Genomic DNA, 42,886 nt, shown 5'->3' with positions numbered 1-42,886 from the left:
CGACCTTTTGACCCCGCCCGTCTTCCCCCCCCCCGCGCCGACGGCGCCCGGCGACGGCGCGCATGGCCGGTATTTCAGCGCGCCGGGGGAGTGGCGGTAGGCGTGCAGGTAGACCGAGCGGTAGCCGTCCGCCCGTGCGAACTCCAGCAATCCGGCCACCAGCGAACGGGCGAGGCCGCGCCTGCGGTGCCACCCGGGCTGCCGAAGTGAGGCTCAGGCCGTCTTCCGCAACCAGAGCAGACCCAGCACGGGCAGCACGAGCGGGATGAATCCGTAGCCGATGCCGAACGTCGACCACACCGTCGCGTCCGGGAACGCCCGCGGCACGAGAAGACTGACGAACCCGACCGTGAGCACGCCGATGAGCTCGACCGCGCACGCCACGAGCGCCACCCGGCGTGCGTTGAGCGCGAGCGTGATGGTGGCCAGCACGTACACCACGGCGGCGAACGCCGACAGCAGGTACGCGACCGGTGCTTGGTCGAACCGGGTGATGAGCTGCACGGCGGACCGGGAAGTCGCGGCGATCGCGAAGATCCCGTAGACCGCGATCAGCATTCGGCCGGGGCCCTGCCGGGTGGCCGCGTCACGCATGGCCGGCCCAGATCTGCCCGAGTCGCACGATCATCACCGGCACGCTCAGGCACGCGACCGCCAGCACGCCACCGCTCCAGCGGGTGCGTTCGGCCGCCGACCACGCCAGGGCGAGCGGGAGGATCACCACGGGACCGACGAGGTAGCCGACGAACGAGAACTTGTCGATCTCGCGGTCCAGCCCTGCCAGCTTCACGATCCCGATCACCGCCTGGACCAGCAGCCCGATCTCGAGCAGGGCGAGCACCGCGGCCAGGCCGAGCTTCGGCTTGGTCACCGGCAGCAGCGGTTTCTTCAGCACGATCAGCGCGACCGACCAGGCGGCGCCGGCCAGCGCGAGGACGGTCAGCACCGTCGGCAGCAGGTCGATCATGGGGCTCGTTTCCGGGGAGGCGGGATCGACACGGAATCTAGCGGAGCGGCTCCACATGGCTGGCAACACCGTCTGTGGTGGACGGATCGTGCTCGGCGTCGGTACGGCCAGAGTCTGGTTGTTGCCATGCTTCGGCTGTTGCACCGTCGACGCAAACCCGTTGGCGTGCTTATAGTTCCGCCGTGATTTCGGTCCTGCGCAACCGGACGTACCGGAACCTGTTCGGCGCCCAGGTCGTGGCCCTGACCGGGACGGGTTTGGCGACAGTCGCGCTGGGCCTGCTGGCGTACGACATCGCCGGAGCGGACGCGGGAGCGGTGCTCGGAACGGCGCTGGCGATCAAGATGATCGCCTACGTCGGGGTGGCGCCGATGGCGGCGGCCCTGCTCGGCGCGTTGCCCCGCCGGGCGGTGCTGGTCGCGCTCGACGTGGTCAGGGCCGGTGTGGCGGTGGCGTTGCCGTGGGTCGACGAGGTCTGGCAGGTGTACGTCCTGATCTTCCTGCTCCAGGCGGCATCGGCGGCTTTCACGCCGTTGTTCCAGTCGACCATTCCGGACGTGCTGCCCGACGAACGCGACTACACCCGCGCGATCACGTTGTCCCGGATGACCTACGACCTGGAAAGCCTGCTCAGTCCCGCGCTGGCCGCGCTGGCGCTGGCCCTGGTGAGCTTCCACCAGCTCTTCCTCGGCACCGCGATCGGGTTCGCGGCGTCGGCGTTGCTGGTGCTGTCCACCCTCGTGCCGCAGCCGAAACCGTTGCCCCGCAAGTGGTACGACACCACGACGCGCGGCATTCACATCTACCTCGCCACACCACGGCTGCGTGGGCTGCTGGCCGTGCACCTCGCCGCCGCGGCTGCCGGATCGATGGTGTTCGTGAACACCGTCGCGTACGTGCGGGACGTGCTCGGGCGGGACGCGTCCGACGTCGCCATCGCTCTCGCGGTCAACGGCGCCGGATCGCTCGTGGCGGCCTCCGCTCTGCCCAGGCTGCTCGATCACTTCGCGGACCGCGTGGTGGTGCTGCGGGCCGCTGCGGCATTGACCGCGTTGTTGCTGGTCGGCGCGTTGTTCGCGGCGGACTGGCAGGCGTTGCTGATGGTGTGGGCGTTGATCGGTGCCGGGTGCTCGCTGGCCCTCACCCCAGGCGCCCGGCTGTTGCGCCGGTCAGCAGATCCGGCAGACCGGCCGGCGTTGTTCGCCGCGGATTTCGCGCTGTCCCACGCGTGCTGGCTGCTCTGCTACCCGCTGGCAGGCTGGGTCGCCACCGCTGCGGGCATGACCACCGCATTTCTGGTGCTGGGCACGATCACCGCCACCGGCGCGGTCGTCGCGTGGAGGCTCTGGCCAGCACACGACCCGGAAGTCGTCGAACACGACCACCACGACCTCGAACCGCAGCACGAACATCTGCACGACGCGGTGCTCGCGGGTGGGGTGTGGACGCATTCGCACGAGTTCCGCATCGACGACCACCACCTGCGCTGGCCGCGCTGAACCTCAGCCGGCGGGCTGGAAGAGTTCGACGAGGTTGCCCGCGGGGTCGGTGAGCAGGATCTGCCGCCCGCCGGGGCCGCTGACCAGGTCGCTGGCGAAGGTCACCCCCGCCGCGCGCAACCGGGTGATCTCGGCGTCGAGGTCGTCCACGACGAGATGGATGCGGTTGCGGCCGGCGGCGAGCGAGTCCGCCGGGGTGGCCCTGGTGCCGGAGCTGGCCGGTCCGGACAGCAGCAGGCGCAGCGGCCCGCGCACCACGTCGGCGAACGCGGGCGCGGCGTCGGTGCGGACGGCGAATCCGAAGTGGACGGTGTAGAAGTCAACGGCGGCTTGGACGTCGTCGACGAGGTAGCGGACACTGGCGAGCTGGTCGGTCATCGTTCACCCCTTCTGACGCGCTGCCGCGGCGAGCACGGGCAGCAGATGGCGAATACGTGTGTCGATCTCCGCGGCGGTGCTGACGAACGCCGGGTAGCCGGTGGGCTCCGGGATGCTCCAGTGGATCGGCGGGTGCGTGCCCTCGAACTCCGGGCAGACCTCGCGCACCTTGTCGCACAAGGTGATCACGTGGTCGAAGTTCGCTCGCACGGCGTCGAGCGAACGCGGGCTCCTGCCGGACACGTCGATGCCGTACTCCTCGCGCAGCACCCGGACGGCGTGCGGATGCAGCTCCTGCCGAGGACGACTGCCCGCGCTGGTGACCCTGATCCCGTGCGCGCGGTGCCGCAGCAGGGCCTCGGCGATCGGCGAACGCGCACTGTTGCCGGTGCAGGCGAACAGCACCCGGACTCCGTTGAGGGACAACGTGCCCGGGCTCGCCTGGAGCTCCAGCGACGGGTGCAGCGCGGCGCCCGTGCCGGTGAGCAGGCTGCCGCAGCGGTCGAGGTCGAGGTGGTAGTAGGTGTCGCGGCCGTCCGACGTGCTGCGCCGCGCGGTGACCAGGCCGCCGTCGCGCAGCAGCCGCAGGTGGTAGGAGACCAGGTTCTGCGGCTCCCGCAGGCATTCGGTCAGTTCGCGCACGCGGTGGTCGCTGCCGGCCAACTCGGTCAGCAGCTGCCACCTGAGCGGATGGGCGGCCATCCGCAGGAACTCCGGCGCGGCCATCCGTCCACGATACATCAAACCAGTTTGATGTAAATGGCCGTGACAACCATCCGAACGGCCTGATGTCGGGGCGGGTCGGCGCGGTTACGTTCGCCTGACCCTGCAAAACCCTGCGAAGGAGCCCCACAGTGCGAAGAAGATCCGTGCTGTCCACCACGCTGGCAACCGTGGTGGTCGCGGCAGCGATGGTCGTCCCTGCGGCCGCCGCGCCACTGGCCGGTTGCTCCGGCACCAACGACGGTGACGTGGCTATCGGCGACAACACCACCGTGGAGTCGCCGCTCACCATCACCGACTGCCCGTCGGTCCCGTCGGCGACCAGCACCGTGCCGGTGAAGATCGTGCACACCTACATCGGCGACCTCCAGGTGTCCCTGGTCGCGCCGGACGGCTCTGCCTACGTACTGCACAACCGCACCGGCGGTTCGGCGGACAACATCGACCAGACCTACACCGTCAACCTGTCGAGCGAGACCGCGAACGGCACCTGGAAGCTGCGGGTCAACGACAACGCGGCCAACGACGTCGGCCGGATCGACTCCTGGTCGCTGAACCTCGGCTCCACCCCCGCCAACGACTTCTCCGTCGCCACGTCGCCCGCCTCCGGTTCGGTCGCGGCGGGTTCGTCGGCGACGACGACCGTGCAGACGCAGACCACCAGCGGTCAGGCGCAAACCGTCCAGCTCACCGCGAGCGGCCTGCCCTCCGGTGCCACCGCGTCGTTCAACCCGGCGTCCGTCACGACCGGCACGAACTCGACGCTGACGATCGCCACCAGCGCGTCCACGCCCTCGGGCACCTACCCGGTGACGGTGCAGGCCGCGGGCAGCACGACCAGGACCGCGACCTACTCGCTGACCGTCACCGGCGGCACCGGGCCGCAGATCCCCGACATCGACATCGCGGCGGTCAAGCAGCACCTGACCCAGTTCAACACCATCGCCACGCAGAACGGCGGCAACCGGCGTTCGACGACGGCCGGCTACCGCGCGTCGGTGACGTACGTGAAGGACAAGCTCACCGCGGCCGGGTACTCGGTGACCGAGCAGCCGTGCACCTCCGGCTGCACCAGCGGCGCCGGCCCGAACGTGATCGCCGAGTGGCCGGGCGGCAACGCGAACAACGTCTACATGTTCGGCGCCCACCTGGACTCCGTCTCCGCGGGCCCCGGCATCAACGACAACGGCTCCGGCTCGTCCGCGCTGCTCGAGACCGCGCTCGTGCTCTCCCGCACCAACCCGACGATGCTGAACAAGGTCCGGTTCGCCTGGTGGACCGACGAGGAGCAGGGCCTGCTCGGCTCGCGCTTCTACGTCTCCCAGCTGCCGGCCACCGAGCGCACGAAGATCAAGACCTACCACAACTTCGACATGGTGGGCTCGATCAACGGCGGCTACTTCATCAACAACATCAACTCCACGCAGTCGGCGCACATGAAGGCCTACTGGGACTCTCTGAGCCTGTCGCCGGAGGAGAACACCGAGGGCCGCAACCGGTCCGACGACGCGTCCTTCACCAACGCGGGCATCCCCGCGTCCGGCTACGCGATGGGCGCCAGCGCCACCAAGACGTCCGCCCAGGCGACGAAGTGGGGCGGCACCGCGGGCGGCGCCTTCGACCCCTGCTACCACCGGGCCTGCGACACCACGGCCAACATCAGCGACACCCACCTCAACCGCGCGGTCGACGGCATCGCCTACACCCTGTGGAAGTCGGCGGTCGGCACCGGCACTCCTGGCGCCGACTTCTCCGTCGCGGTGTCGCCTTCCTCGGGCTCGGTGGTGGCGGGCTCCTCGGCCACGGCCACCGTCGCGACCCAGACCGTGAGCGGCGACGCGCAGACCGTGCAGCTGTCCGCGTCCGGTCTTCCTTCCGGCGCAACGGCTTCGTTCAACCCGGCGTCGGTGACCACCGGCGCGAGTTCGACGTTGACGATCAGCACCACGGCGTCGACGCCGGCGGGTACCTACCCGGTCACGATCACCGCGGCCGGCTCGGTGTCCCGCACCGCGACCTACACCCTGACCGTCACCGGCGGAGGCGGCGGCAGCTGCACCGGCACCAACCCGAACGACGTCGCCGTCCCGGACGCGGGTGCCGCGGTCGACAGCGACGTCGTGATCTCCGGTTGTGCCTCCACGCCGTCCACCGCCGCCACGGTGGCGGTGAACATCCGGCACACCTACATCGGTGACCTGACGGTCGCCTTGATCGCGCCGGACGGCTCGTCGTACACGCTGCACAACCGCACCGGTGGTTCGGCGGACAACATCAACCAGACCTACACCGTCAACCTGTCCGGTGAGGCCGCCAACGGCACGTGGAAGCTCCGCGTGCGCGACCTGGCGGCGCAGGACACCGGCACGATCGACACTTGGACGCTCAACCTGACTCCTTGATCCGGAGCGGGTTCGCGCGAGGGCCCTGGTCGACCAGGGCCCTCGTCCGGCCGTGCTGATCTCACGCCAAGACTTCGGCCGTGGTGCGCGCCTTTCGCGGTTCGCGCAGCGCGACGCCGAGCAGCAGCATGCACACGCCGTACACCGCCACACCCGCGGGCAATGCCTTGGTCATGGCGATGCCCACCAGCAGCGTGGACCAGATTCCGGTCGTGAGCGGCACGAGCCGCCGCCAGTCCTGCCACACCCCGGCGCGCAGGGTGGTCGCGCCGCACAGCAGGAAGCCGACCGCGGTCAGCACCACGGCGACGCCGAACGCGGCGCCCACCGCGGACGGTCCGGGATCGGCGATCAGGTCGTCGCTGAACAGGATCGACGCGAGCTCGGCGAGGCAGAGAAGCCCGGTGCCGGCGACGGCGAGCGCGGTGCCCGTGCGTGCTGTCCGTGAAGTGCCTGCCGCGCCGCTGCGGGCGAATGCGAGCACTCCGACCAAAACCAGGACGTGGAACACGGCGTAGAGCGCGGTGGCCAGGACGAACGCGTTCGGGCTCAGCGGATAGCTCCACATCGTGTCCGGAACGGTGGACGTGGGCTGCACGACGGTCTGGACGACGAGCCCGGAGACGGCGGTGGCGGCACCACCGGCGACGGCGTACTTGTTCATGACTTCCTCGCTTTCTCTGTCGGGTGGCGAAAGCGTGGCTGCCGGAGACGGCGCGGGTCATCGGCGTGAACACCACATCGCGATGCAGTGCTGGCACGGATGGTCGGTGGGCGCGGCGGCTGCGACCATGTGGCGATGCGCGTCGTGGTGTTCGGGCTCACGGTCGCGGCCGAGGTGGCCGCCGTGGCGCTCGCGTGGGGGCGCGAACCTCTCTACGACACGCTGATGTACGCGGTCTCCACCGTGGTGATGGCCGGTGCCGGCGCCTTGATCGTGCGGCGCAGCCCGGTCGGATGGCTCTTCCTCGGCTTCGCGTTGCTGAGCGCGCTGTGCTCCGACCTCGCCCAGGGCCTGGGACTGCACGGCTGGGTGATCGGGTTGTGGCTCAGCTACACCGGCTGGCTGCCCAGCGGGTTCGGCTGGATCCTGACGTTCCTGCTGTTCCCGGACGGCCGGCTGCCCGGCCGCGGCTGGCGCGCGGTGCTGTGGGTGGCGTCCTCCGGCCTGGTGCTGGCCGTCGTGGGCTGGTCGTTCGGCCCGTCCATCGGCCAGAGCCTCCCCGGCGGGCACAACCCGTTCGCTGTCCCGGGATTGCCGGCCCAGGCGTTGCTCACGGTGGGGATGTCGCTGTACCTCGGGTCGATGCTGGCCTCGGTGGTGGCATTGGTGGTGCGGTTCCGGCGCTCGCACGGTGTGTTGCGGCAACAGCTGAAGTGGTTCGTGTTCGCGGCGGCGCTCGCCGGGGTGATGCTGCCGCTGTCGTTCTTCCTCTGGTACGTGACGCCGCTGGCGGGGGTGATCGCGGCGGTGCCGTTGATGGCGCTGCCGGTGGCCGCGTCCGTCGCGATCCTGCGGTACCGGTTGTACGACATCGACTTCCTGATCAGCCGCACCGTCAGCTATGCCACGCTGACGGTGCTGCTCGCCGCGGCCTACGCGGTGACCGCGGTCGTGCTGGGCACGGCGCTCGGCCGGGGTTCGGCGTGGGTGACCGCGGCGGCGACACTCGTTGTGGCACTGGCGTTCCGGCCGCTGCGGGCACGCGTTCAGGACGTGGTCGACCGGCAGTTCAACCGCGCCCGTTACGACGCGGTGCACCGGGTCGAGGCGTTCCTGGAGGAGCTGCGCGCCGGCAGGGCGGCGCCGGAGGACGTGCGGGACGTGCTGCGGGAGGTCCTGGACGACCCAGGGCTTGAGCTCCACCTCTCCGGTCAACCGTCCTCAGTGGAGGGACGCGGCCAGGTGGTGGTGGAGCGCGACGGGCAACGGCTCGGCGTGGTCACCTACACCGTCGAGGCGAGTCCCGTCGTGCTGCGGCAGGTCGTGGAAGCCGCCGGGCTGGCGGTGGAGATCGTGCGGCTTCGGGCCGAGCTGCGCCGTCAACTCGCCGAGGTGGAGGCTTCCAGGGCGCGCATCGTCGCTGTTGCCGATGCCGAGCGGCGCCGGATCGAACGTGACCTGCACGATGGTGCTCAGCAGCGGATGGTGGCGATCGGCCTCGCGCTGCGCCATGCCCAGCATCAGCTCACCAACGACGGTCCCGCGGACGGCGGGCGGTTGGTGGACGCCGCGGGTCGTCTGCCGGCCGCCGACATCGAAGGCGCCCTCACAACGCTCGACGCCGCCGTGGACCAGGTGGGCGCCGCGATCGCCGAACTCCGCGCCCTGGCCCACGGACTGCCGCCGGCCCAGCTCGACGCGGGCCTCGCCCCGGCGTTCCGCGACCTCGCCGGCCGCGCGCCCGTGCCGGTCTCCGTCGACGTGCCGCCCGGACGTTTCGGCACCGGAGCCGAGGCCGCCGCCTACTTCGTCGGCTGCGAGGGCCTGACCAACGCGGTCAAGCACGCCGGAGCCACCCGCGTCGCTCTCACCGCCGCCCGCCGGGACGGGACTCTCGTCGTCACCGTGACGGACGACGGCGTCGGCGGGGCGACGCCCGGTACCGGGACCGGCCTCACCGGGCTCGCCGACCGGCTGGAGGCGCTCGGGGGCACGTTGCGCATCGACAGCGTGCCGGGTGCGGGAACGACGCTGACCGCGGAGGTGCCATGCGCGTCGTGATCGCCGAGGACCAGGTGCTGCTGCGCGAGGGTCTGGTGCGCCTGTTCACCGACGGCGGGCACGAGGTCGTTGCCGCCCTGGGCGACGCGGCCGGGCTGGATGCGGCCGTGACAGCCGCGGATCTGGCGGTGGTCGACGTCCGCATGCCCCCGACGTTCACCGACGAGGGCGCCCGCGCCGCCCGCGCTCTCAAGCGGACGCGCCCGGACCTCGGCGTTCTCGTGCTTTCCCAGCACGTCGAGACCACCCACACCGCCGACCTGATCACCCTCGGCGGCTTCGGCTACCTGCTCAAGGACCGCGTCCTCGACGTCGCCGACTTCCTGTCCGCCGCCGAACGCGTGGCCCGCGGCGGCTCGGCCCTCGACCCGCACGTCGTGGCCAGCCTGGTCGGCCGCAGGGGACCGCTCGACGCGCTCAGCGAGCGCGAACGCGCCGTCCTCGCGCTCATGGCCCAGGGCCTGACCAACAGCGGTATCGCGAAGCAGCTCCACCTCAGCGAACGCACTGTCGAGGCACACGTGCGGCACCTGTTCACCAAGCTCGACCTGCCGTCGGACGTCGACGGGCACCGCCGGGTGCTGGCCGTCCTCGCTCACCTGTCCGGCTGAAGTGGCATCTGAACAAACGTCCTGAATGGTACTTCTGGGATGCCACTTGCCCGACGACCATGATCGGTGTGACCACTGAACACACCATCGCCGAACTGGACGACGCGGACACGGCAAAAGCTTTCGACGCGCTCCGTGCTCTCCGCCCGCACCTCACCTCTGTCGACGAGTTCGTCGAGGTGGTGCGCGCCCAGCGCAAGGAGGGCTACCGGATCGTGGCCTCCTTCGACGCGAGCGGCCAGGTGGTCGCGGCAGCGGGGTTCCGCCACATGACGAACCTCTACGCGGGTTCGCACATCTACATCGACGACATGACAACGCTGCCGTCGGCGCGCAAGCAGGGGCACGCGGGTGCCCTGCTGAAGTGGGTGGACGAGGAAGCCCGCCGCCTCGGCTGCACGTCGGTCCAGCTCGACTCCGCAACGCACCGCCACGACGCGCACCGGCTATACCTGAACTCCGGGTACGTCATCCCCGCGTTCCACTTCAGCCGGAGTCTTTGAGCGCTTGGCCAGCAGCAGCGCGACCGGCCCGGCGCCGATGCCGTGCAGCACGACGCTGCCCAGCACGCAGATCACCGTGATGGTCAGGATCGTGTCGGCCGCCGACCCCTCCGGCAGCTTGTTGAACGCCAGCAGGCCGAACACGATCGTCGTCGTGCCGCGGGGCCCCAGCGCGCCGACGAGTACCCGTTCGCGCCCGGACAACCGGGACCGCGTGAAGGCGAGGAACACCGGCAGGATGCGGATCACGGTGAGGACCGCGGCGCAGAAGAGCACCTCCTGCCAGGAAACGCCCAGGGAGAAGATGAGCACGGAGGCGATGCCCACGACGAACCACATGGTCATCGTCAGCAGCCCGGTGACGTCCTCCAGCAGGTGCAGATCGGTGTTCAGCACGTCCGTCCGAGCCTCCGCCCGTCCAGTGTGGACGCGGCGGGCCTTGAGCAGCCGGTGCACGTAACGGAACGCGATGCCGCTGACGAACGACGCGACGAACCCGTTGCCGTCGATGGCCACGGTCGCGGTGAAGGTCAGCAGCGGCGCCAGCAGCACCGCGACCCGTGCGGACTGGTCGGTGACCCACCCGGCCTGGTGCGCCCGGTCCATCAGCCACCCGAGCACCGCGCCGATCACGACACCGGCGACGATCGCCTTGACCGCGAACGGCAGCACCGTCCCCAGCGCTTCGAGCGGCGTGCGCTCCTGCGAGTCGTCGCCCGCCAGGATCAGCGCGAACAGGAACAACGGCGAGACGATGCCGTCGTTGTAGCCGCTCTCGATGTTCAACGTGCTGCGCACCCGTGCGGACAACGCCGGATCACGCACCACCCGTTCCGCAGGGGCGAAGTCGGTCGGCACCGTCACGCAGGCGACCAGCAGCAGCACCGCCCACGGCAGGCTCGGGAACAACAGCCAGCCCAGCAGCGCGGCCAGCGCGAGGCTGATCGGCATGGCCACCAGCAGCACCCTGGCCACGAGGCCGGGGTAGGCGCCCCACAACCGGCCAGCGCGCACCTCGGTGGCGTCGACGAACAGCAGCACCGCGAGGATGATCTCCGCCGCGTGCTGCATCGACTCGGTGTTCAGGCCCTCGGCGATGGAGTTCGCGTTGAGCAGCCCGACCGCGGCGCCGGCCAGCACCATCACGATCGGCGCGCCGAGGCTCCACCTGTCGAGCCGTGACGCCGCCAGTGATCGCAAGACCATGGCGATCGCCGCGGCGAGCAACAACGAGTTCATGCGACCATCTTCGCTCAGGGCGTCCTAACAGGACTCAGCGCGGCACTGACTGGGCGAACGCGAACACCTTGTCCGGGTCGTACCTCGCGGCAACTTCACGCAATCGCCCCAGATTGGCGCCGTAGTACGCCTCGGCCCAGCGCGGCAGTTGCGGATCGATGTAGTTGACGTAGCCGGTTTCCCCGACCAGCGCACCGAGCCCGTCGCGTGCCTGGCCCATCGCCTTGGCCGCTTCCGTCGCGGCTTCGGGTGGGGTCTTGAAGTAGATCTGGGCGCAGGCGAGGGCATCCCGGTGGGGGAACGCGGTGGCGTTCGCGGCGACGTCCGACACCGCGCCGCCCAGGCTGTCGAAGATCAGGTACGACTCGTCGGACTGGCCGGCCATCAGGTTCACGGCGCGGCCGGGGTCGCTGATCGGGGAACGCACGATCCGGGATGAGGCCACGAACGACTCGCGGTCGATCGGGCCGCCGACGAAGTAGCGGGTGGCCTCCGGGTAGCTCTTCGGCTGGATGAACCGCTCGGGCGCGGCCGGCAGCGCGGTCAGCATCCCGGCGAGGTCGCCGACGGACCCGATGAAGCAGCCGCCGACGCGGCAGGTCGGTTGCGGGCCGCCGCGCACGACGACGTTGGACCACAGTTCGTTCGGTGCCTGCGCGATCCAGCCTTGCCACGCGCCGAACACGTCTGCGGCGGCACCGGCGGGGTACTGCAGCGAGAACACCGTGACGTCGGGGGCGGGCACGGTCGCGAACACGAACTCGGTGACGATCGCGAAGTTGCCGCCGCCACCGCCGCGCAGTGCCCAGAACAGGTCGGGTTCCTGCTGCGCGGACGTGGTGACCAGCCGGCCGTCCGCGGTGACCACGGTCGCCGAGACCAGGTGATCGCAGGTCAGGCCGTACTTGCGGGAGAGCACGCCGATGCCGCCGCCGAGCGTGAGGCCCGCGACGCCGACGGACGGGCACGTGCCGGTGGGCAGGCAACGGCCGGACTCCGCGAGCACGCGGGCCACCTCGCCGAGCTGTGCCCCGGCGCCGATGCGGACCTGGTCACCGGGCAGCACCTCGATGTCAGCGAGTCCGCGCAGGTCGATCTGCAGCCCGTTCTCCGGCGAGGAGTAGCCGGCGTAGCTGTGACCACCGCTGCGAGCGGCGATCGGAGCACGCAGTCTGACCGCTTCCACGCAGGCCTGCACGTCGGCCGGTGAGGTGCAACGGGCGACGGCGGCGGGCTTTCGCGCGTCCCACACCGGGTTGAAGCCCTGGTAGGTGAAGCCGTCGTCGGCCGGCAGCACCAGCTTGCCGGACAGCTTGGTGCGCAAAGCAGACCAGTCCGGCGGTCCACTTGAAACGGACGAACTGGACGGAGGTGTCGACGGACCTCCGGAGGTGGTGCAGGCCGTGAGCGCGACGCCCGCGCTCGCCAGTCCCGCGACTCGGAGAAACCTGCGGCGGTCCACGCCGGCCATCGTGGCACAAGATCGCTTCGGCCTGTCGGAGGTTGTGCTACCTGAGGCTGATCCTGTCGTAGCACCCTGGCCTGATGCGGTCGTACTCCGCCGCGCACCACCCTGGACGGGTGTTCAAGAAGAAGATGAACGTGATGGCCGCGGTGGTGGCGGGTGTGCTGCCCCTGACCTTCGCGCCGGACGCGGTGGCGGAACCGGACATCGGGTGGGGCGCGTGCGAGAAGCCGGTCGCGGAGGGCGTCGAGTGCGGCACGCTGACCGTGCCGGTCGACTGGTCGCGTCCCGGTAAGGGCACCGTCGGACTGCGCGCCTACCGGTGGAAAGCCCAGCACAGCAAGGGAACCGTCCTGAACTTCCCGTCCGGCCCCGGCCAGCCCGGCGATCTGGCCCTCGGGTCGCTGCGCAGCGCGTTGCCCGGCTACGACCTGGTGGCGCTGGATCCGCGCGGCACCAGCGAGAGCCACCCGATGACCTGCGACGTCGACAAGACGCTCAAGATCCCGTACATCCCGCCGACCTCCGGCACGGCGTTCACAGCGCTTCAGGAGAACCAGAAAGCGTTCTGGGCGTCGTGCACCACCGGCGTCCCAGGCCTCGATCGGCACCTCGACGCCTACAGCACCGCTCGGGACGCGGACGCGTTGCGACGGGCGGTGAAAGCCGATCGGGTCAACGTGTACGGCTTCTCCTACGGCAGTTTGCTAGCCGAGCGGTACCTGGAGTTGTTCGGCGGCCACGTGAACGGGTCGATCGTCGAAGGCGTGATGAACCCTGGCCAGAACCGCCGGGAGTTCATCACCACGGCCGCCGCCGGCGTCGAGGCGATCTTCGCCCGGTTCACCGAGTGGTGTGCCGAGACGCCGGATTGCGCGCTGCACGGCCAAAATCCGGCCGACGTGTTCCGCAAGGCGCAGCAGAACGCTGGGATGCTCCCCGGCACCTTCTACGGCTTCCCGTGGTCGGACGTGATGGTCACCCGGTACTTCGAGGTCTTCGGGCCGAGGGACTTCGGTGCGATGGCCCGGGGTCTGCACGAGCTCGCCGAGGGACGCAACCCGCTGCCGGACGATCCCGGCGGCGAGGTGCCGAAGCGCATCGAGTACGCGGACCCCATCGCGTGTTCTGACTGGCCGTTCGCCCTGCCGAGCGTGCAGGACGCCCGTGGAGACCTCAGGTCGGCCAGGCGGGCCGCGCCGGTCGTCGGCTACTCGACGAACTCCAGCAACTACACGTCGATCTGCGTCGGCGGCCCGAAGACCGGGCAGCCGAAGCCGGTGAGGTCCCGCAGCGCCAACCCGACACTCGTGCTGAGCAACTCGCTCGACCCCGCGACCCCGAAGGTCTGGGCCGAGCAGGTCGAGAAGCAGTTGGGGGACAAGGCGATCCGCGTCCGCACCGAACGCGTCGGCCACGGCGGCGGCATGGAGGACCCCGCGACGCTGAGGAAGGTGCAGGACTACATGACCCGTTTCGGTAAATAGGTTCCCAAGGACCCTTACGCTTCTGGGCGTGAAGCGACTCATCGTGGTAGCCCTCTGCCTGCTCGCGACCGCCTGCGCCCAGGCACCGACGACCACGCCCGCCCAGACCTCGACGCCGAGCTCGACCCAGAGTTCGACGCCGTCGGTCGACGAGTCGCCGGCCGTCCGCGCGGCCTTCGAGACCTACACGAAGGCCGCGCTGGCCAAGGACGGCGCCACCGGTGTGTCGGTGCTGGCCACGCCCATCTTCACCGTCTACGACGACTTCCGGAAGCTCGCGCTCACCGCCACCGAACAGGACCTCTCCACCGCGCCCCTGGGCAAGCGGGCCGCCGTGTACACCCTGCGCGGCTCCGTGGACCCCGCGATCCTGCGCACCGCGTCGCCGAAAGACCTGGTGAAGGTCTCGATCGACAAGGGCCTGGTGGGGGAGAAGGGCATCAACAACCTCGAGATCGGCAAGATCACGACCAGCGGCGACACAGCGTCCGCCGAGGTGCTGGCCCGCGGCCAGGTGGCGCCGTACAAGTTCCGCTTCGTCCGCGAGGACGGCACGTGGAAGCTCGACCTGCAGCCGCTGCTCGACCTCGCCGACTCCGCCTACGCGGCGGTCGCGAAGCAGCAGAACCTGACCCCCGACCAGTTCCTGGACGGGGTGCTGAACCAGATGTACGGCCCCGCGAAGGCCGCCGAGGTCCGCAAGCCGCTCGGCGCGTGACCCGGCGCGTGACCGGCGCCAGGCTCAGCGCTCGGGCAGCCCGCGCGGCTGAGCGCTGACGATCGGTTCGGGACGCGTTGGGGCGAGTTGAGGTGCGGGGACAGGTCGCCAGGTCGCCCCGTGCGGAGTCGCCCCTCAGCGCTCGCGCGGCTCGAGTGCGAGCGTCGGTTCGGGAAAGCATTGTGCCGAGTTGAGGTCCGGAACAGGTCGCCAGGCCGCCCCGTGCGGAGCCGCGGCTCAGCGCTCGCGCAGCCCCAGCGCGAGCGTCAGCTCGAGCACGCGTTGCGGCGAGTTGAGGTCCGGGAACAGGTCGCGCAGCTGCCCCATCCGGTACCGCACGGTCTGCGGGTGCACGAACAACGCCGTGGCGACCTCCTCCCGGCGTCCGTGGTGCAGCAACCACGCGCGGAGCGTCTCCTCCAGCCGTCGAGCCGAGGTGGTGGGCAGTGCGCGCAACGGTGCGAGTGCGCGCGCACGGAGGTCGGCGTAGGCGTCGGCGTCGGCGGTTAGCACCAGCTCCACCAGGTGTTCCTCGGTGTCGCGGATGTCTGGGGACACCGAACGCGCGCGTACGGCTCGTGCGTATGAGGCGGCTGCACGCATCCATGGGCGTGCTGGGCCGACAACGGCCGTGCGGGTGGTCAGCAGCCTCAAGAGATGTCCGCGGTCGGCGTCGGGCACCAGCAGCATGCCGGTCGCGTCCGGCAGGTCGTCCAGCACGAGGGTGGAGGAGTCGAGCATCCGGTAGGCCGGGCGGGTCTGGGCGGCGGGCAGCAGGACGGCGGTCAGCGAGTCCGGGGGAGTCCAGCCGGCGCGTTGGGCGGAGGCGAGCAGCACCTCGGCGCCGGCGCCGGCGAGCAGGTCGCGGGCCAGTTGTTCCAGGTGACGCTCGTGTGCCAGGCCGCGGGCGGCCAGTTCGTCGGCGTGACCGGCGGCGCTGGCCGCGGACAGTTCGTCGATGTAGGCGAAGGTCAGTTCGGCGAACTTCGCGACCTCCTCGGCGGGCAGGCCTGCCGAGACGGCGCCCTGTGCCAGGCCGCGCCAGGCCACGCGGGCGCCGACGCGGTAGGCGCTGAGCAGCGCGTCCATCGACCGGCCGTCCCGGACCTCGCCGCGGCCCAGCTCGTAGGCGGCGTCGCCCGCGTCGCCGCCGGTGGCTGTTCCTCCAGCCAGATCCAGGTAGTGTCCTAGCGCCGTGCGAACCGCACGGCGGATAGTGCCACCCATACGGCCGGAAAGTGCGCCCGCGTAGCTCGGCACCTCGTCGATGATGGCTTCGACGACTTCGTCCGCGGTTGTCTTCAGGGCCGCCCGCAACGCGGTGACAGCGGTCTCATCCAGGCCCAGTTCGGTGGCCCGCCGTATTGCGTGACTCACGATTTGTTCCCTACGAACAATTCAGTCGGCCAGATTCACGTCCTACGGACAGGACTTTACGCCCTGAGGCGCATCAAGCTGGAGTCATGACGAGTACCGCCCTCCGCAGCAGGGCGTGGAAACTGCTTGAGCTGGTCACGACGCCACTGCTGCCGTCCGACTACCTCGACCTGGTCAGCCCGCTGCGTGCGGGCGCCGACCTGCGCGGTCGCATCGAGGCCGTGCACCCCGAGACAGAGGACGCCGCCACCATCGTGATCCGGCCCGGCCGGGGCTGGCGCGGCCACGTCGCCGGCCAGTACGTCCGGATCGGCGTGGACGTCGACGGCGTGCGCCTGTGGCGCGCGTACTCGGTGACATCGCCGACGAGCCGGACGGACGGCCGCATCACGATCACCGTGAAGGCCATCCCGGACGGCAAGGTCAGCAACCACCTGGTCCGCCGGGTGAAGCCGGGCACGATGGTCCACCTCGACCAGGCCTGCGGTGAGTTCGTGCTGCCGCCTGCCAAGCCCGCCAAGGTGCTCTACCTGACCGCCGGCAGTGGCATCACACCCGCGATGGGCATGCTCCGCGACACCGAGTTCGCCGACGTCGTGATGGTGCACTCCGCGCCGCGCAAGCAAGACGTGATCTTCCGCAACGACCTGCACGACCTGGTCGCGGACGAGAAACTGCGCCTGGTCGAACTGCACACCGACACCGACGGCATGCTCGACCTCGCCCGTCTCGACGAGCTCGTGCCCGACTGGGCCGACCGCGAGACCTGGGCCTGTGGCCCGGCCGGCCTGCTCGACGCAGCCGAGGCGCACTGGGCCCAGCACGCCAAGGCCGGGAGCCTGCACACCGAACGGTTCCGCCCGACCGTCGTCGTCGCCGGCGAGGGTGGCGAGGTCACGTTCAGCACGACCGGCAAAACCGTCGCCGCCGACGGTGCCACGCCGCTGCTGAACGTCGGCGAAGAGGCCGGCGTCCTGATGAAGTCGGGCTGCCGCATGGGCATCTGCTTCGGCTGCGTCACGCCGCTCAAGTCGGGTGCCGTCCGCGACCTGCGCACCGGTGAGATCACCGAGGGCGACAAGGGCGTGCTGATCCAGACCTGTGTGTCCGCCGCGGCGGGCCCCTGCGACCTCGAACGCTGACCGCGTCACCACAAAGACTTTCTCTCCCCCCGTGAAGTGGCCCGACCCCCAGCCACTGCTTTGGAAAGCGAGCTTCATGACCGCCATCGACCCCACCGCCCACCTGACCGCCGACCAGATCGAGGAGCTCGGCCGCGAGCTCGACGCGATCCGCGACGAGGTGATCGCCAGCCGTGGTGAGAAGGACGCCGCCTACATCCGCAAGGTGATCTCGGCGCAGCGCAAGCTCGAGCTGGCCAGCCGCGGCATCCTGCTGTTCTCGCTCTTCCCGCCCGCGTGGATCATCGGCACCGCCGGTCTGTCCGTGGCGAAGATCATGGACAACATGGAGATCGGTCACAACATCCTGCACGGCCAGTGGGACTGGATGCGTGACCCGAAGATCCACTCCACCACCTGGGAGTGGGACCACGTCTCGCCCGCCGAACAGTGGAAGCACTCGCACAACGAGCTGCACCACACGTACACCAACGTGATCGGTAAGGACAACGACCTCGGCTACGGCATCATGCGCGTCGACGAGGACCAGAAGTGGCACCCGATCTACCTCGCGCAGCCGTTCTGGAACTTCATCAACGCCTGCTTCTTCGAGTACGGCATCGCCGCGTACGACCTGGAGCTCGGCAAGAACCTGCACAAGCGCCGCCGCAACAACCCCGAGTTCCGCGCTCGGGCGCGTGCGGTCGGCCGCAAGATCCGCAAGCAGGTGCTCAAGGACTACGTGATCCACCCGCTGCTGTCGGGCCCGTCGTTCCTCACCACGCTCGCCGCGACGTTCACCGCGAACCTGGTCCGCAACCTCTGGTCGCACTCGGTGATCATGTGCGGTCACTTCCCCGAGGGCGTGCAGACCTTCGAGCGCCGGTCGATCAAGGGCGAGACGCGCGGCCAGTGGTACCTGCGCCAGATGATGGGCTCCGCGAACATCAGCGGCAGCAAGGCCATGCACTTCATGTCCGGCAACCTGTCGCACCAGATCGAGCACCACCTGTTCCCGGACCTGCCGAGCAACCGGTACGCCGAGGTCGCGGTGAAGGTGCGCGCGCTGTTCGACAAGTACGAGCTGGAGTACGTCACCGGCCCGCTGCCCAAGCAGGTCTTCTCCGCGTGGCGCAAGGTGTTCCGCCTGTCGCTGCCGAACAAGAAGCCCAAGGTCAAGACCCCGGGCCGTGACAAGGAACTCGTCGCCGCCTGAGACCGGTACTGATTCAGATCTTTCGGCCGTACCGGCGACATCGCCGGATTCGGTGAGATTCCTTCGTGGGGCCCGAGTTCCATCCCTGCTGCTTCATCGGGCCCTCCGACGGAGGAACTCATGCGAAGGGTCTATCTCGTCGCGGCCACCCTGCTCACGGCCGCGACGATCTACACGCCTGTCTCGAACGCGGCCCCTGCCGCCGCGGCGATCACCGAGACGGTCTTTGTCGAGTCCACAACGGACAGTGACGCGGACGGCAAGCTCGACCGGATCGCCGCCGACGTCATGCGGCCGGACACGGCCGGAAAAGTACCGATCGTGATGGAGGCCAGCCCCTACTACGGGCTGGGCGCCGAGATGGCGGCGACGAACGTGCCGCGCGGCTTCAAGCGGTGGTACGACGAGTACTTCGTGCCGCGCGGGTACGCCGTCGTCGAGATGGAGATGCAAGGCACCTCCCGCTCGACCGGCTGCCCGACCACCGGTGGTCCCGAGGACACCGCGAGCGTCCGTGCGGTCGTGGACTGGCTCAACGGCCGTGCGAAGGCGTTCTACGCCGACGGGCGAGAGGCGGTCGCGAGCTGGAGCACCGGCAACGTCGGCATGCTCGGCGTGTCCTACAACGGCACGCTGCCCAACGCGGCGGCCGCGGCGAACATCCCCGGCGTGAAGACGATCGTGCCGATCGCCGCGATCTCCAGCTGGTACGAGTACGCCCGTGACCAGGGCATCGGCTACAAGGGCTGGGAGTCCAACTACCCGACGTTCCTCGCCAACTACGTCGTCAGCGCGGCGCAGAAGGCGAAGTGCAAGCCGGTGTTCGACAAGCTCTCCGCCGACGACGGCGACGAGTCCTACGACTACACGTCGTTCTGGAAGGCCCGCGACTACCGGCCGGGCGCGCAGAACGTGTCCGCCTCGGTGTTCGTCGTGCACGGCCAGGCCGACTGGAACGTCAAGCCGTCGCAGTTCGGCCGCTGGTGGAAGGAACTCGCGGACCGGAACGTGCCGCGCAAGATCTGGCTGCACCGCGGCGGGCACCTCGACCCGATCTCGTTCCGCCAGGCCGAGTGGCAGCGCGTCATGGGTCTCTGGATGGACCACTGGCTCAAGGGCGCCGACAACGGGATCATGAGCGAGCCGATGGCCGACGTGCAGAAGCCCGACGGCAGCTGGGAGACGGCCACGGCTTGGCCGCGACCGGACACCAAGGCCACCACGCTGTACTTCGGCCCGGCGGCCGGTGGCATGTCCGGCACGCTCACCACCACGCCGGTCTCCAGCGGCACGCAACGCCTGGGGGACAACGCGAACCTCAGTGAGTCGATCATGATGGCCAACCCGGAGACTGCCGACCCGCGCAGGCTCGCGTACGTGACGCCGCCGCTCACCCAGGCCACCCGGTTGTCCGGCGAGGTCAGCGTGACGGCCAGGATCGCCTCGAACCGCGCGTCGACCCCGTTGACGGCGTTGCTCGTCGACTACGGCCCGAGCACTCAGGCCGTGCTCACCGAACGCAGCCCGCTGCAGCTGTCCACGGAGGTGTGCGGCAAGAACGATCTGCGTGACCGCACCGGATGCGCCCGCCCGCCGGACGTCTCCCTCCAGGCGGTCACCGCGACGATGCTGACCAAGGGTGCCATCGACGCCAAGAACCGGCTGTCGCTGGAGTCCTCGACCCCGTTGCCCACCGACGGGACCGCCGACGTGACCTGGAAGCTGCACGCCAGGGACGCGTTGATCCCGGCGGGGCACCGCATCGGCATCATGCTCGTCACCAACCACAACGGCTACATCGCCAAGGACACCGGGGCGAGCGGCATCGCGCTGAACGTCTCTCTCGGCGTGAGCAAGGTGGTGCTGCCGATCGTCGGGGGAGTGGTGCTCACCTGACGAACCGAGGCCTGCGCACTGAAACTTCGACTAAAACTTCACAGTGCGCAGGCCTCGGCCTGTCTAGCCTGGCGCGATGGTCATGGGGGAAGCGGTCCTGGCTGTCCTGCCGAGTCCGACGCAGGGCGTCTGGCACCTCGGTCCGGTGCCGATCCGGGCGTACGCGTTCTGCATCATCGCCGGCGTGCTCGTCGCGGCCTGGCTCACCGAACGCCGCTACGTGCAGCGCGGCGGCAGGCCCGGCGTGATCAACCAGATCGCGACCTGGGCGGTGCCGTTCGGCGTCGTCGGCGCTCGCCTGTACCACGTGGCCACGTCCTGGCAGCCGTACTTCGGCCCTGGCGGCGACCCGATCCGCGCCCTGTACATCTGGGAAGGCGGCATGGGCGTGTGGGGCGCGATCGCGCTCGGTGCGCTCGGCGGCTGGATCGGCGCGCGGCGGGCCGGGGTGAAGCTCCCGCCGCTGGCCGATGCCGCCGCACCGGGAATCGCGCTGGCGCAGGGCATTGGCCGCCTCGGCAACTGGTTCAACAACGAGGTGTACGGCGGACCGACCGACCTGCCGTGGGCGCTGCGGATCTACGAATGGGACCAGGACGCCGGCCGGGCCGTCATCGGACCGGACGGTCAGCCCGTCGTGCTGGGGACGTTCCACCCCGCGTTCCTCTACGAACTGCTGTGGACCTTCGGCGTGGCGGCGGTGGTGATCTGGGCGGACCGCCGCTTCCGGCTCGGGCACGGCCGCGCGTTCGGGCTGTACGTGGCGCTCTACACCTTGGGCAGGCTGTGGATCGAGGCACTGCGGATCGATGCGGCGAACACGATCCTCGGGCTGCGCCTGAACATCTGGACCTCGTTGATCGTGGGGCTGGTGGCCGTCGCGCTCACCGTGTGGTCAGCGCGACGGCATCCTGGCCGCGAGGACCTCAGGTCAGCTTCGGCGCCGAGTTGTACGCCTCCGCCAGCAGACGCGGCGTCCGGACCGAGCGCTGCGGGTTGATCGTGACCGTCCGGCTCTCGCCCGGCAGCAACCAGAAGTAGTTGTCGCTGTAGAGGGTCGGCAGCACGCGGTCGGTTCCGTTGCGTTCGCGCAGGGACAGCCGGACCATCGCGGCCACCGTCTTGCCGGTGTTGCGGATGGTCGCGGTGTAACCGTTCTTGTTGGCGCTCAACGTGGTCGCCAGCTGGGTGTAAGCCAACTGGTTGAGCGCGCGCATCGACGTGTCCGTCCGGTAACGCCAGTAGGCGTTCTCGGAGATCACCGCGCCCTTGTCGTCGGTCAGCGTGAGGCGCATCAGGTGGAACGCTGGCAACGCGACGTCGAACGGTACAGTGAACACGTTGCTTGCGGTCGTCGCCGCGATGTCGAGCTTCTGCTGCTGCGCCTGCCCAATCGGCTTGCCGTCCAGGCTGTGCAGCTGCGCTTTGACCGTGACTCCGGTCAGCGCGGAGGCGGTGTGGTTGACGGCGGTGACCTGCCAGGTGTTCGGGTTGGCCTGCACGTGCCGTTGCTCGCAGCCCTTGCGGGAGCCGTAGTAGCTGCCGTTCACTTCCATGTCGTAGTCGTAGGTCTGCCATACCGTGCTGTGCCAGGCGGGGTGCGACATCCACAGCAGCACGCCGGTGGCGTCGTTCCACAGTCTGGCGTTCCACGCCTCGAAGATCGCGCGCATGTTCTCGTAGTTCACGAACTGCGCCTTGCGGCAGAACTCCTCCAGGCTGCTCGACGGCGAGAGGCGTGCGTCGATGGCGGCTTTATAGCCGTTCGGCTGCTGGTTGCTGTTCTCCGACCAGTCGTGCATGTACCAGGCGTCACCGATCGGCCAGCCCGCGTTGCCCTGACCCACGAGGTTGCGCATCGACTCCACCACGGAGACGGTCGGCAGGCCGATCTCGCTCCAGAACCCGAACTTCCCGCCCGTGGCCTCGCCGGTGGCGTAGGTGCGCGGGTCCACCCAGCGGTAGGTGCCGTCGCCGGTGATCACGCCGCTCGCCGAGTTGGGCTGGTACATCAGGTCGGTGTTGGTGTGCACGATCTCGCGCAGCACCTTGTCCACAGAGGACGGCGGGCTGCCCTCGTTGCAACCGAACCAGGCCACACAGCACGCGTGCGACCGGTAGCGCAGCACGGTGTCCTTGGCCTGGGCGAAGAACTGGTCGTGGTTGGCGGGGTCGGCCGACCAGCCGAGCCAGAACTCGTTCCACAGCAGGATGCCGTACTTGTCGCAGGCCTCGAACAGCTCCTCGCGGTAGGACGAGCCGACCCAGTTGCGGATCATGGTGAAGTTCATGTCCTTGTGCAGCGCCACCGCGGCGTCGGCCCGCGAGGCCGGCATCCGGCGCAGCAGCTCGTCCCAGCCCCAGCTGCCGCCGCGCGCGAAGATCTTGACCCCGTTGACGAGGATGATCAACGGCTTGGGGGAGTTGTCCTTCACCGCGACGTCGGTCCAGGTCTGGCCGTCCTGGGACACCTGGAGCTTGTACGTGGCCGCGTACGCCGTCTCCCACCGCAGGACCACGCGGTCGAACGAGGTCGTCGCGCCGAGGTCGACCTGCACCCACTCGTCGTCCCGGTACTCCGAACTCCACCGCGACCTCGGGTCGCCGTCGACGACCGCGCCGGGTGAGGTGCCGTCGGAGTTCGAGGACGAGCTCGCGGTCTTGCCCAGCGCCAGGTCCGTCCCCGGGTTCTTGCTGTCCACAACGGACAGCGTGTAGAGCGAGAATCCCCAGCTGGTGGCGCGTTTGCCGCCCTGCATCCGGACGTGCCGGGCCTGCTGGGCGCCGACGTCGACGGTCTGCTCGGCGAACCCGTCGACGATCGTGATCGGCAGGTCGTACTGGTAGGTGATCTGCCGGATGCCGAACTTCAGCGACTTCTCGTCGCTGACCGCGTTGCCGTTGGTCACCGTCAGCTCGAGGTCGTGCAGCGTCGGGTCGCCGTACCCGTTGGGCCACCACAGCTTCGGGTTCTTGATCCGCATCTGCGGGTGCGTGGCCGGGGAGAACACCGCGGCCGTCTCGGAGTTCGCGGGCACGGTGACGTCGCTGGTGATCTTGATGCCGTCGAACTCCGCCGTGACGGTGACGCGCTTCTCGGACGACTCGACGTTGCGGACCGGCACGGTGAACGTGACCTCGGCGGTCGTCTTGTCCGGCAGCTTCGTGTCGATGCGCGGGTCGCCGAGCACCACGGCACCGGTCGAGCGCAGGCGGACGTGGTTCCAGATGCCGGAGGCGCGGTCGCGGACGGCGGGCATCCAGTCCCAGCCGGACACCGCGAGGTAGGTGGGGGAGTTCTTGAACATCGTGCTGTTCGCGCCGACCCACGCCTCGCCGCGCGACCCCTTGTCGCCGGGGCTGCCGGGGAACGGCATCGGTGCGATCCGCACGGCCAGGTTCTGCTCGCCGCTCTTGCGCAGCGCGCCGGTGATGTCGATCGCGGCCCGGCCGAACGGGTTGCGCATGTCACCGATCCTGGCGCCGTTGAGCCAGATCTCGGCCTCGTGGTTGATGCCGTCGAACTCCAGCCAGACGTGCCTGCCGGTGCCGGTGTCCAACCCGCTCGGCAGGCCGAACGTGCGCCGGTACCACCACGCGTGCCGGGACAGCGCCTCCGGGATCTTCAGGTTGTTCATGCCGTACACCGGATCCGGCAGATGTCCCTGCTCGACCAGCGACGCGAGCACCGTGCCGGGCACGCTCGCGGGCACCCAGCCGCGGGTGTCGACGCCCGGCCCGGACAGCGCGGCGCCGTCCTTGACGGCCGCGAAGTCCTGCATGGTCAGCACCCAGCCCGACTCGAGCGGCACCGACCCGTCGGCGGCCACGGTCAGCGCGGGGTTCTCGTGGTTCTGGACCGGCCAGTTGGTCCAGCCCTTCACCGCGGGCCGGTTGTCCCTGCTCGTGCCGTAGACCTGGAGTCCGTTGAGCCCCAACGGGTTGGTCGTCGATCTGCGCGACGCGGAGAACCGGACCCAGCGCGCCTTGACGACGGGCGTGAACGGGATGGTGACGACACCGCCAGTGCCGGCCTCCGTGGTGTGGACCGTGTGCCAGACCTTGCCGTCGTCGGACACGTCGAGATCGAAGACCACCGCGAAGCTGGAGAGGATCTCCGTGCCGATGGTGTCGGCACGGGACGCGTTGGCGTCGAACGCCGGGTCGCCGGGCTTGGCCTCGAACGTCAGCACCACCGAGCTGATCTCGCACCGGCCCTGCAGGTCGACGATCATCCACTGCGCGTCGCCCTGCCCAGCCCGCCAGCCGGACCCCTGCACGCCGACCTGCGCCAGACCGTCCACGGCGAACTCCGCGGGCGTCGCCGCGTAGTCCGTCGACGACACCGACACCGGCCGGAACAACGCGAGGTCCACGGCCTTCGCCTGCGCCGCGGCCTGCTCCGGTGCGGCCACCGCGCTGCTGGGCAACAGCGTGCTCAAGCCGAAGACGGCGAGCAGTCCGCCACCCGTCGTCAACGCCTGCCGCCGCGAGACGCCGCTGCCGAAGTCCTGCGCCATTGCGAGCTCCGATCATCTTCCTGACAACGTTGCCAGGAAGCTTCGGTCTCGCTCGTCAGATGGTCAACAAGACAGACAAGACAGGATTTCCCGGCGCCGACATCGATGTCATTCGGCTGAACCGGTGTAGTGGGCGCATCCAGGCACAACGGGCTTCTCGTGTCTCGTACCGGGAAACGCCGTGCGAAAGACCGGTACGAACTCGTGCCAAGATCGATCACATGACCGGGGTGAAGCAGAACGATTACGACGACGTTGCCGAGGCATACACGGCCGACAACGAGAAGAACCTGTTCAACGCCTACTACGAACGGCCGGCGACCCTCGCCCTCGCCGGAAACGTTGCCGGGCGGCGGATCCTGGACGCCGGCTGTGGCGCGGGCCCGTTGTTCGCCGCGCTGCGTGACCGAGGCGCGACCGTGAGCGGCGTCGACTCCAGCGCCGGAATGCTGAAGCAGGCGCGGCTGCGGCTCGGTGCCGACGCGGACCTGCGGGTGGCCGACCTCGCCGACCCGCTGCCGTTCCCCGACGACTCCTTCGACGACGTCATCGCGTCTCTGGTGCTGCACTACCTGGAGGACTGGGGGCCGACGCTCGCCGAGGCACGGCGCGTGCTGCGGCCCAGCGGCCGGCTGATCGTCTCGGTCAACCACCCCACCGCCGAGTACATCATCGAGCGCATGGCGGGGCGCAGGCCGGACTACTTCGAGACCTACGCCGCGCCGGCGGAATGGCAGGTGGGTGACCAGATGGTGCGGGTGACGTTCTGGAACCGGCCGTTGCACGCGATGACCGACGCGTTCCTCGCGGCCGGGTTCCGGATCTCGCGCATCAGCGAGCCACCGCCGGCGCCGGAAGCCCGTGACCTGTTCCCCGGCGACTTCGAGCTGCTGGCGACGGCGCCAAGCTTCCTGTTCTTCGTTCTGGAGAACGCCTGACTGGCTACGCTCCGCGCGTGAAGCGGGTTCTCCTGGTCGCCCTGTGTCTGTTCGTGGCTGCGTGTGGCAACAACAGGTCGTCCACATCGTCCACTCCGACGGCTGGATCGGCCGGATCCTCCGGCGAGTCGCAGGTCGTCCGCACCGCGTTCGACACCTACATCAAAGCCGCCGTCGCCCAGGACGGCGCCACCGCGGTCTCGGTGCTGACGGAGTCCACTTTCCGCGTGTACGACGATTTCAGGAAGCTCGCACTCACCGGTACCGAGCAGGAGATCGTCGCATTGACACCAGGCAAGCAGATCGTCGTGTACTCGATGCGTGGCTACCTGGAGCCTGAGGTGCTGCGTGGCGCGTCGCCGAAGGAGCTGGTGCAGGCAGCCATCGACGAGGGCATGGCCGCGGACACGAGCATGAGCAGCGACAGGCTCAGAAAGTTCACGATCACCGGTGACAACGCGCTGGGCGAAGTGGTCCTCCCCGAACGGGCGTCACCTGCCTACCTTCGGTTCGCCCGGGAGAGCGGCACGTGGAAGTTCGAACTCCTGTCGGCACTCGACATCGCCGACATCGCGCTGGGGCAGGTCGCGAGAAACCAGGGCGTGACGCAGGACGAGCTGATCGAGCAGACGCTGGTCTCCGAGTACGGGGCCGCGGGCGCCACCGAGGTGCGCAAGCCGATCGGCGCCTGACTCACGCGCCCGGCGTCACCAACCCTGTCTCGTAGGCGAGGACCACTGCCTGGGCGCGGTCCCGCAGTTCCAGCTTGGCGAAGATGCGGGCCACGTGCGTCTTGACCGTCGCCTCGCTGAGCGTCAGGTCGGCGGCGATCTCGGAGTTCGACCGGCCGTGCCCGACCAGCGTCAGCACCTCACGCTCGCGCGGGGTCAGCGCGGCGAGGTCCCGGTGCACTAGAGGCGCAGGTGGCGCATCGGCGGTGAAACGTTCCACGAGCCGGCGGGTGATCGACGGTGCGAGTAGGGCGTCGCCCGTTTCGATGAGGCGCACGGCGGCGACGAGGTGTTCCGGCGTGACGTCTTTGAGCAGGAAACCGCTGGCGCCCGCGGCGAGCGCCTCGTAGATGTAGCGGTCCAGGTCGAACGTCGTCAGCATGAGCACGCGGCAGTCGCCGGGCTCGCGCATGATGCGGCGGGTGGCTTCCAGGCCGTCCATCGTGGGCATGCGGATGTCCATCAGCACGACGTCGGGCTTCAGGTCGCGCACGGCCGCCACCGCTTCGACGCCGTCGGCCGCCTCGCCGACGACCTCGATGCCGCCCGAGGTCAGGATCATGCGGAAACCGATGCGCACGAACGCCTGGTCGTCGGCGATCACGACGCGGGGCGCGGTCACGGTCGCTCGATCGGGATCTTGGCCCGGACGCGGAACCCGCCGCCGAGCCGCCTGCGCGCGTCGAGGTCGCCGCCGAGCACGGCCACTCGTTCGCGCAGGCCGAGCAGGCCGCGGCCGTCCTCTGTGGACGCCGGGGTGCCGGACAGCGCGCTGGGGCCGGTGTTGAGCACCTCGACCCGCAGGTGGTGGTCCGCGTACCGCACGGTGACCTCCGCTTGGCGGCCGTCGCCGTGCTTCAAGGCGTTCGTCAGCGCTTCCTGGACGATCCGGTACGCCGCCAGGTCGACCCCGGACGGCAACGGCCGCGGCTCGCCGGAGATGCGCACCTCCACCGGCAGGCCGGCGAAGCACATCCGGTCGACCAGCGAGCTGAGCCGACTCAGGCCGGGTTGCGGGGAGAGCAGGTCGTCGCTGTCGGCGGCGGGTGCGAGCAGGCCGAGCATGTGCCGCAGCTCGGTCATCGTGTCGCGGCCGGCGTTCTCCACGGCCAGCAACGCGTCGGTCACCTCACCGGCGTGAGTGTCGAGCACCCGGCGTGCGGCCCCGGCCTGCACGACCATGACGCTCACGTTGTGGCTGACGATGTCGTGCAGCTCGCGCGCGATCCTGGCCCGTTCGGCATCGACGGCGTTGCGGGCGGCACTCTCTCGTTCCCGCTCAAGCAGCCAACCTCGTTCTTCCACCGCACGGGTGTACGCGCGTCGTGCCGCTGCCAGCCGCACCGCGAGAAACGCCGCGACCAGGCAGGCGGCGACGGCTACCCACAGCTCCCACACCCCGCCACTGTCCCAGAACGGGAACCGGCCGCGCATCAAACCCCGGATGCAGCCCCTACATCCCAGGGATGACGCGGCCCGGCAGGTTACGTCCCCGGACTGACGCCCAGGGGCGCGTCGCTGAGCAGGATTGCGGCATGCAGAACGGGGACGCAGTCGTCGAGATGACGAACGTGCGCAAGGAGTACAGCGACTCGGTCGCGCTGGACGGACTGTCGCTGACCGTCCGGGCGGGCGAGGCGGTCGCGGTAATGGGCCCGTCGGGCAGCGGCAAGTCGACGCTGCTGAACATGATCGCGGGCCTGGACCGGCCGTCGTCCGGCTCGGTGGTCGTGCACGGCACCGACCTGGGGGCGCTCAGCGAGACCGGACTGGCCCTGTTCCGCCGGCGCGGCATCGGCATGATCTTCCAGTTCTTCAACCTGCTGGACGACCTGTCGGCGCTGGACAACGTCGCACTGGCCGCACAGCTGGCCGGCACCACGGCGGGTCAGGCGCGCAAACGGGCGCTGGAGCTCTTCGGCGAGCTCGGCATCACCAACCGCAAGAACGTCTACCCGGCGCAGCTCAGCGGAGGCGAGCGGCAGCGGGTCGCGGTGGCGCGGGCGTTGATGAACCGCCCGGCGCTGCTGCTGGCCGACGAACCGACCGGTGCGCTGGACAGCAGGTCCGGCGAGCAGGTGATGGACCTGCTGCTCGACCTCAACCAGATCGGCCAGACGCTGCTGCTGGTCACGCACGACGAACGGCTCGCCACCCGGTGCGCGACGCGGTTGATCGAGGTCGTGGACGGCCGGATCGCGCGCGAGCACAGCCTGGAGCGGACGTCGTGAATCCCGTGTGGTCGGCGGCGTGGGCGGCGGTGCGGCGCCGGAAGCTGCAGACGATCGTCATTGCCGTCGTGGTGTGCGCCGCGAGCGCGACCCTCGTGATGGCGCTCGGCCTGCTGGAGGCGTCGGCCGCCCCGTTCGACCGCGCCTTCGCCACCCAGCAGGGCGCGCACCTGTCCGCCGCCTTCGACCCGGCGAAGGTCTCCGAGGCCGACCTCGAGCGCGCCGCCGAGGACACCGAGTCGGCCGGCCCGTTCCTCCAGACCACTGTGGACACCTCGGAGAGCGACGTCTTCCTGGGCGCCCTCACCGTGGTGGGGCGGCCGGATCCCGGCGGCCCGGTCGACCGCGTCTCGGTGTGGCAGGGCCGATGGGCCACCAACCCCGGCGAGATCGTCCTCAACCGCACGCCGGGCTCAACAGGCCGCACGGAGGTGGGATCCAGGATCTCGCTGCCGGGCCGTCCCGTGCTGACCGTCGTGGGGTTCGCCCACTCGGTGACCGGGTCCGCCGACGCGTGGGTCACCCCCGAACAGGCAAAAGCACTCCAGCCCACCGCGCTCCAGATGCTGTACCGCTTCACCAAGGCCGACACCGCGGCGGACGTCGACGCGGGCCAGGCCCAGGTCACCTCGGGGATCCCCGAGGACGCGCTGCTCGGCACGCTCTCGCACCTCACCGTCAAGGACAAGGCCACGTCCGAGCTCGGGGTGTTCATCCCGTTCCTGATGATCTTCGGGGTGCTCGGGCTCGTGGTGGCGGTGCTGATCGTCGCCAACGTGGTGAGCGGCGCGGTGGTCGCGGGGTTGCGGCACATCGGGATGCTCAAGGCGATCGGCTTCACGCCGAACCAGGTCATGGCGGTGTACCTGGTCATGGTCTCGATCCCGGCGTTCGTCGGCTGCGCGCTCGGCACGGTCGCGGGCAACTTCTTCGCGAAACCGGTCGTGCAGGACGCGGTCGACGGGTTCGGGGTGGAGAACCTGAGCTTCGCGCCGTGGGTGAACGTCGTCGCGGCACTGGGCATGCCGGTGCTGGTGGTGTCGGCCGCGCTCGTGCCGGCGCTGCGGGCGCGCAGGCTGCCGGCGGCGCGGGCGATCAGCGCGGGCACGTCCGCGCACACCGGGCGAGCGTTGCGGATCCAGCGGTGGCTGAGCGGAACGAGGTTGCCGCGGTCGGTCAGCCTCGGGCTCGGCATGCCGTTCGCCAGGGCAGGACGCAGTGCGTTGACGCTGGCCTCGGTCGTGCTCGGCGTCATGACCGTGACGCTCGCGGTCGGCGTGACCATGTCGATGACGGCCTACAACGACGCGGTCCGGCCCAGCCACACCGATCGCGTCGAGCTGCTGGCCGGGCCACCGCTGGGACTGCCCGCACCCGGCAGGGAGGCGCCGGTCGCCGAGCTGGGCGACGCCGAGGACGAGTCGATGCTGCGTGCCCTGCCCGGCACGGCGGCTGTGCTGGCCTCGTCCCAGCTCGAAACCGAGATCGCCGGTGGCACCCAGAAGGCCACGATCCTGTTCTACCGCGGGGACACCGGCGCGCTCGGCCCGCGCGTGCTGACCGGGCACTGGCCTGGTCCCGGTGAGGTCGTCGTCCCGTCGAGGTTCCTGAACCAGCGCGGTCTTGCGGTCGGCGACACCATCACCGTCGCAGCGAGAACCAACCGGACGCAGGTGCGGATCGTCGGTGTCGTGCTGACCAACAACGCCGACGAGATATTCGCCGACTGGTCCACTTCGGACGTACTCGCGCCCGGTGCGCGCGCCGACTCCTACCAGGTGCGGATGGCACCCGGCACGAACCGCGAGACCTTCACCGCCGCGGTGGCGGCGAAGGATCCCGGACTGCGCGTGCTGCCGCCGCGTGACGGCACGTCGTCCACGGCCGTGATCATCATCAGCGCCGCCCTCGTGCTCACGCTGGTGCTCGGTGCGGTGGCGGCGCTCGGTGTGTTCAACACCGTCGTGCTCAACGCCCGCGAGCGCCGCCGTGATCTCGGCATGCTCAAGTCCATCGGCATGACTCCGCGCCAGGTGACCGTGTTGCTGGTGACGTCGATGGGCGCGTTGGGCGTGATCGGCGGACTGGTCGGCGTACCTGTCGGCATCGCCGTGCACCAGCTGGTCGTGCCGGCCATGGCGCACGCGGGCCAGGCCGACGCAGTCGACATCCTGATGAACGTCTACCACGCTCCCGCGCTCGCCTTGCTGGCGTTCACCGGAGTCGTGATCGCGGTGCTGGGTGCGCTCGTTCCCGCCAGGGGAGCGGCTCACCTCTCGATCGCCACCGTCCTGCACAACGAATGAAACAGGGGGAACAGAATGCGTCGATTACTGGCGATATCGCTTGTGGCGGCTGGAGTTGTGGCCACATCACCGCCGGCCGTGGCGGACAGCGGTACGAAGATCAGGCGGACCTCGTACGGCATCCCGCACGTCCTGGCGTCGGACTACCGGGGTGTGGGGCTGGGGCTCGGGTACGCGTTCGCCGAGGACAACGCGTGCGTCATGGCGGACATCGTGGTGACGCTGTCGGCGGAACGCACGAAGTGGTTCGGGCAGGAGAACCTGGAGAGCGACCTCTACTACCAGCGGCTCAACGAGTCCAAAGTGGTCGAACGGCAGCTTCCCGGCCAGTCGAGGCAGGCACGGGACCTCGTGCGCGGATACGTCACCGGGTTCAACCGCTATCTGGCGAAGACGCCGGATGCCTGTGGTGGCGCGAAGTGGGTGCGGCCGATCACCGAACTCGACGTGTGGCGCCGGGTGCACCAGGTCGCCGGTCTCACCGGCAGCGAGGGGTTCCAGGACGCGATCGTGTCCGCCCAGCCACCGGGCGTCCCGGTCGCTGCCACCCAAGAGGTGCAACGTCCCGAACAACGGCCGGGCAGCAACGGCATCGCGCTCGGCAGGTCGGCGACCGCGGCGGGCACCGGGATGGTGCTGGGCAACCCGCACTTCCAGTGGGACGACAACTGGCGTTTCTACCAGCACCAGCTCACGATCCCCGGTGAGCTCAACGTGAGCGGGGCCGGCCTGTTCGGCGTGCCGGTGGTCAACATCGGCCACAACGACCGGCTGGGCTGGACCCACACGGCGTCCGAGGCGCAGACGATGACGCTCTCGAAACTGACCCTCGTGCCGGGCGACCCCACCAGCTACGTCGTCGACGGCCAGGTGCGCCGCATGATCGCCGAGCAGATCACCGTGGCCGGCACCACCAGGACGCTGTACCGCACGCCGGACGGCCCGCTGGTCGAGGACTCCAGGGCGCTGCAATGGACCGACACCACGGCGTACGTGCTGCGCGACGCCAACCACGGCAACCTGAAGGTCATCGACCAGTGGCTCGCCATCGCCCGCGCCCGCAGCGTCCCGGACCTGCACTCGGCACTCGTCCGGCACCAGGCACTGCCATGGGTGAACACGATCGCCGCGGACGCCACCGGCACGGCCTACTACGGCGATGTCCAGGTCGTTCCGAACATCAGTGACGAGCTGCGCGCGCGTTGCGGCACGGAACCGAACATCGGCATCGTGATCCTCGACGGCAGCCGCGGGTCGTGCCGCTGGGAAGGCAAGCTCAGCCCCAGCAGTCTGCCCAGCCTGGTCAGGAACGACCACGTCAGCAACATGAACGACAGCCCGTGGCTGGCGAACCCGGCCGCACCGCTGACGGGCTATCCGTCGATCGTCGGCGACGTCGGCACTCCACGCTCACCGCGCACCCGCATGGGCCTGGACATGATCGCCGACGGCAAGCCGTTCACACTGTCCACTCTGGAGCAAGCAGCGCTCGGCAACCGCAACCTCACCGCCGAACAGGGCCTCGCCGCCGTCGTGGCGATGTGCCAGGCCAACCCGACGCTGCCCGGCCGTGACGGCCGCGCCGTCGACGTCCGCGCGGCCTGCGCGGCGCTGTCGACCTGGCCAGGAACCGGTGACACCGGCGAGAGCAGCCGAGGCGCCTATTTCTGGCGCACGTTCATCCAGTTCGCCGGACGGCCCGACGTCACCATGTGGCGGGTGCCGTTCGACCCGGCCGACCCGGCGCACACCCCGCGCGACCTCAACGCCGCAGACCCTGGCGTCCAGAGAGCTTTCGCCGAGGCGGTGAAGGCATTCGAGGTGGCGGGCATCGCGGTCAACGTGCGGTTGGACGACGTCCAGCAGTACGAGGGCATCCCGATCCACGGCTGCCGCGGCCCGGAAGGGTGCTTCAACGTCATCTCCGTCCCAGGTGCACCGCAACCGACGGACCGGATTCCGCACGGATCCAGCTTTGTCATGGCCGTGGAGCTCACGAAGAACGGCCCGCGCATGAGCTCACTGCTGATCTACGGCCAGTCAGCCGACCGCTCGTCGCCGCACCACACCGACCAGGCACACCTCTACACGCAGAAGAAGTGGGTCACCGGCGTGTTCACCGAACGGGAGATCGCCCGCAACCCGGACCTCACCGTCCGAAGGCTCACGGGATGAGCACCACCCGGCCGTGCCTGGTGCGGTGCCAGGCATCGGTGACGTCGCACAGCGGCACCACCTCGTGATCGACGACGAGCTCACCGCGCGCCGCATGCCTGGCGACGGTCGAGATGGCCTCCGCGCGCTGCTGCGCGGTGAGCTCGTTGTTGGTGTAGCCGGAAAGCCGCAACGACCGGCTGCGCAACGTGGACGAGGTGATCGAGCACGTCTCGCCCGCCGAGCCGCCGAGGTTCACCCATCGCCCACCGGGGCGCAGCGCCTGGGCGGCCGCGGCGGCGGGCGCGCCGAACAGCGGGTCGAGCAGGAGGTCCGCACCGGACGCGGTCTCGAGGAACTGCATCGCCAGGTGGTCGGTGTCCAACGACACCACCGCGTCGGCGCCGGCGCGCACAGCCCGTTGCCGGCCGGCTTCCGACCGGGCGGCGGCCACCACGCGACCGGCTCCGGCGAGGCGGGCGAGCTGGATCGCGGCCTGCCCGACCGCGCCGACACCGAGCACGATCACGCACTCGCCCGGTACGAGCTCACCGCGCCACGTCAACGCCATGTGCGCGGCGACGGCGGACAGCCCGAGCGCGGCGATCGCGACCGGTTTCGCGCCGTCCGGCAGGAACACCAGATCTTCCTTGCGCGCCAACGCCTTCGTGGCCATGCTCCCGTCGCCCGCGGCCATTCCCGCGCTGGTGGGGAACCACACCGCTCGCCCGTCGACCGTCCCGATGCCCTGCACGCCGGGCACGTAGGGCGTCGCGGGCACACCGAAGTACGAGGTTCCCGTGGCGCACAACAGGTCGAGCGGCGTGATCGGGGCCGCGAGAACGTCGACGACGACCTGGTCGGGCTGGGGCACGGGCTCGTCCCGGTCAACGGGCGACGGCGGCTGACCGGGACGAGTGATCAGTGCGGCGTGCACGGCTGGAGCACGAAGTCGAACCGGGCCTCCACCCACGGCACGGCGCACGTGCTGCCGTCCGGCGCTGGACCGGGCTCTCTCGGCTCGAACGTCACCACCAGCTCCTGCTTGGTGCCGAACACGACGTCGCTGTCGAGGTACTCGGCACCCTCCTCGAACAGGTGCGTGATCAGCGGCTCGAAGCCGTCGGCGGTGACCAGGAAGTGCACGTGCGCCGGCCGGAAGTGGCTGATCTCGGTCTGTCCGATCAGGTCGCCGACCGGGCCGTCCATCGGGATCGAGTACCCCTTCGGCGTGATCGTGCGAACGCAGTAGGAGCCGTCCGCCTCCGCCCGGTACTTCGCCCGCAACCGCGCCTCGTCGACGTCGAGCTGCGCCTCGTACGCGCCGTCCGCGTCGGCCTGCCAGACGTCGAGCACCGCGCCCGCCACCGGCGTCCCGTCGAGCGAGCGCACGGTTCCGGTGAGGTACAGCGGAGTTCCCGGCACGTCGTCGGACATGTCGCCGCCGAAACCGAGTTCGGGGGAGCCGTCGATGTGGAACGGCCCGAGCACGGTGGCCGGTGTCGCCTCGGGGGAGAACCGGTGGTTCATCTGCACGACGAGCATGCTCAGCCCGAGCACGTCGGAGGCGAGGATGAACTCCTCGCGCTTCTCGTCGCTGATCTGCCCCGTCGCGGTGAGCCACCCGATGGCGGCCATCCACTCGGCCTCGGTGAGCCGCACCTCGCGGGCGAAGTCGTGCAGGTGCCGGACGAGCGCGGTCATCAGCTGAGCGGTCCGCGGGTCCTTCGCGGTGGCCCAGCGCCGCTCCGCGAGTTCCGTGATGTTGTCCTCGGTGACCAGCTGCATGCCTACTCCTCTGGAGGCGCGACGGACCGCGTGTTCGAGTCCACGGAAAGGAAGATGTCGTTGGCGACGGGATTGCGCAGTTCCTCGGCGAGCTGCCCGATCAGTCCGGCCGTGCGGGCCAGCAAGGCGAAGCCCCGCAACAACTCCAGCGGCAACCCGAGATCGGCCAGCGCCGCTCCGCACGTGCCGGCACCGTTGAGCGGCAACGTCCTGCCGAGCACCCGCGGGTGGACCCGGCCGATCGCGGCGAAGAGCTCCATGTGCGGCCCCAGCACGTTCTCCTCGGCGGCGATCTCGTACAGCCGGGCGGTGCGCGGGTCGCCGTTCTTGTGCACGTGGTGACCGAGCCCGGGGATGCGCGCTTTGCCCTGAGCCTCCAGGGTTTCCAGCGCCAGTGCGTCCCAACCTTCGCTGTCCGCCGGCAGTTCCGCGGCGCTGACCACGGCGTTCAGGAACCGGCCGGCGTCCTCGGTGACACCGAGGAACCGGGAACCGCCGCCGAGCAGTCCGGCGGCGAGCGCGCCCTGCACGGAGTCCGGGGCGGAGAGGAACGTGAGGCGGCTGACGATCGCGGTCGGGGTGAACCCGTGATCGGCGAGAGCGGCCAGCACGGCCTCGAACACCCGCGTCTCACCGGGGCTGGGCCTGCGCTGGGTCGCGAGCCAGAACGCCAGCTCGCCGAACCCGACGTTGCCCATCACGTCCTTGGCGAGGTCGTGGCCCAGCAACGTGATCGTCTCAGGCGTCGACGCCCCGAGCGCGGTCTCGTAAGCCTTGGTCACGGAGACTCCTCCTTCAGCCACGCGCGCAACTCCTCGCCGTGCTCGTCCAGCCCCGGCGGCGGCAGCTCGTACACCGCCGGCGTCTCCGAGAACCGGATGGGATGCCGGGTGGTCGGCACATCTCCCACCACCACAACGGGATCGAGCCCGAACCGCTCGGCCATCGCGAACCCGCCGTCGATCGTGTTGATCGGCCCGCACGGCACCCCTGCCGCCACCAGCAGGTCGAACCACTCGACCGCGCCGCGCGTCCTGAGTCGTTCCAGCAGGATCGGCCGCAACTCCTCGCGGTTGCGGGTGCGGTCGGCGTTGCGTGCGAACCTCGGATCGTCGGGGACGTCGGACAGCCCGAGCACATCGCACAGCTTGCGGAACTGGCCGTCGTTCGCCGCCGCGACGATGAGGTCGTTGTCGGCGGTCGGCAGCGGCTCGTAGGGGAAGACGCTGGGGTGCGCGTTGCCCATCCGGAACGGCACGACCCCACCGGCGACGAACGCCGAGCTGTGGTTCACCAGCCCGGTCAACGCCGACGACAGCAGGTTCACCTCGACGAGCTGACCCCGTCCGGTGGCGTCCCGGTGCCGCAGCGCCGCGAGGATCCCGATCACGGCGTGGTTGCCGGCCATGACGTCGAACACCGAGATGCCCGCGCGGTACGGCGGGCCGTCCGGATCGCCGGTGAGGCTCATCAGGCCCGAGATCGCCTGCACCATCAGGTCGTAGCCCGGCACGTGACTGCCTTGGCCGGAACCGAAACCGGTGATCGACGCGTAGATCACCTTGCCGTTCGCGGCGCTGACACCGGGGTAGTCGAGGCCGTACTTGGCCAGGCCGCCCGGTTTGAAGTTCTCGATCACGACGTCCGCGCGCCGGGCGAGCTCGCGCCCCAGCTCCGCGTCGGCCTCGTCGCGCAGGTCCAGCGCGATGGACCGCTTGCCGCGGTTGATCCCGAGGTAGTAGGTCGAGACGTCCTCCCGCACGGGCGGCATCCACGTGCGGGTCTCATCTCCCTGCGGGCCTTCGACCTTGACGACCGACGCGCCCATGTCGGCCAGCAGCATGGTCGCGTACGGGCCCGCGAGCACGCGGGAGAAGTCGGCGACGAGCAGGCCTTCGAGTGGTCCCCCCGGCATCAGACGGACGTCCTCGTGTCGCCGCGGTACTCGGTGTAGGTGTAGGGGTTGTCCAGCACCTTCGACTCGGGGACGTCCGGGTTCATGCCCTTCTCCCACGCCTCGTCGCCGAGCTGCGCACGCAGGTGCTCGACGGTCCGCTCGACCTGTCCGCGGATCGTGGTGAGGTCGACGTCGACGAGTCCGTGGTCGCGCTTGACGATCCGTCCGTCGACGATCACAGCCTCCACATCGGACCGTTGCGCCTGGAACGCGACATGTCCGTACGGGTTGAGAATCGGGAACATCGCGGGCGAGTTCTCGTTGCGCAGCAGGACGATGTCGGCCTTCTTGCCGACCTCGACGCTGCCGATGTCGTTGCGTCCCAACGCGCGTGCGCCGCCCATCGTCGCCCAGTCGACGACGTGCTCGGCCCGCAACGACGAGTGCGTGACGGTGTCGTTCTTGGCGTGCGCCGCCATGTGTTCGCGTGCTCTGTCGGCACCGAGCGTCGAGCGCATCGCGGAGAACAGGTCGCCGCTCCACCACACCGAGGTGTCCATCGACAGCGACACCGGGATGCCGTGCTCGCGGATCGCCCAGGTGGGCGGGTAACCCTGGCCCGCGCTCTGCTCGCTCTCGGTCGACACGGAGATCGACCCGCCGGTCGCCGCGATCCGGTGGTAGGAGTCGGCGGACAGCGTGGCGGCGTGCACGTAGATCGACTGCGGTGTCATGAACCCGTTGTCGTGCATCAGCCGGATGCCGTCGTCGTTGGTCGCACCCCACACGCCCGCATGCGTCGTCACCGGGACACCGAGCTCACGCGCCACCTCGAACGCGGGCTTCTCCGGGAACTCCGGGTCGCCGGTGACGTCGAACGCGAGCTGGAAGCCCAGCATGTCGTCACCGGTGATGCGGCGGCTCACGAAGTCGCGGAACTCGGGCTTCGCGGTCCAGGAGGCGGGGGAGTCCTGGATGTTGCCGTACGCCAGCACGAACCGGCCGGGCACCGCCTGCAACGCGTCGACCGCGGCGTCGGCGTGATCGGTCGTCTGCAGGCCGTGCGACCAGTCGACGGTCGTGGTGACACCCGCGTCGAGCGCTTCGGCGGCACCGAGCAGGTTGCCGGCGTGGATGTCCTCCGGCCGGAAGACCTTGCCCCACTCCAGGTAGTACCAGACGAAGTACTGCGTGAGCGTCCAGTCGGCGCCGTAGCCGCGCATCGCGGTCTGCCACAGGTGCCGGTGCGTGTCGACCATGCCCGGCATGACGATCCCGTTCGAGGCGTCGATCTCCTCGGTACCCGCGGGCACCGCCAGCCCCGGCCCGATCGCGGCGATCTGGTCGCCGACGACCAGCACGTCGTGGTCCGGCAGAACCCTTCGCTGACCGTCCATCGTCAGGACGGTGCCGTTTCGCAGGACAACAGGACGTCGTTCGGCGACCATCGGGGGCCTCCTCGACCGGCATGCGGACAAGTGTCCGTTGAATCGTCAACCTTTGCCGGGCGTGCGTCAACCCTCGGCTCATCGCCAGCTGGCGATCGACTGCCGGACCTTCTGGTGCCAGGCGTACCACCACAGGGGTGACTCGTCGATGCGGATCGCGTCGACCAGCACGATGCGTTTCGCCCGCGACCCGCGCGACCGGCTGTGGGTTATGTCGCCGACGCGGAAGAGCGCCTGATACGCCACCGGCCACGTGGACATGCGCTCCACGTCGATCGCGAGCACTTCGGCGACCTTTCTGATCACCGGCCGGCTGGAGAGGAGCAGTTCGGTGGCGCGCTGTGCGATGCCGTGGGCGCCGCCGAAGTTCACGATGATCCGCTCGTCTCCCATCGACGGATCACTCAGGAAGTTCGGCAATTTCGTGAGAAGCAGATAGTCGGTCACCAGGAAACCGTCGCTGCCGAGCGTCGGAAAGTAGATCTTGTTGTTCGGCCCGGTGATGCCCCAGTTGGGCTCACCCTCCGCGACGTAACCCTTGGGGGTCTTCACGAAACGCTGTGCCTGCCCGCGGATCTTCTCGGCGTCGACGTGCCAGCGGTAGGGCAGTTCGAGCCCGAGGCCGTTGCACGCGAGCCCCAGTTCGGCCGAGACGTCGGGCTGGTAACCGAACACCAGCCGCGTGACGCCCTCCCAGACGGGCCCGCCGACCAGCAGAATGCTCTCCCCGATCGACATCTCGAGCTGGTCGTGCTCTTCGAGGGCGCGGGTGGCCTGAGTGGGCTTGACCCGGTCGTGGAGCACGGCGGCGAGGCACGCGAGATTGTCCGGGTGATGCACGGTCCTTCCGGTGAAGTACACCGGGTGCAATGAATGATGGCGGTATCCGGTCCTCTTCATCTGGCTGTGGCCGATCGTCATCGCGTCCCGTGCGCCGCGGCAGTAGACCACCTCCGTGCGATAGTCCTTCAGCGCGTAAGCGAGTGGCGTGGTTATTTTGACGATGTTGCCGACCAGTGCGTCAACGGAGATCAGCACGTCCCACCCGCCCCCCGACCGTGCAAACGAGGGATCTATTCTGTGCGGTTCGCGGGCGGTAATCAATCGGCTGGTCGAACTAATAGGAAGAATTGATGCCATCGCACCTGCGAAATGTGCCGCGATGCCATTTGCGGTGGACTACGGACCGTTCAGGCCACGACGATGTGCGGCACCGAGTCGAGGCGTGCGTAGTCGGCGCTGATGTCGCCCGCGGCCTGCAACAACAGCGGCAGGTGGTGCTCGAGCATGAACTCGAGCGACGTCTCGGCGGCGTGGCAGTTGACGTTGAGCCCGGCCACGACCGTGCCGTTGCCGTCCCGCAGCGGCGCCGCGATCGACCGGATGCCCGGCGCGAGCTGCTCGTCGGTCAACGCCCACCCGCGCGCCCGCACGTCCCGCAGTTCCGCGTCGCGTTCGGCCTGGTCCGGGTGCCACCGCGGGGTCAGGCCCGAGCGCGTCGGCTGGGCGAGTACGGCCTCCAACTCGGCCGGCGGCAGTGCGGCGAGCTGGACCTTGCCCAGCGAGGTCGGCAACGCGGGGAACTTCGTGCCGATCTGCACGGACAGCGTGACGATCTTCGGCACCGCCACCCGTGCGACGTAGACGATGTCCGACCCGTCGAGCTGGGCGATCGAGCAGGACTCGTTGGTGCGCTCGACCAGGCGTTCCATGTGCGGGCGGGCGACCTCCCACAACCCGGTCGACCGCACGTAGGCGACACCGAGCTCGAGGACCTTCGGCGTGAGCGCGAACCCGCTCTCGCTCTGCCGCACGTACCCGAGCTCGACCAGGGTGAGCAGGATGCGTCGCGCGGTCGGGCGGGCCAGGCCGGTGGCGGCGGCGACCTCGCTGAGCGGCATCACCGGGCGCCGGGGCTGGAACGTGCGGATCACGTCCAGTCCGCGGGCGAGCGCCTCGATGAAGTCGGGGCCGGTGTCGGGGCGTGCGGGCATGATGTCCACGGTAGCGGACAGTTGTCCGTTTATTTGGGTCTGAGAGTTGGCGGCGATCTTTTAGGCTCCGCGGGTGAAGCGACTCATCGTGGTGTTCCTGTGCCTGCTCGCCGCCGCGTGCGGCACCCCGGCGCCCGCCACCCCGGCCCCGGCCCCGACTGACGAGTCGCAGGTGCGCGCGGCCTTCGAGACCTACACGAAGGCCGGGGTGGCCAAGGACGGCGACACCGCGGTGCCGGTGATGGCGAACTCGTACCTCGCCATGTACGACAACGCCAGGAAGCTGGCGCTCACCGGTACCGAGCAGCAGGTCGCCGCCGTGCCGGTGAGCAGGCGGGGCTTCGTGTACGCCCTGCGCCGCGACGTGGACGCCGCGACCCTGCGCACCGCGTCGCCGCAGGAGCTGGCGAAGATCAGCGTGGAGAACGGCCTGGTCAACGAGCAGGCCGCGGCCAACGTCAAGATCGGCGCGGTCACGGTCAGCGGTGACACCGCGTCCGCCGAGGTGATCGCCAAGGGCGAGGTGGCGCCGTACCGGTACAGCTTCGTCCGGGAGGAAGGTGCCTGGAAGCTCGACCCGAAGCCGATGTTCGACCTCGCCGACGCCGCGATGGCCGACATCGCGGCGAAGAAGAACACGACCCCCGACCAGATGTTCGAGCAGGCGATGATCGCGAAGTACGGTGCCGCGAAGGTCGCCGAGCTGCACAAGCCGGTCGGGGGCTGATCCCGCGCTGATCCGTGCTGGTCCACGCCGAATCCACTACGTCGGCCGGACCACCGCGGTGACCGTGATGTCGACGTACCGGCCGATCAAGAACCGCGGTGCGCGGATGCCCAGCGTCCTGCGGTCCAGCCGGGCGGTCGCGGTCATCACCGTTTCGCCATCCACAGTGGACAGTTCGGCGACGCCGCTCAGTTCGGTGGAGGTACCGCGCGCCGTGAGGGTGCCGGTGACCCGCCAGCCACCTTCGACGCGGAACGCCGTCGTGGCGGTGAACGTCATCGTGGGGTGCCGGTCGAGGTCGAGCAGCCCGGGTTTGCGCAGGTCCTGGTCGCGCTTGGCGATGCCGGTGTCGATCGCGCCCAGGTCCAGCGTGCCGTGCACGGCCAGCAGCGCGCCGTCCGGGCCGATCTCGACGGTTCCGCCGGTGACGGGCACGGTTCCGCCTGCGACGCGTCCCAGGTTGCCCACCTTGAACGACGCGGTGGACCGCGTGAGGTCGGCCCGCCAGACGCCGGCGGTCAGCGTTCTCGACGTGGTGGTCATGACGGGTCCCCGGTGTGCTCGAAGACCTCGTGGACCGGGTAGGTCTCGACCCGGTCGGGCCCCTGCAGCAGCGCCGGGTCCTCACCGGGCAGCAGCGTGGTGCTCATGATCGCCTTCTGGTTGTCGGCGAGCGCCTGCTCGGTCTCGGCGAGCGTGACGACGACCTCCGCGCCGTCGGGGCGCCGCAGCACGTAGGTCCTGATGTTGCCCGGCACCGACGCGACCGCGGGCTTGATCCGCTGCTCGGTCGCGAAGTCCGCCGCGGCCAGCTGTTCCGGGTCGCGTGGCCGGTCGAAGTAGATGAGCTGCGCGTACATGGTCTGCCTCCTTTGCTCTGCGTCGAGTCTTGGCCAGACGGAGGCGGGGCGGATCCGTGCCAGCACGTAATGCTGAGATGCCGATCGTCGCCCGATGTGATCAAGTGACCTCCGGGCAGACCGGGAGGGACGCGCGATGACCGAACGACCACAGGGTTGGGTGGCGGTCGAACACCGCTTCCTGGGACTGGACCGGCGGACGTTCCGCCCCGCGCTGACGGTTCTGGTCGTGGCCCTGGTGCTTGCCTGCGGACTGCCGCTGCTCAACGCCGCGATCCCGTGGCACAACGAGATCAGGGCGGGCGACGTGCTGGACCTCGGCGACGGCGCGACCGCGGTGCCACCGGTGGGCTGGCAGCTCGAGAGCGGCACGCTGACCGGCGCGGCTCCGACGAGCTTGCAGGTCGACCTCGCCACCGGTGGCGCCACGATCGCGCTGCGCGGCACGGCGTTCAAGGGAACGGCCGACGCCTTCCTGGACCAGGTGCAGCGATCGGAAGGCGGCGACGGGCCCGGTGCCGACGCGGCGCGCGGCACCGTCACGACCTCCGGGGGACTGGTCGGGGTCGGGCAGAGCAGCAGCGGACCCGGCGGTGACGGGATGCAGGTCGCGTTCAAGATGTCCGGTGACGCCGCGCTGCTGGTCCGGGTGCGCACCGCACCGGGCCAGTTCGAGCGTTACGCGGACACCGTCGGTGCGTTCGTCCGCAGCATCACGCCGGGAGCGAGCCGATGACCACCCCGATGACCACCGCGAAGACCGCGCAGCTGTCCGCGATCGAGCAGTCCGGGTGGGGGCAGCCGTTCCGGTTGGTCCAGCCGCGCAACCTCGCGTTCTGGGTGTACGCGCTGGGAGTCGGCGGTGGCGCGCTCGCGATGTGGCGTTATTTCGGTCCCGGCGCCGACTTCTACCGTCCGGCACTCACCGGCGGGGTGCTGCTGTTCGGCCTCTACCTGGTGCCGTG

General features: G+C 69.7%; 39 protein-coding genes and 1 pseudogene (1 of these 40 running past the window's edge). 19 read left to right on the top strand and 21 right to left on the bottom strand.

What is annotated here, in order from left to right; all coding sequences use genetic code 11:
* The 3 genes and pseudogenes from ACWGE0_RS22070 to ACWGE0_RS22060 all read right to left on the bottom strand — a co-directional run.
* Positions 1-177: pseudogene (locus ACWGE0_RS22070) on the bottom strand (hypothetical protein); the annotation flags it as partial.
* 36 nt (positions 178-213) lie between these two features.
* Positions 214-594: a hypothetical protein gene (locus ACWGE0_RS22065; RefSeq protein WP_452262771.1), complete on the bottom strand. Its 381-nt coding sequence runs from the start codon at positions 592-594 to the stop codon at positions 214-216.
* Positions 587-967 (bottom strand): hypothetical protein, encoded by a 381-nt coding sequence (locus ACWGE0_RS22060; protein WP_452262770.1) that lies wholly within the window; start codon positions 965-967, stop codon positions 587-589. The genes ACWGE0_RS22065 and ACWGE0_RS22060 overlap by 8 nt, the downstream gene beginning before the upstream one ends.
* A gap of 182 nt (positions 968-1,149) precedes the next feature.
* Between ACWGE0_RS22060 and ACWGE0_RS22055 the strand changes: the two genes are divergently transcribed.
* Positions 1,150-2,466: an MFS transporter gene (locus tag ACWGE0_RS22055; protein ID WP_452262769.1), complete on the top strand. Its 1,317-nt coding sequence runs from the start codon at positions 1,150-1,152 to the stop codon at positions 2,464-2,466.
* Positions 2,467-2,469: 3 nt separating this feature from the next.
* Here the strand turns inward: ACWGE0_RS22055 and ACWGE0_RS22050 are convergent, their stop codons facing one another.
* Entirely contained in the window at positions 2,470-2,844 is a 375-nt protein-coding gene (locus ACWGE0_RS22050) for a VOC family protein (protein WP_452262768.1), read from the bottom strand.
* 3 nt (positions 2,845-2,847) lie between these two features.
* Positions 2,848-3,585, bottom strand: coding sequence for an arsenate reductase/protein-tyrosine-phosphatase family protein (locus tag ACWGE0_RS22045; protein WP_452262767.1), 738 nt, complete (start codon positions 3,583-3,585; stop codon positions 2,848-2,850).
* 113 nt (positions 3,586-3,698) lie between these two features.
* On the opposite strand from ACWGE0_RS22045, the gene ACWGE0_RS22040 reads away from it, so the two are divergent.
* The gene (locus ACWGE0_RS22040; protein ID WP_452262766.1) at positions 3,699-5,969 is read left to right on the top strand and encodes a proprotein convertase P-domain-containing protein; all 2,271 of its coding nucleotides are present in this window, start codon (positions 3,699-3,701) and stop codon (positions 5,967-5,969) included.
* A gap of 61 nt (positions 5,970-6,030) precedes the next feature.
* On the opposite strand, the gene ACWGE0_RS22035 is transcribed toward ACWGE0_RS22040, so the two are convergent.
* Positions 6,031-6,633 carry a hypothetical protein gene (locus ACWGE0_RS22035; protein WP_452262765.1) on the bottom strand — a complete coding sequence of 201 codons (603 nt, stop codon included), beginning with the start codon at positions 6,631-6,633 and terminating at the stop codon, positions 6,031-6,033.
* Between the two features lie 135 nt (positions 6,634-6,768).
* Here ACWGE0_RS22035 and ACWGE0_RS22030 point away from each other — a divergent pair, with 135 nt between their 5' ends.
* From ACWGE0_RS22030 to ACWGE0_RS22020, 3 genes are all read left to right on the top strand, one after another.
* Positions 6,769-8,694, top strand: coding sequence for an ATP-binding protein (locus ACWGE0_RS22030; RefSeq protein ID WP_452262764.1), 1,926 nt, complete (start codon positions 6,769-6,771; stop codon positions 8,692-8,694).
* Positions 8,682-9,305, top strand: a complete 624-nt coding sequence (locus ACWGE0_RS22025; RefSeq protein WP_452262763.1) for a response regulator transcription factor — start codon at positions 8,682-8,684, stop codon at positions 9,303-9,305. The genes ACWGE0_RS22030 and ACWGE0_RS22025 overlap by 13 nt, the downstream gene beginning before the upstream one ends.
* Positions 9,306-9,373: 68 nt before the next feature.
* Complete coding sequence (locus ACWGE0_RS22020; RefSeq protein WP_452262762.1) at positions 9,374-9,808, top strand: GNAT family N-acetyltransferase; 435 nt, start codon at positions 9,374-9,376, stop codon at positions 9,806-9,808.
* Here ACWGE0_RS22020 and ACWGE0_RS22015 read toward each other — a convergent pair.
* Complete coding sequence (locus ACWGE0_RS22015) at positions 9,752-11,047, bottom strand: cation:proton antiporter (RefSeq protein WP_452262761.1); 1,296 nt, start codon at positions 11,045-11,047, stop codon at positions 9,752-9,754. The two genes, ACWGE0_RS22020 and ACWGE0_RS22015, sit on opposite strands and share 57 nt — an antisense overlap.
* A 34-nt stretch (positions 11,048-11,081) precedes the next feature.
* Positions 11,082-12,518, bottom strand: coding sequence for an FAD-binding oxidoreductase (locus ACWGE0_RS22010; protein ID WP_452262760.1), 1,437 nt, complete (start codon positions 12,516-12,518; stop codon positions 11,082-11,084).
* Between the two features lie 74 nt (positions 12,519-12,592).
* Between ACWGE0_RS22010 and ACWGE0_RS22005 the strand changes: the two genes are divergently transcribed.
* The gene (locus ACWGE0_RS22005) at positions 12,593-13,999 is read left to right on the top strand and encodes an alpha/beta fold hydrolase (protein WP_452262759.1); all 1,407 of its coding nucleotides are present in this window, start codon (positions 12,593-12,595) and stop codon (positions 13,997-13,999) included.
* Positions 14,000-14,027: 28 nt separating this feature from the next.
* Positions 14,028-14,717, top strand: a complete 690-nt coding sequence (locus ACWGE0_RS22000; protein WP_452262758.1) for a hypothetical protein — start codon at positions 14,028-14,030, stop codon at positions 14,715-14,717.
* Between the two features lie 237 nt (positions 14,718-14,954).
* Here the strand turns inward: ACWGE0_RS22000 and ACWGE0_RS21995 are convergent, their stop codons facing one another.
* On the bottom strand, positions 14,955-16,094 hold the full coding sequence (locus ACWGE0_RS21995) for a PucR family transcriptional regulator (RefSeq protein ID WP_452262757.1): 1,140 nt from the start codon (positions 16,092-16,094) through the stop codon (positions 14,955-14,957).
* A gap of 86 nt (positions 16,095-16,180) precedes the next feature.
* Between ACWGE0_RS21995 and ACWGE0_RS21990 the strand changes: the two genes are divergently transcribed.
* The 4 genes from ACWGE0_RS21990 to lgt all read left to right on the top strand — a co-directional run bounded on the left by ACWGE0_RS21990 (position 16,181) and on the right by lgt (position 21,327).
* A complete protein-coding gene (locus tag ACWGE0_RS21990) occupies positions 16,181-17,236 on the top strand; it encodes a ferredoxin reductase (protein WP_452262756.1) in 1,056 nt (351 codons plus the stop codon).
* A 76-nt stretch (positions 17,237-17,312) separates the two neighbouring features.
* A complete protein-coding gene (locus ACWGE0_RS21985; protein ID WP_452262755.1) occupies positions 17,313-18,431 on the top strand; it encodes a fatty acid desaturase family protein in 1,119 nt (372 codons plus the stop codon).
* A 120-nt stretch (positions 18,432-18,551) separates the two neighbouring features.
* A complete protein-coding gene (locus tag ACWGE0_RS21980) occupies positions 18,552-20,327 on the top strand; it encodes a CocE/NonD family hydrolase (RefSeq protein WP_452262754.1) in 1,776 nt (591 codons plus the stop codon).
* 76 nt (positions 20,328-20,403) lie between these two features.
* Positions 20,404-21,327 (top strand): prolipoprotein diacylglyceryl transferase, encoded by a 924-nt coding sequence (lgt, locus tag ACWGE0_RS21975; RefSeq protein ID WP_452262753.1) that lies wholly within the window; start codon positions 20,404-20,406, stop codon positions 21,325-21,327.
* Here the strand turns inward: lgt and ACWGE0_RS21970 are convergent.
* Positions 21,254-24,847, bottom strand: coding sequence for a discoidin domain-containing protein (locus ACWGE0_RS21970; protein WP_452262752.1), 3,594 nt, complete (start codon positions 24,845-24,847; stop codon positions 21,254-21,256). The genes lgt and ACWGE0_RS21970 overlap by 74 nt on opposite strands.
* A 221-nt stretch (positions 24,848-25,068) precedes the next feature.
* Here ACWGE0_RS21970 and ACWGE0_RS21965 point away from each other — a divergent pair, with 221 nt between their 5' ends.
* Both ACWGE0_RS21965 and ACWGE0_RS21960 read left to right on the top strand, forming a co-directional pair.
* Positions 25,069-25,785: a class I SAM-dependent methyltransferase gene (locus tag ACWGE0_RS21965; RefSeq protein WP_452262751.1), complete on the top strand. Its 717-nt coding sequence runs from the start codon at positions 25,069-25,071 to the stop codon at positions 25,783-25,785.
* A 17-nt stretch (positions 25,786-25,802) separates the two neighbouring features.
* Entirely contained in the window at positions 25,803-26,477 is a 675-nt protein-coding gene (locus ACWGE0_RS21960; RefSeq protein ID WP_452262750.1) for a hypothetical protein, read from the top strand.
* A gap of 1 nt (position 26,478) precedes the next feature.
* Here ACWGE0_RS21960 and ACWGE0_RS21955 read toward each other — a convergent pair whose 3' ends face one another.
* Entirely contained in the window at positions 26,479-27,138 is a 660-nt protein-coding gene (locus ACWGE0_RS21955) for a response regulator (protein WP_452262749.1), read from the bottom strand.
* Positions 27,135-27,950, bottom strand: a complete 816-nt coding sequence (locus tag ACWGE0_RS21950) for a sensor histidine kinase (protein ID WP_452262748.1) — start codon at positions 27,948-27,950, stop codon at positions 27,135-27,137. The genes ACWGE0_RS21955 and ACWGE0_RS21950 overlap by 4 nt, the downstream gene beginning before the upstream one ends.
* 101 nt (positions 27,951-28,051) lie before the next feature.
* Between ACWGE0_RS21950 and ACWGE0_RS21945 the strand changes: the two genes are divergently transcribed.
* From ACWGE0_RS21945 to ACWGE0_RS21935, 3 genes are read left to right on the top strand one after another with little or no spacing between them, the layout of a single operon-like run.
* Positions 28,052-28,747 (top strand): ABC transporter ATP-binding protein, encoded by a 696-nt coding sequence (locus ACWGE0_RS21945; RefSeq protein ID WP_452262747.1) that lies wholly within the window; start codon positions 28,052-28,054, stop codon positions 28,745-28,747.
* On the top strand, positions 28,744-31,053 hold the full coding sequence (locus tag ACWGE0_RS21940) for an FtsX-like permease family protein (protein WP_452262746.1): 2,310 nt from the start codon (positions 28,744-28,746) through the stop codon (positions 31,051-31,053). The genes ACWGE0_RS21945 and ACWGE0_RS21940 overlap by 4 nt, the downstream gene beginning before the upstream one ends.
* A gap of 57 nt (positions 31,054-31,110) precedes the next feature.
* Positions 31,111-33,228 carry a penicillin acylase family protein gene (locus ACWGE0_RS21935; RefSeq protein ID WP_452262745.1) on the top strand — a complete coding sequence of 706 codons (2,118 nt, stop codon included), beginning with the start codon at positions 31,111-31,113 and terminating at the stop codon, positions 33,226-33,228.
* Here ACWGE0_RS21935 and ACWGE0_RS21930 read toward each other — a convergent pair.
* The 7 genes from ACWGE0_RS21930 to ACWGE0_RS21900 all read right to left on the bottom strand — a co-directional run bounded on the left by ACWGE0_RS21930 (position 33,218) and on the right by ACWGE0_RS21900 (position 40,334).
* A complete protein-coding gene (locus tag ACWGE0_RS21930) occupies positions 33,218-34,144 on the bottom strand; it encodes a quinone oxidoreductase family protein (RefSeq protein ID WP_452262744.1) in 927 nt (308 codons plus the stop codon). The genes ACWGE0_RS21935 and ACWGE0_RS21930 overlap by 11 nt on opposite strands.
* Positions 34,129-34,995 carry a dioxygenase family protein gene (locus ACWGE0_RS21925; RefSeq protein ID WP_452262743.1) on the bottom strand — a complete coding sequence of 289 codons (867 nt, stop codon included), beginning with the start codon at positions 34,993-34,995 and terminating at the stop codon, positions 34,129-34,131. The genes ACWGE0_RS21930 and ACWGE0_RS21925 overlap by 16 nt, the downstream gene beginning before the upstream one ends.
* Positions 34,996-34,997: 2 nt before the next feature.
* Positions 34,998-35,777 carry a citryl-CoA lyase gene (locus tag ACWGE0_RS21920; protein ID WP_452262742.1) on the bottom strand — a complete coding sequence of 260 codons (780 nt, stop codon included), beginning with the start codon at positions 35,775-35,777 and terminating at the stop codon, positions 34,998-35,000.
* Positions 35,774-36,910, bottom strand: coding sequence for a CaiB/BaiF CoA transferase family protein (locus ACWGE0_RS21915; protein WP_452262741.1), 1,137 nt, complete (start codon positions 36,908-36,910; stop codon positions 35,774-35,776). Before ACWGE0_RS21915 ends, ACWGE0_RS21920 begins: the two co-directional genes overlap by 4 nt.
* The gene (locus ACWGE0_RS21910) at positions 36,910-38,340 is read right to left on the bottom strand and encodes an amidohydrolase family protein (protein ID WP_452262740.1); all 1,431 of its coding nucleotides are present in this window, start codon (positions 38,338-38,340) and stop codon (positions 36,910-36,912) included. Before ACWGE0_RS21910 ends, ACWGE0_RS21915 begins: the two co-directional genes overlap by 1 nt.
* Positions 38,341-38,418: 78 nt before the next feature.
* On the bottom strand, positions 38,419-39,378 hold the full coding sequence (locus tag ACWGE0_RS21905) for a hypothetical protein (RefSeq protein WP_452262739.1): 960 nt from the start codon (positions 39,376-39,378) through the stop codon (positions 38,419-38,421).
* 152 nt (positions 39,379-39,530) lie between these two features.
* Entirely contained in the window at positions 39,531-40,334 is an 804-nt protein-coding gene (locus tag ACWGE0_RS21900) for an IclR family transcriptional regulator domain-containing protein (protein ID WP_452262738.1), read from the bottom strand.
* Between the two features lie 73 nt (positions 40,335-40,407).
* Between ACWGE0_RS21900 and ACWGE0_RS21895 the strand changes: the two genes are divergently transcribed.
* Positions 40,408-41,061: a hypothetical protein gene (locus ACWGE0_RS21895; protein ID WP_452262737.1), complete on the top strand. Its 654-nt coding sequence runs from the start codon at positions 40,408-40,410 to the stop codon at positions 41,059-41,061.
* A gap of 36 nt (positions 41,062-41,097) precedes the next feature.
* Here the strand turns inward: ACWGE0_RS21895 and ACWGE0_RS21890 are convergent, their stop codons facing one another.
* Together ACWGE0_RS21890 and ACWGE0_RS21885 are read right to left on the bottom strand one after the other, a co-directional pair.
* Positions 41,098-41,604, bottom strand: a complete 507-nt coding sequence (locus ACWGE0_RS21890) for a YceI family protein (RefSeq protein WP_452262736.1) — start codon at positions 41,602-41,604, stop codon at positions 41,098-41,100.
* Entirely contained in the window at positions 41,601-41,921 is a 321-nt protein-coding gene (locus ACWGE0_RS21885; protein WP_452262735.1) for a hypothetical protein, read from the bottom strand. Before ACWGE0_RS21885 ends, ACWGE0_RS21890 begins: the two co-directional genes overlap by 4 nt.
* 136 nt (positions 41,922-42,057) lie before the next feature.
* Here ACWGE0_RS21885 and ACWGE0_RS21880 point away from each other — a divergent pair, with 136 nt between their 5' ends.
* Both ACWGE0_RS21880 and ACWGE0_RS21875 read left to right on the top strand, forming a co-directional pair.
* Complete coding sequence (locus ACWGE0_RS21880) at positions 42,058-42,657, top strand: hypothetical protein (RefSeq protein ID WP_452262734.1); 600 nt, start codon at positions 42,058-42,060, stop codon at positions 42,655-42,657.
* Positions 42,654-42,886: the start of a PrsW family intramembrane metalloprotease gene (locus ACWGE0_RS21875; RefSeq protein ID WP_452262733.1), read on the top strand. It continues 916 nt past the right edge of the window; only the first 233 of its 1,149 coding nucleotides appear in the window; the start codon lies at positions 42,654-42,656; the stop codon falls past the right edge of the window. Before ACWGE0_RS21880 ends, ACWGE0_RS21875 begins: the two co-directional genes overlap by 4 nt.

The sequence above is a fragment of the Lentzea sp. NPDC054927 genome, assembly GCF_053610285.1.
The sequence above is the reverse complement of the archived record's forward strand: the minus strand, read 5'-3'. Positions and strand labels throughout refer to the sequence as shown.

Excerpts from the sequence above, each read along its gene's own strand:
- ACWGE0_RS22065 (WP_452262771.1), bottom strand. The coding sequence starts at position 594 with ATGCGTGACGCGGCCACCCGGCAGGGCCCCGGCCGAATGCTGATCGCG.
- ACWGE0_RS22060 (WP_452262770.1), bottom strand. The coding sequence starts at position 967 with ATGATCGACCTGCTGCCGACGGTGCTGACCGTCCTCGCGCTGGCCGGC.
- ACWGE0_RS22050 (WP_452262768.1), bottom strand. The coding sequence starts at position 2,844 with ATGACCGACCAGCTCGCCAGTGTCCGCTACCTCGTCGACGACGTCCAA.
- ACWGE0_RS22045 (WP_452262767.1), bottom strand. The coding sequence starts at position 3,585 with ATGTATCGTGGACGGATGGCCGCGCCGGAGTTCCTGCGGATGGCCGCC.
- ACWGE0_RS22035 (WP_452262765.1), bottom strand. The coding sequence starts at position 6,633 with ATGAACAAGTACGCCGTCGCCGGTGGTGCCGCCACCGCCGTCTCCGGG.
- ACWGE0_RS22030 (WP_452262764.1), top strand. The coding sequence starts at position 6,769 with ATGCGCGTCGTGGTGTTCGGGCTCACGGTCGCGGCCGAGGTGGCCGCC.
- ACWGE0_RS22025 (WP_452262763.1), top strand. The coding sequence starts at position 8,682 with ATGCGCGTCGTGATCGCCGAGGACCAGGTGCTGCTGCGCGAGGGTCTG.
- ACWGE0_RS22015 (WP_452262761.1), bottom strand. The coding sequence starts at position 11,047 with ATGAACTCGTTGTTGCTCGCCGCGGCGATCGCCATGGTCTTGCGATCA.
- ACWGE0_RS22010 (WP_452262760.1), bottom strand. The coding sequence starts at position 12,518 with ATGGCCGGCGTGGACCGCCGCAGGTTTCTCCGAGTCGCGGGACTGGCG.
- ACWGE0_RS22005 (WP_452262759.1), top strand. The coding sequence starts at position 12,593 with ATGCGGTCGTACTCCGCCGCGCACCACCCTGGACGGGTGTTCAAGAAG.
- ACWGE0_RS21990 (WP_452262756.1), top strand. The coding sequence starts at position 16,181 with ATGACGAGTACCGCCCTCCGCAGCAGGGCGTGGAAACTGCTTGAGCTG.
- ACWGE0_RS21985 (WP_452262755.1), top strand. The coding sequence starts at position 17,313 with ATGACCGCCATCGACCCCACCGCCCACCTGACCGCCGACCAGATCGAG.
- ACWGE0_RS21980 (WP_452262754.1), top strand. The coding sequence starts at position 18,552 with ATGCGAAGGGTCTATCTCGTCGCGGCCACCCTGCTCACGGCCGCGACG.
- lgt (WP_452262753.1), top strand. The coding sequence starts at position 20,404 with ATGGTCATGGGGGAAGCGGTCCTGGCTGTCCTGCCGAGTCCGACGCAG.
- ACWGE0_RS21970 (WP_452262752.1), bottom strand. The coding sequence starts at position 24,847 with ATGGCGCAGGACTTCGGCAGCGGCGTCTCGCGGCGGCAGGCGTTGACG.
- ACWGE0_RS21965 (WP_452262751.1), top strand. The coding sequence starts at position 25,069 with ATGACCGGGGTGAAGCAGAACGATTACGACGACGTTGCCGAGGCATAC.
- ACWGE0_RS21950 (WP_452262748.1), bottom strand. The coding sequence starts at position 27,950 with ATGCGCGGCCGGTTCCCGTTCTGGGACAGTGGCGGGGTGTGGGAGCTG.
- ACWGE0_RS21945 (WP_452262747.1), top strand. The coding sequence starts at position 28,052 with ATGCAGAACGGGGACGCAGTCGTCGAGATGACGAACGTGCGCAAGGAG.
- ACWGE0_RS21925 (WP_452262743.1), bottom strand. The coding sequence starts at position 34,995 with ATGCAGCTGGTCACCGAGGACAACATCACGGAACTCGCGGAGCGGCGC.
- ACWGE0_RS21915 (WP_452262741.1), bottom strand. The coding sequence starts at position 36,910 with ATGCCGGGGGGACCACTCGAAGGCCTGCTCGTCGCCGACTTCTCCCGC.
- ACWGE0_RS21910 (WP_452262740.1), bottom strand. The coding sequence starts at position 38,340 with ATGGTCGCCGAACGACGTCCTGTTGTCCTGCGAAACGGCACCGTCCTG.
- ACWGE0_RS21900 (WP_452262738.1), bottom strand. The coding sequence starts at position 40,334 with ATGCCCGCACGCCCCGACACCGGCCCCGACTTCATCGAGGCGCTCGCC.
- ACWGE0_RS21890 (WP_452262736.1), bottom strand. The coding sequence starts at position 41,604 with ATGACCACCACGTCGAGAACGCTGACCGCCGGCGTCTGGCGGGCCGAC.
- ACWGE0_RS21885 (WP_452262735.1), bottom strand. The coding sequence starts at position 41,921 with ATGTACGCGCAGCTCATCTACTTCGACCGGCCACGCGACCCGGAACAG.
- ACWGE0_RS21880 (WP_452262734.1), top strand. The coding sequence starts at position 42,058 with ATGACCGAACGACCACAGGGTTGGGTGGCGGTCGAACACCGCTTCCTG.